We start from the raw sequence: 55915 nt of genomic DNA, 5'->3' as shown, positions 1-55915 counted from the left end.
TCCCCCTGTGGTTCGACGAGTACAAGCCAAGCGACATTTCGTCGTACCGTCTCGACTTCTTCCACAACCTCTACCGGAAGGCCACGCGCGGTGCCTTGGAGGTCCGCGGGAACGCGGACAAGACGACGGACGAGTACAAGATTGAACCCCCCGTTGTGGTTTCGGGCGAACAGTCGATACAGGGACCCGCGGAGCGCCGCCGGTCGGTCATGACCCAGTTCCGGACCGAAACGACCGACGCAGGCACAGAGACGGCGGAGGCGTACAAGAATCTCGTTGGCAAAGCCCGCGTCGACGGCGACGAATTGGAACTGGGGTCGGACGCCCCTAACCCGGCTGAGCACGCGCTGGCGTACTACCGATTCGTCACCGACTTCGACGAAGACCGCCTTCGCAGACTGTGGTACGACTCCCTCGAACACGCCCACGCCCGTGCGGACGCCCTCGGTGTCGTCGACGAATTGGACGACCTCGAAATACAGGGCCTTCAGACAGTCGTGTTCGGATTCAAGCTCTACCACGTGTTTGGGGAGCACGTCGGCGCGGACACGGAGAGCCTTCCGACGGAGGAGGAACTGAACGACGCTCTCGAATACGTTGTCGAGCGCATCGGCCCGGCGGGGAAGCGCAAGAGCCACACTGACCGGTTCATCGAACTGTTCGAGCGCGCGGTCGTAGCAGGGTACCTCGAACGGGGGCGGCACTACGAAATCGTGTACGAGTGTACGCCGCGAGAGCAGGTCCGCATCAACCTCCCCCGGTCCTTCGACGCTATCTCGAAGTACGCTAAGGACCACGACATACGGAGCGAGGACCTTCTGAACGCCCACAGCGACTACCGTGACCGCTTCCGCGAACTGGCCGAACAACCCGGCTCCTTCGTGAAGTGCACCGACCAGTACACCAAGGACATCTCTCAGTGTACCGGAATCTCGACGCTCGGGGCGATGAACGACCTCGCAGAGTTCGACCGTGCGTCTCTCGGACTCGACTCGATAGAAGGGGACGAGGAGAGCGACGAGGGGTCAACCGACGGTGGCGACGGAAACGGGGCGTCGGCTTCGGGAAGTTCGTCAGAGACACCGCAGGCGGCCGCGGACGGCGGTGAATCGGAGGAGGACGCGCCCACCTGGCTGTCGGCCCTTTGGGGGGCGTATAAGTCCCAAGAGGCGGGCGACGGCGTGAGCAAAACGGACCTCATGACCGCCCTCCAGTCGCGCGATTACGATATCTCCCGCGCGCAGATGTTTGTCGAGGACGCGGCGGAGAGGGGGTATCTCATGGAGACGGAGAAAACGGACGTCTTTCGGGCGATGGACAAACTCAAACGCCCGGAGTGAGGCCGCCAAACCCCCTCAGAAAAACACCCCATGCAACACCCCCCGTTCAGACAAACAAACACAACCCCATGGGTCCGGGGCGACCTCACTCGGCGGTCCCCGCTCAGAAAAACAATCAATTCCATGAACGTCGGCGGACCCCCCGCCGGTCATGCCCCTCTCTATCGGGCACCCTCGGGGCCGATGACCCTCTCGGCGAGGCCCTGGGTTCTGACTCTCTCCGACACCCGACGCCCGATGAACAGCCTTTCCGACCGACGATTTGCCGACTCTACTCGTAGAAACTATGACTACCCTCGCTTTCACCGACCTCTCCGATGCCCGTGAGTTCATCACCCGAGAACTGTGCGACGAATGTTTTGCTCCCGTCCTGAGACGCGCCCGTGAGTACGACGAAGCTGAAGCTGTGGTACTCTCGTATGGCGATACAAAGGGGACCTTCTACGCGAAGGGCCACCGGTTCCGTGAGGACGGAACAATTGACGCGGCGACGCCGACGGCGAACCCCTCGCCGGAGGCAACCACTGTAGACAATGCACTCTCTCGGCAAGAGGGCCGTGCTGTAAGCGGACGTAGCACCTTCTGTCAGTGTGGTGTCGACGTGCGCTCACGATGGCCCTCTGACCGAGACCTCTCTAACTGCGAACGGTACGAGACGTTCGAGGAACTGTGTGCGCAACTCCGACATCACGGAATTGACCTCGCCCCGCGTCGGGGGAAGTGGGTCATCTACGCCCGCAACAGGCAGGATTACATGGCCGGCCGCGACCTCGACGTCCTCGCTGAGGCGCTCTTCGTCGCCGCCGGGGCCTATCGCTGATATATTACGCCCCGCTGGCATACTACGTTATATTATTTTACCAATATATTTATTGTTCTAGCCTCCAAATAGTAGATCACGCGCCGTCGTCCGCGGGAGTGTTGGACTCAGCCGCGGTCGGCCCCACGTAGAGTGGGGTCCGCGTTTCTCTCATAGACACTGACACCCGACGAGAGCGGCGGCTGCATTTCCACTCATGCCCACTACAATCACCGTCGACGAACAGACCCGAGACGCGCTTTGGGAACTGAAACAGGGGCCTGGCGACTCCTACGACCGGGTTCTCCGCCGTGAACTCGGCCTCGACGCGGAATGATACCCACTCCCGCCTCTTCTCGACTACCTAATCATGTCACGTAAAACCCGACGTGAACTCGAACGCGCCATTGAGCGCCTTGAAAAAGGTACCGCCACCGACGGAGAACCGGCGACGCTCGCAGAGGCCATTAAGCAACACCAGGAGAAAGACGACGACAAACCCTCACGGACGCTTGCAGAGGCCGCAAAGCGACACGTCCGCCAGAACCCGGACGAATATTAAGCCCCCTGCCGATGACCCCACGGACGGGCGAGGTATCTGGAGATTCGTTCTTCGTTCAATCTGCGGTCGGTCTCAAAGACGGCTTCCTCGGCCTGAAGTGACGCCCCAGACGCACGAACACTCACCCTCTATCTTCTACTACTATGACGAAAGACGAACTCTTCGAACTGAAGCAACGCGCCAAAGACGCCGAACGCGCTGGCCTCTCCGCCACCGCCGAGTATCGACGCGACAGCCGGCCCTCAGTAATCGGACCTACCAGGACCGCGACGTTGGGGAGCGGCTAGTGCAACTCACTCGACGTGGCAAGTCACTCCTCGACGACGCGGACCCCTATGACCCGCTGGCCGACGGTCACCCTGCCGGTGACCACGCCGAATTGGGCCTTGAACTCAAACAGCGTGTTGGTGAACTAGAATCGGTGGTGGCGGCTGACCTCGCGGCGCAGGTCGAACAGTCCACCGGACACGACGGAGAATAACCCCATTTGACATCAGTTTACATTGACCCGAAATATTGACTACGCTTCGGCGGAAATTCCGGAGGATGAAGCCCCCGAAAACTATAGCTGGCAGGCCCGACGCGCCGAAATTCTCCGGCGCATCAAAGAGGCTGGCCACCCCGCGGCGTTAAATCAGGCCGAATTGGGCCGGGAGTTCGGTACCAGTCGCCAAAATATCAATAACGACATGGACGCCTTGGCTGACTACGTCGAGGACAACCTCGGCCGGCGACGTGCTCTGACGGCGAAATGTGTCTTCGACCGGTGCCTGGAGGGCCTTCTCGAACAGGAAGAATATGCCGCCGCCGCCCGGGTTGTTCGCAATCGGGAAGAGTGGCTGACGGAGCGCGAGGACCTCCGAGAACTCGAAGAGCGCATAGAGAACATTTCTGAGAAACAGAACCGGGCCAAATACCGATGACTACCAAACGAAGCTTAGAACGACGAATTGACGCCCTTGAGGAGACGGCAGACGGCGGCGACGTCGTTGCGACGCCCGCACTCTCGAAAGCCGAAAAGGACGCCCTCGACGCCGCTTTCGACCCAGCGAAGGACGCCCTGGACGGTGTCGGTGAGTGGCTGACGGGCACATACGGCCTGACGCCGGTAACCGAGGGGGGTGGCGAATGACCCGCCGCCGGACCCGCCAAGAGATTGAACGGCGGCTTGCCGCCTTAGAACCCGACGACGCTACCGACGACACGGGCGCGCCTCGAGAGATAACGATTCGGAGCGTCCAGGTTGACGCTGACGGTGAGTGTGTCGGCCAGGTGAGCGAACTACGGGTGACACAGTACCCCGACGGTACCCAGTCGTCGGAACGTGACACCTTCGACCTGCCGAACGATCGCCTGGAGGGTGAGCTGTGACCCGGCGCTTGCGTCGGTCGCTTGAAAACGAAATAGCAGACCTTGGGGACGAAGTAGGGGCGGACGAGGAGAACGTCTCACTCGTGAAGGCTATCCAGAACGTCTACGCGGAGGAACAGGCAGAGCGTGCTGAGGACGCTGAGGACGGGGAGGACACTGAAGACGCTGAGGACGAGGTGGACGAGACATGACCCGACGACGCTCACGCCGATCGCTTGAGAAGGCCGTCGAGGACCTCGAAGCCGACACCCCCGACAAACTCGGGGGGACGAGACATTTATCGGTGGGTTCGCGCCCTCGACGAAGAGGGGACCGACGCCGGCCGGCGGAGTTCTTCGACCTGGTTCAGGAGTGGACACCAGAGATACGGGAAATCCACGACACTATCACCGACCAGTTCCCCTCCCTCGCGCACGTCTCCCCGGCAGAGGCGTTTTCGCTCAGTTATATGCCCGAAGAGGTGACTGAGGTGGTCCTCGAGCTCTTGATGCGAGACCCCCCGACGCCTTCGCGGAGAAGCTTCGGAACGACCAGGACGACGACCGCGGTGTCTGACGCCGTGACGGATCTCTCTACATTCTATGCCACCGAATAAACACCTCGACACAGTCGACGTTGAAGAACTGATTAGCGCGGTGGAACTCCGCGCCCCAAAATACGACCTCCTCACGAACGCGCCTGCCAATGATGGGAGTCTCGTCTACATTACGGGGGCCGACGGGGATACGTCCGGCCTCTACGTGCATGACGGAACGTGGGTCGGTCCCCTCGGGAGTGGCAGCGGTGGGTCCTACACCGACGAACAGGCCCGCGACGCGCTTGCTGCCGCACTCTCTGGCGGAAACCAGATAACCGTCATGCACGACGATGCGAACGATGCGCTCACGGTGTCGTTCGACGGGGACGCTGATACCGTAGACGGCCTGCACCGTCAGGACTTCGCGTACAATACGCGGACGTTCCATATCGAAAGCAACGGAACGGAGGAATGGTTTAAGATATGTAAAATAACCGAAGACGGGAACTTCCAAGATGGGAAGATTTGGGCGCACGTCACTACTGCTACCCCGAACAACTCGCTCAAAACGAGGGAGTTCATCTTATCGGCATCTGTCGAGAGAACCGACACGACAGACCCCCGATGGAGAGCGTTCGGCGAGGGGCAACAGCGAGTCCACGCCGTCGTGACCAAGGACGCGAATAACCACTTCTACCTCTACATGAAGGCCCCCTCGTACTGTGACGCGAGGCTTGAGACCCGGAACGGGGCGAAATTCGGGTCGTACGACTTCCAAATGGAACTCACTGCGTCGGACGTACTCGGCACCGTCGTGTATAACACGGAGAACAACCCCCCGGACGCGGTCCACGAGACGGGCGTTATCCGTGCAAAACGACTCTACGACGCGGGCCAGCGCGTGCTCACGGATGCAGGATTTGAGAGTGAGACACCGGTCACGTTCATCACCGAGGACGTGCCGAACGCCGCGGTGACCCGACCCCTGATGTGGGACGGTGAGGCCCGCACCATCTACTGTTCGCCGAACGGGACGGCGGACGGTGCGGGGACGCAAGCCGATCCCATGACCCTCCAAGGCGTGGTTGAGTCACTCCCGCACTTCTACTCTGCCCCCGTCACGATTGACCTCTACACGGTGCCGAACGCGAACAGGGCGCTGCCGGCGGTCTACAATAACGGGCTGAACACGTACCGGCCGCCGATTATGGCGGGGACGACGACGACTGCGGACGTGGAGTTTCTCGGAAACCCCGCCGACCCCTCCCAAGTCGTCATGGAGAACGGCCTCAATTGGGCGGCTTATGGGAAGGGCGACAGTCTCGTGAATGGAATTCAATTCAACGCCAGCGTGCAACTGAACGGGTTCGTGACGCTCATGGACTCCACCGTCTACCAGAAAGGGACGTACGGTACCTCGGGCATCTGTCTCGGGACGAAGAAGGGGGTAATAAAGGTCAAAGGGAGTGTCATCGGCGAGGGGAACGTCGGGACGGCTATCAACGTGACCGATATGGCGAACATCGGTATCGCCGGGGGGAGTGTTGTCGCTCGGTCGGGGTCACACCCCCTCTCTGGCGGCCCAGGGACCAAATTCACGGCTGTCTCGGGGTGTTCGATGACCTCCGCAAACGGAGTGGACCCGGGCGCAGAGAAGGGCGTCGGCAACATGAGGGATACCGAGTTAGCGGGGACTATCCACGGTCAAGGGGTCGAGATTATCGACAATGGTGGCCGGCGTGCTATCCATCAGGGGAGCACGCGGGAAATTTACAAATCAGCCGTCTCGATCTAACGCTCCCGCGCTGTCTCTCTTACTAGCGACACTCTCCCGACCGGACGTCCGGCCACCGCGTTCCTCCTCTCTCTCCTCTCATGACCGCAGGAAACTCTTCGACCTTGACGCGCTGTAGGGGGACGCCGTGTTCTTCAAGAACAGTCCGAAATGAACCGGTGGCGGACATACTATCCCTAGAGACCGACACTCAAAGCACCTTTTTAGGGGTATAGGTATAGATACGCCCGCGGTTACGACGGAAACGGTGTGCGGCCGGGGTGAGCGGACTACTCGGCGTGTTTGTGACTGTGGATGTGTATTTCTACCGCCGTTCCGTCCGCCTCAACGGTTGCCGAGGGCTGATTGGGACCACTCCTGCCGTCGGTAATGGGAACGTCAGCTCTGTTGAAACCATCTGATGATGACAGGAATATCGTGCAGAATAGAGAGGGTGTATCTCTCACGGAGGCCTCGTTTATTTCGTTTCTTTGGTACTGAACTAACCGCTAAGTGAGTTTGCAAGTGTATCGCTGTGAGGCCCACCAGTTCATCGTCTACCGACAGGGACTACTTCCCTGCGAATGAGTCGAGAGCGTCACGCTTCAGTTTGGTCATGGTGTCGCTACCGGTATGTCCCGAATCCTCAACCACGGTTAACTCCGAATCGGACCACTGGCGATTCAACTCCCACGCCGTACCAAGTGGTGCGGCCAAATCGAAACGGCCGTGAATCAACACGCCGGGAATGCCAGCTAATCGGTCAGCGTTCTGCAACAGCACCCCGTCATCCAACCACGCCCTGTGAGCGAAGTAGTGTGCGGCGATGCGGACGAACGAGTGTTTCTTGTCTCTCGGCAGTCCACCGAAGACGTCCGCTGTTCCATCGAGTTCCTCGGAGATGACCGTATCCTCCCACGCGCACCACGCATCCGCTGTTCGCCTCCGAACCTCGGGGTCCGGGTCCGCCATTCGTCGAGCGTATGTGGCGATGAGTTCGTTGTCTTCGGCGTCTACACCTTCACGGAACCGTTCCCAAGCCTCTGGGAAGAATCGCGCCAATCCATGATAGAGCCACTCGATTTCAGTCGGTCGAGTGGTCGTGACCCCCGAAAGGACGATTTCAGAAACCCGCTGTGGGTGCCCCTCTGCGTAGGCCAGACTCAACGTGGCTCCCCACGAGCCGCCGAACAGCAACCAGCGATCAATTCCGAGATGTTCACGAAGCTGTTCCATATCGGCGAGAAGGTGGTCAGTGGTATTTTGTCGCATATCCGTCTCGGGGTCGCTGGCGGGAGGCTTGCTTCGGCCACAGCCGCGCTGGTCGAACAGAATGACTTGGTATCGCTCGGGGTCGAAGTACTGGCGGTGTTCGGGTGTGAACCCAAACCCCGGCCCACCGTGGACGACGAGGGCAGGCTTTCCATCCGGGGTGCCACAGGCTTCCCAGTAGATGAGGTTCCCTTCTCCGACATCAAGCATCCCAGTCTCGTAGGGGTCAGTTTGGGGGTACAAATCGGTCATCGCGCAAGTAGAGCGGGCGACAAGCGAACAAAGTTGTTCCGACAAAGCGCCGTGACTCGCCGATAAATACACGCTCTGTACTTACCGACTTGAGAGGCTCGTATCGAGTGTCGACCCAGTGACCGATACGCGCTCTGTATTCAGCACACCCTCGTCAAACTATCACCGATTGAGGGTTTCAACAGAACCGGAACGTCGTGTTTCTCCCCGCACGCTGGGTGGTGTCGCTCCCGCCGATCGCACTGTCGCACGCCACGTCGAACCGGGTGTTACACCGTTCGCGACTTAGTTCGGTCATGGCACGCGCTCCTCGCCGCGTGAGGCGATTGTGATAGCCGCCGACCGGTCGGCGTCAACGCTGCCGACGTGACACTCGGGGTTCGTACACCGGAACCGCTGTTCTTTGCGCTTCCCACGTTCGCCGCACCGGTGGCACTCCCGGGAGGTGCCGTCGGGGGCGACGTACCTTACCGGGATACCGGCCTCTTTGGCGCAGACAGTGAGCGCGTTCTGGAGGTCGGGGAGGAGCCATTCCCCGACGTGATTCGTCGAGGCACGGACCTCCCATAGCGGGCGTGGGGAGTATGACAAGTCCTCAAGGACGAGGACCGGGTTCGGGTGCGTCCGCGCCCACTCGACAGTCTGTGCGGCCGCGTCGAGGACCTGCGCGCGGAGTCGATAGTAGAACGCCGCCGTGAGTTGCGCTTCTCCGACGGTCGTCTCGAAGCCCGCGGCCCGGAGTGTGTTGACCGCCGTCGAGAGGTAGTCAAACACCTTCCGGGGGTCATGGCCTTCAACGACGAAAGCCCCCGCGGGATCCGCGTCGGGCGTGGTGGCCGCGATAAGCGTTTTCTCCCCGACGTCAACCCCGATGGGCGCCGCAGGAAGCGACGGCGTGACGGCCACGCCAGCGGCCTCTCGACGGGGGTCGCTACTTATTCGGTCATCGCCTCTAGCATTTCCTCGGGGTTCTCTAGCCCGAACCATAGCTGCACGCACGCCGCGACTCCGGCCTCTACGTCGCCAAACTCGGCTTCGAGAGCGGCCAGCGTGTCGTCGTCGAGGGCGTCGGTGGGGTTAGTCATCGTCACCACCCACGGCGTCACGGCGTGCCAGCACGTAACTGTCCGAGGAGATAGCGTCCTGGAGCGTGCCGAGAGTCAGACGCTCATTCAGCCCGCATTCCCACGGTTCGGTTCCGTCCGCGACGACGGCGAGTAATCTGAGCGCCGACGAACGCGAACGGGCGGGTATCTCTGAATCCTTAGTTCGCGCGCCGATCGGAATCGAAGACCCAGCTGATTTGATCGGTGACTTATCGTCTGCTCTCGGAAATCTCTGAACGGCCACGGAGATGAGCGAGTCGTGGACGGTCACAGTGGCCGGAGTGCAGGAACCCCGGTTAATCGTCCGGTTCGTCGTTCGAGGATCTCTGTGAGAGGGCTTGGACGGCATCGTTATCGACCGGAAGAAACGCTCGCTCGTCCCTCTCGACGATACGGCCGAGCGTCATCCACTCGGTCGTCCCCTCAGTTCCGCACTGAATGCATCGACCGGAAAGCCGCGCTTGGACAGAAGCGGCGTCGACGCCGATTTCGGTGAATCCCTCTGCGAGGAAATCGGTCACGTCGCAACTGCAGAACTCGGTTTCGGTCACTCGCCATAGGTTGCTGACTCCGAGTTTCCGCGTTCCGTTGACGCTCAACCAGGCACCTCTATCGACGAGGCGGAGAGACGTGGTCACAGACTCAATTAAGTGGGAGAACTACTGCCGCTATCGGCGGTTGCAACATTGACCGTTATTCCAGGAGCCATTCCGAGCAAACACCATCCGCTATCGACTGTCTTGCGTAGGACGATGAATCTCGGTCATGAATACTTATCTGATCATCATATTGAGACGATCTACTCTACAAAAAATGCCGAGCAGAATACCTAATGAAGAGACCGGTCTATTGATGTCTATGAGGCCTCCCCAATGAAAGTTGAATTCGATCGAAGTACCTGTACAGGGATCTTCAACTGCGTCCACGAGTGGGAACAGTTCGTCGAAGACCGCGATGCGGGAAAGGCGTCACTCGTAGGTAGCAAGGAGGTTAGCTCAGACTTGTACGCTCGAGAGATTCCCGAGGACGAGGAGTTCGAGGCAGAGATGGCCGCACGAGTCTGTCCCGTAGATGCGATTACAATCTATGACGATGAGGGTGAACAAATAGTTCCGTGAGGTGACAGCACGTCGGAGAGACGGCTATCAAACGGCGTTCGGTCGCTCTCTCTTGCGAGCGAGAACGAATAGCGCGACGCTATCCACGTTCGCGGACGGCGAAATATCGTGCGACCCGTCGAAGTGAACGATATCTCCCGCCTGTATTCGGTGTGATTCCCCGTCAAGGCGTAACTCAAGTTCACCCGAGATGAGATAGAGAATGATCTCCCGGTCGGGATGACTGTGTGGCTCAACCTGTTCTCCCTCGGAGAGGGTCAGTCGTACGGTTTTCGGTTCGTCGGTCGGAAAGATGTTAGCGTGCGGTGCACCTTCGAGTTGATCTATCGATTCAATCGTCACCATTGTACTGTCAGCATCCGATTCAGCCACTGCATCAGTGTCGATCCGATCGGAAAGCGGCCGAGGACTGGGTGGAACTGAAGGGGAGTTGGCGCTCGTGAGCGCTCAGGTATCGGCCTCCACTTCACTCAGTTGTTTGACGAATTCTGGGTCCCGGTGGTCAGGGAACAGCGATTCAGACTCATTTAGCTCCGAGATCGTGTTCATATCTTCATTACTCAGTTCGAAATCGAAGATATCGAAGTTCTCGATGATCCGCTCCTCATGGACTGACTTGGGGATTGCAACAATTCCTCGTTGTATCAGCCATCGAAGAACGACCTGTGCAGTCGATTTGCTATACTGCTCGCCGATCGAAGCCAGCACGTCGTTCTCGAAGAGGTTGTTCCGTCCTTCAGCGAACGGCCCCCAGGACTCGTGCTGGATCTCATGGCTGCTCAGGAACTCAGTGTCTTCTGTCCGCTGGTAGAAGGGGTGTGTCTCGATCTGATTGACTGCGGGGACGACCTCATTGTGGACGATCAGGTCGATCAAGCGATCCGGGTGGAAGTTGCTAACTCCGATAGCTCGAATCTTATCTTCGTGGTAAAGGTCCTCCATTGCCTGCCATGATCCATGAACATCACCGAAGGGCTGATGGATCAGATACAGATCCAGATAGTCCAGTCCCAGTCGATCGAGTGACCGTTCAAACGCCCGCTTCGTGCTTTCGTAGCCAGCATCCTGTATCCAGAGCTTCGTGGTGACGAACACGTCCTCTCTCGCCACATCGCTCGTCTCGATCGCTCTGCCGACAGCCTCTTCGTTCTCATACCCGGCCGCAGTATCGATGAGACGATACCCGGTACGGAGCGCTTCGGAGACACTTCGTTCACATACTTCGAGATCATCGATCTGATACGTACCGAATCCGAGGATCGGCATTTCCACGTCGTTATTTAGCCTGACGGTTTCCATTTCTACATTTGAATGTAGACCGCACGCCATTTGGATTCGATGCTATTCTAAAACCCCATTTAAGTCCCTTCGCCTAGCCCGAACACCCCTCCCTAGAGCGTACCGGATAGCACCATTTGAGTAGAGACTCAGGAAGTGGTTCAAGTACGGAAATACATATCGATATGACAATACTTGCGGGGAAACAGTGATAGTCAGATAGACATTGATTCTAGTAGGTTTCGGATTCAGTAGGTCGGGAAGATACTGTCACGTCGAAGGGTTAGTCAGCGATGGCTGTGTCCCGATCGTCGACGTGAGTAACCGGCGCTCCCCTCGGCGAAGAAGATTCGACATGGAGGGTTGAGAAATACCCATCTCCTCAGCCAAGTCGCTGGCCGTGGTCTGTCGGGGATTATCGTAGTACCCGCGAGACATAGCGAGCGCCAGTGCCTCGTATTGCCGGTCAGTTAGCCCGTACTGTGAGTGTTCATCTGGGGACGGAGAATCCTGCGTGATCGAGATAAGATCGACCCGAATGCCATGCTCATCGCAATGATTCCGCATATTATTGAACGACTCATAATCCCGAAAAATCTTCTTTTCGTACCATCCCTCCGGAATGATAGTCGTCGGTTCTATTTGTGCCTTAGCGAACCGTCCGGGAACGAACGCCTCCGAAACAATATCCTCCAGTTTGACGTCGAGCTGATAGACGTCCCTGCCGCCCTCGCGTCCAAGGGGGGTTGTCCCTACTACTTCATCGAGAGCAATGAGATTATCTTCGGTAACACCATCAGCTGGGTCGAGATGGACGACGAACACCCGAGAGTCCCCTCCATGACACAGGCCGTGTTCACACTCGAGTTGATTGGATGGTAACGATTCTGCGAAACTAACGAACGGAAGCGAGGGTGAACTGACGATGAGTTCCGCAGTAACTGTCATAGGATGTAGGAGACGCTACTCAGACTTAATCCTCTAGATCGGTACAGCCAGTGCCGACTTATATGCAATCATATTCTAGTGTCCCTGATCATCTAATTTAAAATCGACTCTTCCGATCTCTTCGCCGCTTGCTTCGTCTTAATCGGAAAGGTGTCGGGATTCCACGTCTACTGCGATCTTCTCCGCGGTATCACGAAGAGAACGACGGGTGCAATCTTAACGAACAAACACTCTTTGCTTGTACTGATTTAGTTAACCCAGAAACGTTCGCCCATCTTGACAGCGTCGAGGACGTAGCCGAACGGTCTGAGAAGGAGGGAGTCGGGTGCTACAGAGCGGGAACTTCAATGGCGCGCCGCACTGGTATTTCGACACACGAGACCAGTTGAACGGCATGATTTCCGAAACGGCGACGAACCTCGACGCGTTTCCTAAACCCGACGACACGTATCCGGACGAGTGAATAACACACAGAACGAGAGGCAATAATTGGGTCGGCGATTCGAAAATGGAGGTTTCGGGCTGTTGTGACGCGCTCATCGCGAATCGAATTCACTGACACGTTACCGTCAAATCGCCGTACAGTGACGGTTCAACGCTCGTATTGGCGCTTTTTCTCCCCGATTATCGGCGATTCTTCCATCTTCGTCTGGAGCCACGACCAGCAACGAATCCCGAAGATCCACTCGGGCCACGTGAGTTCACGACGTCGCTGGCTGTGCTCCGGAAACCGTCGGGTTTCGGTCATACTGTAGTTTACCAGCGCGACGAACACGATACCGCCGAGGGTGTTCCCGAGGACGACCGGTACAAAGAAGTCGGTGAACGCCGCGACGAACGCCACTCGCCCTTCGAATACGAGGTAGAGAACCTCGCACGCACCAACGATGCAGTGAAAGAGGCCCGCGACGGGAATCAGTATCATAATGATGTAGACGATGAGGAACCGCGAGAGGGTGTCCCGCGCCGCGTGTGCCAGCCAGACCATCGTTGCGACAAGACCGCCGGCGAACGCGCCCTTGTAGAATAGCGCCGACCACGAAACGTCCATCGCGTGTTCACCAATTGCCGAAGCGGTCTCGGCGATGGCTGGGTCGAGCACCGCGGTGTTGGCGAAGAGGAACGCGATGACCCCAGCACCGGCGACGTTCGCAGCGAGCACGATGGCCCAGAGCCGGAGAAGCTGTGGGAGGCTTGCGAGCCGCGTCAACACCAGTGTGACCGGCGTGAGTGTGTTCTCCGTAAATAGTTGGTAGCCTCCGAGGACGATGATAATGAACCCGACCGGATACAGCACGTTCCCAATCCCCATCGGATTCTGGGGATACGCTGTGGTCAACGCCGCTCGCGCGAGAAACGCCGCACCGACGCTGAGCCCCGCGGCGAGCCCGCTGAAGAAAAGCAGTCGTGTACTGCGTTCGATGTCTTCGTCCGCCGTCGCCGTGATGCGCTGGTAGATTTCGTCCACGGAGAACCGGTCCCGAACGGCTTCGCCGGAAGCAGGCGCACCACGACGGGACCGGTCGAACGTTTCCCGAAACGCCTGGTCTTCGACTTCGATGGACTGTTGGAGGTCGAGGAAGCCACCCACGTCGGCGATTTCGGCGAGCAGCGCATCGATCTCGAGCGGCCCGTCGTACCGCGTTCCGTTGATGAAGAAGGTTGGCGTCCCGTTGACGCCACTCCGGACGCCACTCAGGAAGTCTTCATGAATGCGTTCTTCATACACGCCGGCCGTCAGTTCTTCCACGAAGGCGTTGACGTCCAGATCGAGCTGTTCGGCGTAGCGAACGAGGTCGTCTTGGCCGAGCGCGTCTTGATTCTCGTAGAGGCGGTCGTGCATCTCCCAAAACCGTCCCTGGACGCTGGCGGCTTCGACCGCTTCCGCCGCCTGCTGGGCGTGGGGGTGTTGTTGTGTCAGCGGGAAGTGTCGAAATACAAGTCGAAGACGAGTCCCCACTCGATTTAGAAGTCGTCTGACAATTGGATAAATATCACCGCAGTAGGGGCACTCGAAGTCGCTGTACTGAACGAGCGTTACCGGGGCATCGTCCGGTCCACGAACGTGGTCGCGGTCGCGTATCGGCTGTGTCAATGTCGGTGTTTCGGCTCGACTCATGTGAATTTCTCACCGCGTACAAGAACCCGTGAGACGGGGACGCCGAATCACTGGACTACTCGCCACCTATTGCACAGTTATGCGTCCTCTGGGTCGGATTCGCGTTTCAATCAACCCTTCGCCAAGTGACACGATAACTCTTTCTCACGGTCGGTCGTGGCGAACGTCGTTGACGAAAAGGGTCAGCGTCCCGTTCACTCCGCTCCGAATCCCGTGATAAAATTATCGTGAACGTGGTCAGCGGCAGTCTCTTAACTCTACTTCTGGGGTCTCCGCTGCAGTAGATGAGCAAGAGGAAGGCACCCGGAATGAGATTGGTCTGCAGTAGCTAGCTCAAGAGTTGTGAGCCAACATTTTCGACTCGAAAACTGGACTTGACTATTCGCCTTCCAGAAGTCCCCGTGGTGTCGTCGAACAACCCCATCTTGCTACGTGTTCCCGTTCCCTCTCCACTTAAACCACTGTTAGAACGAGTCTCTACGCAAATTACGCAGTCGTACTGATCGGCTGATTCTTCCTCACCGACGCTGCAAAGGAACGTAGCCCATCCTTTATCGTTTAGACACTCGCATTCGGATATCCTCGGCAGGCCGCAGCGTCGTCGCCATATCTAATTCAGGATCAGGGTCGGACAGGAGCTCAAACTCGGTCGACTGAGCGACAATCGGGAGAATCGTTTTCAATTCCAGCATCGCGAACCGCATTCCGATACAATGGCGTGGCCCCCCACCGAACGGGAAGTATGCATAATCCGGTAGTGAATCCTCAAATTCTTCCGTCCAGCGGCTGGGATCGAACCTCTCAGGGGCGTCGTACCACCGCTCATCGGTGTGGATGTAGAACTGAGGGAGGGTGAGCCTCGTTCCTTTTGGAATCCGGTATCCACCGAGTTCGGTGTCTTCGGTGACCTTTCGAAACATGATGAACGCTGGCGGGTACAACCGAAGGGACTCTTGAATCACCTGCTCGGTGTACGAAAGGTTGTTGAGGTCCCCCAGTCCGGGCGCTCCGCCACCGAGGACGGAATCGTGCTCCGTGTCGAGGCGTTCACGAACCGACGGTTCCTTTGCTAGTTCGAGGAATGTGTAGGTTAGCGCCAACGAAGTGGTCTCGTGGCCAGCGAAGAGAAAAGTCACCATCTGATCACGGATTTCCGTCTCGGACATGGTATTCCCATCGTCATCCTCGGCAGCCAACAACAGCGACAGCAGGTCGTCGTACTCATCTGCCCGTCCGCGCCGTTCGTCGATAAGGCCGTCGACGAAGGATCGAAATTCTGAGAGAACCCGTTTGTACTTCCGGTTCTTGGGCGTTGGAACCCACATCGGCAGGAAAGTCGAGATGCCGTCGATACTGCCTCGGTCGTTGAGCGTCTCAGCAAACTCGGTCACGATATCGGACCCCTCACTCAACTGTAGGTCGAACAATGATCGAGTCAGCACGTCGAGTGTGAGCTTCGAGAACGCTTGGTTGAGAGCTATCTCCTCGCCGTCGTCCCAACCGTTAATCATCTCTGTGGCACCCTGTGCCATCGTGTCACCATAGCTCTGGATCCGCTCAACTGTGAAGGCGTTCTGGATCGTCGTTCGTTGGCGGCGCCACTGCTCACCATCAGTCAAAAGGAGGCCCTCTGGGGCGAACTCCCCCCCGAAATCTTCGAGGCCCCATTTGGCGTACCGCTCATAGTCGACCATCAGCACGCGTTCGATAAGTTCTGGGTGAAGGACTGTACAGAACTCCATCCAGGGGAGGCGATAGCCAACAACGCTACCGTACTCGCTCAGTTTATCATAGAACTCCCGAGGGTCCCGGATGAGCGAGCGGGCATTGCCAACTACCGGAAGGCCGTCTGGACCAGGAGGTGTCTTCGAGGGGAGGTCTTCATCGACTCTCGCTGACCGACCCTCGGAAGGGTCACTGGATTCCGGACCTAGATTGGACATAATAGGGTAGTGATCCACTGAGTGAACAGAGATTTCCCCGATATATTTCGCCTGTTTAAGTACTCAGAACGTGATATCGTAACGATTCACGATGCGTTACCTACACGTCAGACTAAACCAGCCAGCGTGGATGCGACACCCAATGCAGGATTTCCTCATCACCTCGGACACAATGAACCGAGCAGAACTGTATGCGTGGAACCTCTCCCGAGAAGACGTACAATTCGCTCTTTTCTACATTAACGGGGATATAGACACCTATCACGGCCGCATCAACGACGTAGATTCGATTCAGTGGTGCGAACTCACTCCTATCAACGAAAATTGCTTTTATTCGTACGTCTGTCAGGAGTATACGGAGTCTGAGACAGCGTTTTTTCAGGCATTCGCTGAGCTAAGCCTCGTTGTTGTTCCTCCCCTTGTGTACAGCGCTGAGGGTTGGCTCGATGTGACTATCGTAGGGAGAGATGAGGCGTTGTCGAAATTGGTCGATGCACTTGAGCGACGGGCAGGCATCGAAGTTGACGTTCGAGAGATTGGTACGTACGACCGCCGGTTAGGAACAGTGATAGGCTGCTTGACAGAGCGCCAGTTAGATGCCATGGAAACTGCGACCGAGATTGGATACTACTCAGTGCCGCGTCAGGCATCACTGTCGGCCGTTGCGGCAGAACTCGGGGTGGCTAACTCGACCGCTTCAGAACTGTTGCGGCGTGGCGAATCACGTCTCATGTCTCGATTGATCGGTTCGTCCAACTAATCACGTTCCCTGAAGTAAGTATCAGACGTCGCTCGTAGTTTTCGACAGACCTAGGTGGGGATGCGCCAAAAATGGGGTTTACTCGCACGGTGAGTCGCAGGTGCTACTTCGAAGAGAAGCAAGGGGATCATCAGGAGTGGGCTGCAGGGACGGCAGAAGAAGCGATTGCGCGCTTCTGGCGGAATATATTTGGCGGCTGTGCCACCGCCAGATTCCACCAGAGCGACAGCAGATGGGGGACTCGGACTCCAAGAAGTAGTCCAACGACAACTCGAGTCTGCACGAATGCTAATCGACGAAACCGGTCTGGTTGTAGCTACCTCGTCTAATAGCCTCCTTCGGGACAGAGATACGGAACACCTTGCTGAATTCGCACGAGAGGACGATGAAGCGTACTGTGCCGCTAACAGGGACGTTGGAGAGTACATCGTGACTTCCTGTCTGGTAGTTGCATGCCGTTCGATGCGGCCGACACGTCCGGGTCGTTCACGGTACGGTGGCTCGATATCAATACCTCCGAATGGGCCGAAGAGACGAGTGCACGTGCCGAAAGCGACCAGATCGAACTGGAAACACCATCAGATGACCGGTGGGTCGCTGTAATCCGCGCTGCCAAAGAACTCACACACGTGTTGTCGATGGTACTCTCGGTCTGGTCGAACCTTACGACCGGTTTGCGTTCTGTATGGAGCAAGGCTGGAGAGACCGGATGAAACAGGTGAGAGATCACGGAATATTGGGCATATGATTTTTGGGGATCTCCACCAACTTACCTGTATGCCAAGTCAAGTATTCGATCTCACAGGATTCCAGCGTGACCTCCTTACAGTTATTGCCGGCCTTGAGACTCCATCGGGCCAAGATGTGAAAGAGGAACTGCAAAAGCAGTTCGACGATATCAACCACGGTCGACTGTACCCAAACCTCGATGCAGTCGTCGAAGAGGGCTACGTAGAGAAAGGAGACATTGATCGGCGGACAAATTACTATGAGATTTCTGAACAAGGTCAGCAAGTCCTCGCGAACCGGCGCCAGTGGGAGAATTCCCTCGTCCCCGAGCTAGAATCCAACTAGTTATGTAAGTAGCGGCTCTGCAGATTTAGATATCTGTTAAACTGTCGGCACAGCACACTATGGTGTCCTGGTAATACCAAGACAGCACGCCTCAGAGATTCTTTAACGCACTGATGTATCGCACTTCCCACTCCTATTGAGCACTAATTTCACGGCGACCTCGTTGAGTCGGCGTGTAGAGGCCCGTCCAGCGGTTTCTCTCTCCTTCTTAATCAACCCTTTCTCAACAACCGTGGGACCTGTTTGTCCGAGAGAGCGCGAACCGAACGCTCGTCGGCCGAAAAGTCGACCGTCTCGATACCGCCCTCTGGACGCGGGCGAACCACAGTTCGCTGGACGCCCGTCTCGTAGTCGAGGGTCTCACCGGTTCGTGCGTCGACCCGAACCGAGCCGGCGGCGGCCCCACCCGAGATGAACGCCTCCCTGAGGCCGAGTCCGGCCTTGATTGCGGTGATACGACGATTGCCGTTCGTCGGGTCGGCGGTGAACATGGTGCCGGAGACCTCCGGGATGACCATCCGTTGGACGACGACCGAGAGCGCGACGTCCTCGTGCGGAATCCCGTTCTTCGCGGTGTGTCTCTCGCGCCAGTTCATTCAGTGATAGGGTTGTTTGGCTGCCAGCCAGGAGCGTAAGCGTGACGCGACGATATTCGTGAGTAAGGGCGTCAAACACGTCATCTGTCGTCTCGACATCAATCTCAAGTAACTGTTTGAATTAGGGGTCCTCAAGCGCTGGATGATTCGTGCATTCGACAGTCTTGTTACTGTCGTTCTACGCACCTATCCTTCACTCTGCTGGCCAGTGAGCTCATCGATTTGGAGTTCCCAGCCGACGATATCCTGCATCGGTATGGCTTCCGAGAAGAGGCTCGGATACCATGCGTTATCTTCGATAGCGTCTTCAAGTTCGTCCCAGTCCTCATCGGGGATCTGACGAATCGACCCTGCCGCGATGACGCTTGTCCAGACGTGCTTAGAGGTCACATCGTAGACAGTGAGACTCGCGCGCCCGGTCTGCTCGGCGAACTGCTCCTTCTTACTCTGCTCGCCGATACGTAGGAATACGAAGTACAGACTGTCCTCCCCATCGTAGCCGAACGAGACCGGTACGCCGTAGGCTTCCTGGCCGTCAGTAAGCGAAAGGACGCCCACTCCCTGCTCACGAAGGAACGTGTCGACATCCTCACGGTCCATTTCGATGCCTTCAATCTCCGCGAATTTCTCAGGTGCCATCTTTCTTCACCATCTGTGAGTTCACCGGCCAGGGTGATAACGCCCATGCCCACCATTCGGGGTCCGCTATTTGCACAGTCATCCAGGTATCTGCTCTCATGAAACCGATTCGAGAGGAGCGATCTGCTCGGACTCAACCTCGCATCTAACACGAGCACGGAGTACTGCCAGACGGTCGACGCGGGCGAGACGTGGCGCGCGTTCGTCCCACTGCTGGGGAACGACGCTGGAAATGCCGATTCCGTCAAGATCGAGGCTGAGTTCTCACAGGACGCCCCGAGTGTTCCCGACGGCGTCACCGTCGAGGAGAGTAGCCTCTCTGGTGGCGATACGGATGAGGTAATCTCGACGGGCGTCGCGAAGAACGGCACCGACAGCGAACTCCGGTATCTCGAAAGCATCTCGAAACTCTACGCCGGCGACGTCCTCATCGGGACGTCGTACACGAACCTCACCGGCCTCCCGGCTGGGGAGACGTGGGAGTTCGAAAACACGCTGTTGCGGCGGCACGAACCCGAAATCACAAAGCAGGAAATCGTGCTGAGTACCTGAGCGACGGGATTAGTCGTCCTGCTCTCTCCTACAATGGTGATGGCGGCCGACTAGGCGGCGTCGGTGGTCTCGACCCAGTACTCTGAGTTCGTACACTGGAAGATCTGTTTCTTGCATTCGCCGCGCTCCCCATATTGGTGACACCCCTGGGAGGTTCCCTTCGGTACGACGTACATCACCAGATGCCACCCTCGTGAACCCAGACGATAAGCGCTGTCTTGTGTATGGGAGTAACCACAAGTCAACTTGGGCAACGTCAGCATCCCCTCTGTACAGAAGTGCTGCTCATCGCCATCTTCCACTCTTGACCTCCTAGCGCGCCAGTTCGAGGTTGTTCGAGGAGACGGCGTTCTCGTCGACTCAGCCCTTTATTTGTACAGCTGTGAGAAGAGTCAACCCTGGCAGAACACCTGACCCACGTCCTGAGTCGTCAGATTCAGGCTAACTCTCTAAGTTTCTGTAACTTATAGATACGTTTATTTTTCCAATAATTGAAGAGGAGTTGTGATTTGTAAGAGACCACATCAAGGATGGAGTCGACTGCTAGTCAAAACGGTGTTATATCGCGTGTTCACGCTCGCTCTCACTGTGGGCCTCGTCTGGTACGTATTGGGGGATCCGATGACGGCTCTCAACATTGGGGTCGCCATGACGATCGCAAAAACGGCCCTGTACCTCGTTTACGAACGGATTTGGGACCACATCACCTGGAACATGAGCAGCTGAGATTACGGCCGCTAACTAATGGACAGAAAGGGGCCTCAGCACTCGCTAACTTTGTCTATTCGATAGAAGAATCTATGTAGGTGAAGGTTGCTACTGTACCTACTGGTACGACCGAAATTCGCTGAAGACAATCTCCCTGTTTAGCACGCGACTTTTGACAACCATCAGTGAAATCAATCGCCTCTTTGCTACCTGGTTCACCTCTACTGAGCAGTCAGTCACCGACAAGTACAGGATGCGGAAGAGTGGTTTTCTCCGTCCGACCTCGGAGAGGTTTTCGTTAGGTTACTCGGTCATCTCGGCAGTGGCGTCCAGGTTCGGCAAGCGAAACCCACCTCGTAACAGGGCCAGCATGAAAGGTCCCTCGCCCAGGGCGAACAGTCGCATTCCGGGGGCGCTCACCAAGTATGAGGGACGACCGTCGTTCGACGCGGCCGCCGTCGGCGACGAGACGCCCGCGGGGATGTCGGGTACGGTCACGTCAGCGAGTGTGAGGCTGCCAGGGACGTGAATCCCGAGTTGCTCGTCTACGTCGGCGATGAGAATAGCAGGCCACGCGCTCGCGGCGGATGATAGCGACGCGCCGGGTGTGCTTATACAGTTTCGCCGAGGTTGTGCGTCGCATCGGGGCAGTCGCGCGTGCCGGTGCGGGCGTCCACGGTGTACGAGGACCCGGACTGCGAGGCGATGCAGTACAGATCATCGGCGTCCTCGACGTTGGGACCGTTTGAAAGGACCGTCATGTACTCGGTCACCGCCTGAACGTCGCGTACGTCGGGGTTAGGATTGAGAGCAATGCTTTCTCGGTTTAGCGGGTCTATCGTTGACTGGCCTTTCAGAATCTATTTTGAGAAGGCCGGTCCCGGCACCTGGACTACGCCCGGGGCGATTCAACGCTCCTGAGAGGACCGTCTTTCTACGTTATTTCCTACGTAAGAAATAACCACACACCTATTTCGTATGCATCTACTGGTTCATTTCCATGGGTTATCTCCCACATAGGAAAAATGACTAACTTACCAACGCTTGACGTGGCGAGTATGACTAACTCTGCCGGAGGGCGCAAGCCGCGCGTCACTCCCGAGGATGTACTCGACGTGTTCGACGCCCGCGAGGATCGCGCCGAACCGCTTACGTCCAACGAAGTGGCCGAAGAACTGCCCTGCACGCGGCGGACGGCGCTTAACAGACTCCACGAACTTAACGAGAGCGGCGACGTGGCGAGCAAAAAGGTCGGGGGGCGCTCGGTCGTCTGGTGGGTTCCTCTTCCGGTAGACACCCTTGACGCCAGGGCCTCGGCCGACGCATCTACTGATACCCCGCCGGATGGCGAGCGCAATGGGACAGAGACTTCGGAGGACACCTCCGACGGAGAGAATGTCCGCAAATGACCTATCACTCCATTCTCCTCGATTTAGAGATGGAGGAGGCACGGAAGCTCATTAGTGATCGAGTGAGTGGGCTTTCTGCTCGGACAGAAAAAGGACGCATCGAATACCGAAGTCAAAGCGGGTACCGTCTTGCTGTCCTCAAAGAAACAACTCTCCCGAACGGTGACGCGGGCACACAGTTAGAATACCGCACTACAATACTCTCGCCGACGGCTGCGTTTGCACGCCAGAAGGCACGTAAAATCCGTGATGCAGTGTCTTCTCACCGGTATTGAAGGACAGACATCATTGGCCCAGTTCGTAAACTGACTCCGAGACGGAAACAACGCTCTCTAAACTGAGGCTCCATGGCTCTCGAACGGCGTAGAGGAGTTATCCGAACGCACGACGTTTAACATACTCTGCCCTACTTAAGCCAGTATGACGATTTACGAGGCCGAAGTGCCGGGAGTCGGTCACAAGTTCGAACTCGAACTCGATAAAGACGAACGAGTGAGCGTGCTTATCCACCACGACGGAAAGCGGGAGATCTACCACCGGCCGAGCAAGAACGCGGACAGCGAAAAGTTGCTCAGCTTCACTGGGAAGCAAGCGAGGCAGCTGGGCTCGATTCTCGAAGGTGCGTACTTTCAGCCAGTGGAGATGGACGAGGTGCAAGTACCGCTGGGCGAGGCGATTATCGAATGGGTCGACGTCGACCCGTCGTCGCAGTTGGTCGGGCAGTCCCTGCGAGAAGCGAACATCCGCGAACAAGCGGGTGTATCAATCATCGCGATTCAGCGAGGTGAAGAGACGATAGCGAATCCGGCACCAGACACGACTATCGAGGGCGACGATATTCTCGTCGCGATCGGTACGCGAGAAGAGCAGCGAGTCTTCTCTGACCTGATTAACTCGGACGCAAGCGGCTCTTCTCAGGCCTAAGAATGGCGGAGCTGCTCGTCGAAATCGGGATCGCATTGACTGGTATCGCTCTGGCGGGCACGCTGGCGAACCGAGTCGGTCTCTCGGTCATCCCCGCGTACATCGTCGTCGGTATCCTCATCGGTCCGAACGAACCGTCCTCTATCGCCGGAATATCTCTTACACTCGTCGAGGAGGGCGAGTTCATCGACGTCGTCGCCGAACTCGGTATCGTGTTCTTGCTGTTCTTCTTGGGTCTCGAGTTTAGCATCTCACAGCTGTTGAACGACCGGACGCGCATCGCCAAAGTCGGCGGGATAGACTTCGTCGTCAACTTCGGACTCGGTGCCGGATTAGGCGTCCTGTTCGGCTACTCGCTATTAGAGACGCTCTTCATCGCAGGAATCGTCTACATTTCCTCGAGCGCCGTCATCACGAAGTCCATCATCGACAACGGCTGGGTGATGAACCCCGAGAGCAGTCCAATACTGGGGACGCTCGTATTCGAGGACATCCTGATCGCGATCTATTTGGCGCTCCTGTCAGCGGTTGCGTTGGGTGAGGGGACACCACTCGACGCCGCGATGGCGGTCGGTACCGCATTCGCGTTCCTCGGGGTGCTCACGCTGGTGGCGTGGTATGGTTCGGAGTACGTCGAACGGGCGTTTGACGCCGAATCGGACGAGTTATTCATGCTCCGTGTTCTCGCGATTACGACGCTCATCGCGGGAGTTGCGCTCGCGACGGGACTCAGTGAAGCGGTCGCCGCATTCTTCGTCGGGACTGCGTTCAGCAGCACCGATCACACCGAACGCATCGAACACATCGTCGCACCGATTCGAGACTTCTTCGCCGCCGTCTTCTTCTTCTCCATCGGTCTGACGACGGACATCACGCTGTTGACTGGCGTCGCGTGGCTACTCGTCGCCGCAATCGTCGTAACCACCGTCGGGAAGTTGGTGAGTGGTACCCTCTCAGGGCGCGTCTACCAGTTGGACCGGAGGCGATCGATCCGCGTCGGGTTCGGAATGGTTCCGCGCGGTGAGTTCTCGCTCGTCATCGCCACCCTCGCGGCGAGCGTCGGAACCGGAGCACTTGGATCGGTGATTCCTGCGTTCACAGTCGGGTACGTTCTGCTGATGAGCATTCTCGGAACCGTTCTTATTCAGAACTCGGACACCATCATGCAGAGTCTCCCGACTAATACGCGAGAGGTACCGTCTGACTGACCGCCGAACACATTGAAGATAATCACCGCCCTATCCTTCGAATACTCCGTACCCACCTTCGAACATTACTGTCTCACCGGTACCACATGACTAATCCCGATTCACCCGCCAATCCGTCCGACGAAGAAGGCCCGTCACGCGAGGACGTTTACGAGGAGATGGACCTACTTGAACCGTACACGACGGGCGAGTTATCGCGACGTCTCGGCGCACCGAGGCGTCTCGTCCGGTCGGTGCTGAACAAACTCGCTGGGAGCGGCGACGTTCGGAAGAAAAAGCCGAACTCCGGCGGGGTAGTCTGGGTCCGAGAGCCTCCGGCCTACGAGTGCTCGAACTGCGGGTCCGAGTTCCGGATTAAACTGAGTCACCCCGTTTTTTCGTCCGTTCGCCTCTGTCCGACGTGCGGAACACGACTCGAATAGTATCTACTTTTCGTTAACTCTACAGACTACAGGGCGTCTCATTCACGAGAGGGTTCGTTTATTCCGTCACATCAGCACTAAGCTAACTTCGAAGTAGGGTGTGCATATTATTCGATGGTCTCGAGTGCATGATAATAATTTCACACTGTCACCATAACTGCTTATGGAACGAGAAGATGTCTCTCTTCTATGACCGATTCGGGTAGCGACGAATTCGACCCAACAGCACCAGACCAACGGGAGATCGGTCGCGAAATGGTCGACGATAGTACGGGACTCGGTTCGGTGATGGCCCACGCCTATCGCGGAGAGATAGACCGAGTGGGGACGTGGCGGCAGCGTCTCGACCAAACGACGACATGGGCGGTAACGCTGATGGCAGCAATCTTGACGTGGGCGTTTTCGAGTACCGATAACCCACACTATATCTTGCTGATCGGGATCGTTGTCGTCACCATCTTTCTAGGCATCGAAGCACGACGGTACCGGGACTACGACGTCTTTCGCTCTCGTGCTCGAGTCATCCAAGAGAACCTGTTCGCAAACGCCCTCGACCCGTCTCAAGGCACTGAACGTCGCGACTGGCGAGCGGAACTGAGCAGGGACTATCGCAGGCCGACGCTGAAAGTCTCGTTATTTGAAGCACTCGCAAACCGGCTCCGGCGTGTGTACCTTGCTCTGCTCAGTGTCCTATTGGTCGCGTGGGTCTTCAGGATTACAGCGTTTGCACCGCGCCAAGACTGGCTGACAACCGCTGGAATCGCTCGTATCCCCGGGATTGCTGTAGTTACCGTTGTGGGTGTGTTCTATATCGCACTGCTGGGCGTCACCTTCTGGCCCCGCGAGCGCCATGCCAAGGGTGAATTCCGTGAAGGGGACCCAGACGACTGGAAAGAGACAGACCGATAAATCCGTTCTCTGTATCCAGTAAGCCTACTAATTGGTCTCTAGCCCGGAATATGGATAGAGGGGGTGATGGTATTCGGATATCCGTAATCCGCGTAGACGGGTCAGTGGAGATGAAATGTCAGCAGTCCATCTCGGATACTTTTCTGAACTCAACGAAATGGCGTTTACCGTGTTTCTCTCGATGGTCCTGTGCAATCTCTATTGCCTCATTTGATGAATTCACCATTTTGCCAAAATTACAGTTGATGCAAGACAGGGCATACATCATCGGATTCTTCGAGTGTAGTGGATTTAGTGCCGTAGCCAATGCAGTTTGGTGCGCTTAGCTTAGCGTGTAGACTGACATCTGAGTACCCAGATATCCGTCTAGAGGTGTTCTTGAGTTCCTATATACGTATAGTCGGTTCTTACAGTGTCATCCTCTTACATCAGGATAGCATGGATGCAGTCGGAGGGTGCTCAGGGAGTAGGCTCGAATTCGTCGTTCCCACAGACACATTCCCCGTCTGTTCCCACCGGTCGAAACCCCCCGCCATCTGCTTCTTGTACAGGATATATGTTCCCACATTCTATGCATTTCGCGAATGTAGATGGTTCACCTCCTGATTCGTGCTTCTCAGCCATTGCTAGTTCAGTATGCTATTCAGAATATTAACCAACCCTATTTACCACACGGCTTGCCGACACTACTGTATGCACATTTCCAGCGTCAAGAGTGGATCCGATGACTGTAGAAATTTGGGATAACGGACGTCTACAGAATTCACCGGATCCATTGACATATAGGACAAGACATTGATGAATTTTAGAGATATTTGGAGATGTTCGTTTCTCTCGCGAAGAACTATCTCAGTGTGAAATTTTTGACACTTTTTCTTTACCTTAGAACGCTGTACGCAGCGATAGAGTAAGGGAAATTTTGTGACTGACGTGACCGCTCTATTCAGTACAGGCTACCCAAGCGATCGCCAATCGAGGGTTTCGATAGAGCCGTCTAAACCGCATCCGCTATTCTGAGGTGCCACTAAAGAATGCCTACGACCGCCAGTACGACGGCGTCAACAGCACCAAGACGGGGATTATCTCGATTCGACCGATCCACATGAGGAATATCATGAGGAGCTTCGTCGTCCGAGGGAACGGTTCGTAACTTTCGAGGGGTCCCGCGATCCCGAACGCGGGGCCGACGTTGAAGAAAGTGGCCGCCGCCGCACTCATCGCCTCGAACTCGGAGACGGTCCGTTCGATCCGTGAAGCGTCTACGACGATGAAGATGGTCGCGAGCATGAAGAACACGAGACTTACGAGTGTATACGCGTAGATGTCTCGAACCGTCTCCTCGTCAACGACGGTTCCGCTCAGGCGAACCGGCCGAATTGCGCTCGGGGTGGTGGCGACGAACAGGTCGCGGCGGAACGCCTTCAACACGACCAACCAGCGCAGCGTCTTGATAGAACACGTCGTACTCCCGGCCATACCGCCGATAAACATACAGACGAAGAGCAGGTGCTTGGCCCCCGACGACCAGAAGTTGAAGTCGGTACTCGCGTAGCCGGTGGTCGTGACGATGGAGACGACCTGAAACAGCGAGTGGCGGACGACGGCTTCGAGGCTATCGTACGGGGCCGAATCGACGAGTAACACGCTCGCAATGCCGACGGTGAATAACCCGAGGATGCCGACGTAGAAGCGGAATTCCTCGCTGTCACGGAGCCTGTCGAAGTTTCCCTGGAGGGCAAAGTAGAGTAGGATGAAGCTCGTCGCGCCGGTCGCCATAAAGGGGATAATCGCCCACTGCACGGCGGGCGAGAAAGCGGCGACGCTTGCAGGACGCGGCGAGAAACCGCTCGTCGAAACGGTTGTGAAGGCGTGAGCCACGGCGTCGTATAGCGTCATCTCGGGTGCGAGACCGATGAGGTGTAAGCCGTAGAGGACAGCTACTTGGAGCGCGGTCAGTCCGATGTATATCTTCCACAGGAGGGCGGCGGTCTCCGAGATTCGAGGAGTGAGCTTGTTGACGTCTCGCGTCTGGGTTTCGGTCTCCATGAGCTGCGCCCCACCCACGGAGAGTTGCGAGAGGACGGCCGTCGCGAGCACGAGAATCCCGAGTCCGCCGAGCCATTGGATGACCGACCGCCACATGTGAATCGCCCGCGAGTGCAGTTCGAAGTTTACGATGATGGTCGCACCCGTCGTCGTGATACCGCTCATGCTCTCGAAGAGTGCGTTGATGGGACGGGCGAGGACACCCTCTCCGGCCAAGACGAACGGTACTGCGCCGACGAGGGCGATACTCAGCCACGTGAGCGAGACCATCAGGAACGCCTCTCGGGCCTGCAGGTCGCTTTCCTCCGTCAACTGTTCGAGTCCCAGTCCGACGACCGCCGTCCCGATCATCGGTACGAGAAACGGCACCGTCGCCGTCCCGTCGTAGAGCGCGATTGCGAGCGGAAGGAGCATCGGTATCCACAACCACTTGAGAATGGTTCCGATCAGCCGGAGACTCACCCGCCAATCGACGCGGAGCCTCATATAACGGCCATAACGTCGGAGAGTACGTCCGTAGCGACGAAGAGGACGACGTGATCGCCAGGTTCGATGACGGTGTCGCCGCGGGGGACGACGAAGTCACGTTCGCGGGTTATCGCGCCGATCACGACTTCCGCGGGTAACTCGGTGATGCTCTCCCTGATCGACCGACCTGCGAGGATGCTCTCCTCGTTGACCTCGAACTCAAGAACTTCCGCCTGCCGTCCTTCGATGAGCGAGAGATTTTCGATCTGTCCCTCCTGCGTGAAGCGGACAATCTCCTCCGCAGTCGCCTCTCTCGGATTGATAGCGACGTCTACTCCGACGGTCTCGAACAGGCCGGAGTACTCGCCAATTTCGACGACTGCCACGGTCCGTCGGGCACCGACGTTCTTTGCGAGTAACGAAATGAGGAGATTTTTCTCGTCGCTATCCGTCGCGGCGACGACGGCGTCCGCTTGGTCGATGTGTTCTCCGATCAGGAAGTCAGCGTCCGTCGCGTCGTTCTGCATTACGACCGTATCCGGGAGCTCTTCGGCTAGTTCGCGAGCGCGTTCAGGGTCCTGTTCGATGAGTCTCGGACTAAATCCTCGTTGTTCGAGCAGTTTGGCGGTGTGATAACCGATGTCGCTACCGCCGATGATGACGATATCCCGTACCTCCTCACGAGCTTTAGCCGGTGCAACGCTCCTCGAGAACGCCTGAACGCTCTCCGGTCGGCCGATGACGATTACTCTGTTGTCCGCTTCGATGACCGTCTGCCCGCGGGGGAATATCACCTCTCCGTTTCGGACTAATGCGGCGAAAGTTAGCTCCTCAAATTTATCCGTCTCTTCGACGGTCTGTCCTACAATATCGCTCTCCGCTGCGATTTCGAACTCTGCCATCTGCACGAGTCCGCCGGCGAAGGGATCGACGTTGACCGCCGCTGGAAGACCGATAACCCGAGCGATATCCTCCGCAGTCAGAAGATTCGTCGAGACCATGAAGTCGACGCCGAACGCCCCCTCTGACTGATTCCACGTCTCGAGGAAATTCGCGTTTCTGACCCGGGCGATGGTGAAGGCGTCGCTTACTGTCTTCGCCGTCGAACAGGTGACGAGGTTCGTCTCGTCGTCGTCTGTACTGGCGATGAGCATATCCGTACGGTCGATTCCAGCCTCCTGTAACGTCGAGAGCGAGGCACCGTTTCCGTGAACCGCGAGGATGTCGAGAGAGTACGTGAGGTCGTCTACTTTCTCGGAGTCGACATCGATGACGACGACTTCGTGGCTATCTGTGAGACTTGCGGCGATGTTCGACCCGACTTCCCCGGCACCGACGACGATCACTCGCATCGGTTCGCCCCCAACGTGTTCATTAGGTGCGACTACGAGCGAAGCCTACTAAAATCCGTTCGCGCCGTTCAGAGTGGCGTAATATGGCTTCGGAATTAAAGGTACCTCAGAAAACGCGGAGAAGAATCTCGACTGCGATGGGGAGGGTGACTCGGAGTACTGCAGCGCTAAAGCCGAGGCTGACAAACCCCAAGAGTACGGAGAACTGTGACTCGTCGTCTTCGAAGCCGACGAGGAAGTGATGTAAAAGGAGCGAAGAAGTAACCACGCCAGTGCTGAGGGCGACCAGGGTAATTCCGATGACGAAGAAGGGGTCTCGCTCCAGCGAGAATAACGGATACGACGGATCGATCCATCCGACGGTCGATCCAAGAAAACCGACGACGGCGTAGATAGCGAACCACCCGCTAACGACGAGGAGGCTACGTAGTCCAACGCGAGTAGAGACTTCGAGACACCTCTGGAGTACAGTTGCTATCTTAGCCGTTTTCGACCGAGGAGGTTCCATTATTGGAAAGTCGACGTTCAACGTGGCTGTTCCGACCGATCTAGTTGTCCATCTCTGCCGAATACTGTTAGTAGTATGGATTATGTCCATAACGTCGCCTGAAACAGGCGATACACGGAGGATGCTCAGTTAGCTTTGAAGTCTGCAACAGCCTGTCGGATTCGGTGCGCTTGGGCACGAGCATGGGCGTGTGAGGGACCAATGAGAGTCACCCGATAGCGAAGTTTGGATCCGGTCTCGCCAGACGGAAGTTGTGTATCCGTGAGAACAGCAAGCAGATACCCGGTATTCGTCCGATACTCGATTCTCTTACCAGTCGTTTTCGTTCGAATACCCGACACCCGCTTAGTGATACGCTTCCGCTCCTCCCCTTTATCGATGGTCAGGAGTATCTCTTTGTATCTCATACGACTGTATAGCCCTTCTCAGCCAAGATGTTCTGAATCTCGTCTTCGTGGGCGCTGTCGATTTGGCCTCGTGGTTGGAGTTGCATCTCATCAGTTTCTGTCGGACTGAATTGGTAGGTGATAGCGGTAAACTCTCCATCTTCTGTGTATCCGTGAACCTCAACCAGGACCTCGTTAGAATAGGAGAATACCGAGCAGTTCGTAATCTCTGTTAGCGAGTCCTCCATGTTCGAAAATAGTCGGCGACGAGTTAAAGATCAGCGTCAGTAGGGACGTAACTCTACTGAGTCATCTACTATCGATTTCATTCTGTTGTTAAATCCGAGATGGAAGTTACCGTCGCCAGTAGGCCGGGGTGAAGACGACGAGGACGGATATTATCTCGAGCCGACCGATCCACATCAGGAACACCATGTAGAGTTTAGCGAGGTTAGAGAAGGGGAGGAAACTGTTCATCGGTCCGACGATACCGAACCCCGGACCGATATTCCCCAACGTCGCTATCGCGACGCTCATCGCTTCCAGCGCGGAGATTCCGAGGCCGGTTCGGACCGCGTCCAGGTAGATCACTATCGTCGAGAATACGAAGAGCGAGACGAAGAGGAGGACGAAGATGAATATGTCCCTGACCGTCTCCTCGTCTATCACGCTGTCAGACATTCGGAGGGGGCGAACCGCGGTTGGGTGGACGGTCGTGAACAGTTGCCGACCCATCGCGCGGTAGACGATGTACCAGCGGACGATCTTTATCGACCCGGCGGCCGACCCCGCGGACCCACCGAGGAACATGGCGAACAGGAGGACGAGCTGCGTCGGCTGTGACCACGTGTTGAAGTCCATACTGGCGTACCCGGTAGTCGTGACGATGGCGATGGTCTGAAAGAGCCCTTGACGCAGGGAGTTCTCGACGTCTCCGACGAGGGGGCCGATATTCGACGGAACGGTTGCCAGTCCGACTCCACTACCGAGGAGGACCGAGATGAGCAGTCCGACGACCCCGATGGCGAGGAGATACGATCGGAACTCCGGATTATCCGTGAGTCGCTTCGGCTCACCCTGGAGAACGTACCAGAACAACGCAAAGTTGGTCCCCGCGACGATCATGAACGGCATCACGGCCCACTGAACAATCGGTGTGAAGGCTTCCACGCTCCGAGCTTTGGGTGAGAAGCCACCGGTCGGTAAGGTCGTCAAGGCATGCGCGATGGCGTTGTAGAGGTCCATATTTGGAGCGAGGCCGGCGAGGTGGAGGCCGTAGTAGACGAGTGCCGCTGCGATGGTAAACCCGAGATAGATCTTCCAGAGGGTACGGGCGGTCTCTTGAATACGCGGTGTCAGCTTCTCGAGCGAAAATCCCGGTGCCTCCTCGCTGATGATCTGCGCTCCGCCGACGGACAGTTCGGAGAGAATCGCCACCATGAGCACGAGGATACCCATCCCGCCGATCCACTGGGTGAGCTGTCGCCACATCATGATCGAACGGGAGTGCTGTTCGACGGATATCTCTCCGAGGACGGTCGCACCTGTGGTCGTGAACCCGCTCATACTCTCAAACAGGGCATTTACCGGGTGTGCGACGGTTCCCTGCCCCGCGACGAGATAGGGTATCGTCCCGAAGAGGGGGACCACTAACCACGTCACGCTCACCATGAGAAGCGCTTCACGGTTTCCAAGGTCACGGTCAGTACGAAGCCGTTCGAGCCCCACACCAGTGACGGCCATCGCGGCCGCAGCCACCAGAAACGGGAGGAGATCCTCTCCATAATAGAGAGCGACGAGAGCCGGGAATAGGGGCCCGAGAGCTAACACCTTCAGGATCGTTCCGAGGAAACTGAAACTGGAGCGCCAATCTACGTAGATGTCCAAGTCGAACGTCGACGCGCTCATTTGACCCCCCATCTCGCGAGATTGTGGCAGTCACCACAGAGAGATCCTGCACCGTACTCCAGACTGATTTGGTTAGAGAACCGTAACGGCCGCTCGGCCGTCACGTAGCCGAAGGTCCAAGATTCCCGAGCCACTACCATCGTGTACGAATACCTAACATTATGACCGTAATCATCGTTGGGGCCGACGATGTCGGACGACGCCTCGTCGAACTTGCAGTCGAAGACGGTATCGACCTCGTCGTCATCGAAGAAGACCCCGAACGAGCCGAGACCGTCCGTGCAGAGTACGACTGTACCGTCATCAACGACGACCCGGCGTCGTTACAGACTCTCGAGGAGGCCGGAGGAGAAGGAGCGGACGCCCTCGTTGCGAGTACGAGTAACGACGCGGTCAACATCACGACCTGTTTGTTCGGACAGCAACTCGGCATCGATACGACCGCTTCCATCATAAACAACGCCGAACACGGCCGCCTCTTCGAGCAGTTCGGGATAGAGACGGTCGGAAACCCCTATCGGCTGGTCGCGGAGCAGTTCTATTCGTCCGTCGTGCATCCCTCTATCGTCGATCGGCGGATCTTCCGAGGAAACACGGAGATTCTCGAGATCCGAGTCAGCGAGAATTCTTCAATTGCGAATCGGACTATTTCGGAAGCTGTATCGTCTCGAATCTTAGGTGACGACGTGACAGTTATCTCCGTTCATCAAGAGCGTCTTGAGTCTCGTTCGACCGTCCCGAACGGTGATACACGAATCAAGGCCGGAGACCACGTCACCCTCATTACTCCGTCCGGGACGTGGAGCCGAGTGGCGGAAGCGTTCGAGTGAGACCGAGTTCACCTCACCGCCGTCCGAACAACCGCTCGCGGAGCGATCGGTCGGTCGGCCGTTCGGCCAAGAGCACTGTACGGTCGACGCCTTCGGCGGCCTCGACTACTTCGGACCCCTGCAGTAACCGCGAGAGGAGTCCACGACCGGTCGCTCCGATAATCACCATAGTACAGTCCTTCGCGGCGTCCGCGATCGCTGTACTCACGTCACCACCTTCGACGCGGAGGTTCGCCTCGCCGAGGTTACGTTCGGAGGCCCAATTCTCGAGGAACTCCTGACCCGCTTCTCGGTCGTCGTCGACGTTGAGTAGGGTGATCCGAGAGCCGTACTCGCTTTGGAGCAGCGTGGCAATCTCCGCGGAGAGATCTGAAGAGGGACCGCCCGCGGTGGGAACGAGGAGGTGATCCGGATCGAAGCCACGGTTCCTGAGAGCGACGACGTCGCAGGGGAGACTCGTTCCGAGGTCGTCCATGGCGCTCTCGATTCGACCTGGTGAACCGTGAGACTCCGGCCCCCAACCCATGACGACCAGGTCGGCGTCGTGTGAACGCGCCGCGTCGAAAATCTCCTCGAACGATCGATGTGAGAAGATGGTCGACTTCTCGATTGGGGTTCCGAACGACTCGGTGTCACGTTCCGCGGCATCGAGGAGTGCTTGGGACTCTTTTTTCTCCTCGTCGAACTGCTCTGCCGCGAACTCAAGTGTGGTCTGATCTGGAACGGTGACAATATGTAGTGCTTCAACGATTCCGCCTCGCTGTTTGGCGATTGCGCTTGCGAGGGTGATGAGGTCGGACTCGTGTTCTGGATTCGCCAGCGGAACCATCACTCGATACTCGCCGCCATCGGGTTTCACGCTCGTTGCGGCCGAGACGACTGCGTCGGGCATCGTCTCGCTCCGTTCAAGGATGAACTCGGGGAGGACCCCTTGGACGGTCGTGCGCGACTTCGCGTACGCGAGGTACCAGAGGATGGCACCGCCGACCAACAACGCGCTGAGTAGGATCACGGTCGGCGAGATGAACGCGATGAGCGCGAACGAGAGAACGACCCCGAGAATCGGGATTGCGGGGTAGAGCGGGACGCGGTACGATGGCTCGTAATCTACGACGTTGGCCTCTCGCATCACTATCAGGGCGATGTTGAGCAGTCCGTAGATGATCAGGTGGAGGACGCTCCCCAGGGTCGCGAGCAACTCGACGCTACCGGCGGCGATGAACAAGAGGATGAGTCCGCCGGTGATCGCGATGGCGCGGTAGGGAGTGCCGAAGCGGTTGTGTATTGCGTTGATCTCGGGAGTGACGATGCGGTCGCGACCCATCGCGAAGTTGATTCGAGACGATGCGAGGATCGACGCGTTGGCGCTGGAGGCTGTTGCGAGGAGGCCGCCTAGGAGAAGCGCCACCGCACCGACGGGACCGAGTAGGAGCCGACCGACTTCGACCACTGCGATGTTTCCGGCGAGTTGTTGTTCGGCGATGAATCCTTGTTCGACCGCGGCCGTCATCGTAAGCAGTACGAGCGCGTAGATACTCGTCACGAGGACAACGCTCCCAATAATCGCCCGCGGAAGGCTCCTGTCGGGATCTTGGATCTCCTCTGCGACGCTCGTAATCTGGACGAACCCGAGGTAAGAAACGAAGATAACTCCCGTCGTCGTGACCAAGGGAGTGAACCCCTTCCCCGCAGGGAGGTTGCTCAAGTCGGCCCTGAGCGCCCCCACGACCGTGAACACCGCGAGAATGATTACGAGTATACCGACGATGACGTTCTGGAGTCGGCCCGTCTCCTTCGCGCCGACGTAGTTGACGAAGACGAAGAACGCCGCGCCGAGAAGCGCGATCATCTTCACCGGAGAGACCGTGACGAACCCCAGCGATAGCGATCCGGAGATGCCGACGATAGCTTGGACGTATTGCCCGAATCCGACCATGTAGAAGGAACTCGCGAAGGCCAGTCCGAGCCAGTTCGCCCACCCCGTTATTGAGCCGAACAGCGGTCCGAGAGCCTGATTCACGTAGTAGTACGCACCGCCGGACTTCGGCATCGCCGTTCCGAGTTCGCTCGCGGAGAAGGCAGTCAGTAATGCGATCGCGCCGCCTAAGACGAACGAGAGGACGGCGTGCCAGCCGGCGCTCTCAATGGCCGTTCCCGGAAGGACGAAGATTCCCGCCCCGATCATCGTGCCGACGCCGATGGTCAGGGCCGCGAGCGGCCCGAGGTCTTTCGCTAGTTCCTCGTCGCCTGCGCTCATGTTTCGGCGTCCCTCCGGGGGAGTGCAATGACGGGGTACTCCGCTTGCGTTACGAGTTGGAGTGAGAGGTCACCCGAGAGGAACTGCATGAGACGGCCACCACCGCGAGACCGATATGCGATGGCGCTCGCTCCGACTTCGTCGGCGGCATCAAAGATCGCCTCAACGATATCCCTCGAATAGGCCGTTTGGTCCGCAGCGTCAGGAAACACTTCGCGGACCGCCGCGAAGGCTTCCTCCGCTACTTCTTCGGACTGTTCGACCGGCGTCTTATCGGGGACTCCTCCACCCTTTTCTACTACGTGTAATGCCGTCACACGCTCGGGGTCGTACGGTGCCAGTACACGAGCGGTGTCGCGAGCGTCCTCCTCGTTTGCGACCGGAAGAAGAACGTGTGCGAGGAGGTTATGGTGATTCTCCTTGTCAGTAGAATCCATATCGGATAAATTCGATCCTGGTTAGTTATACCCTTGTAGAATGGATAGAAAAGGTAAATCCTCATAGAGCCAATAGCATTTCTGGCCATTTTGGCTTATCCGAGGTTAATCAAGAACCGTCCACTCGATATGCTAAGTAGCGCGTGCTTACTGCTCGAAATCCGTGCTATCAACTGACTGGTGACTGCTGTCTTTCTAGGAGTGATACAACTAATTCGTCCTCTCGGACGTCAACGAAACCAATCCCTAGTCGTGGTTGGCGCTATGTCATGAATGGAGCGATTGACGCGATATGCTGGGTCACCCTAGCTACCCGGAGGATAAACGCTATCAAGAGCGCAAGAGGGGTGAGGCCAACCACAACCGTCAGAAGAGTGAAGCCGAATATCACCGGCATAGGGGCAGCCGCCGTGGGATAGGAAGCAATCTGAATGAGTAACGCGACCGGGAGAGGAACAGCCAGTATACCGACATACAAGAGGGATCGAGAGAGCTTCGCGAGTTCTTCCTTCATGAATATCGTTGTAAAGTACTGTCGAGCAATGTCGAGATTCTTCAAATCGGCGCTCAACGCATCAAGTGTGGAGAGCAGCTGTTCATAATCACCTCCTTCGTAAGCCGACTCGAGCTGATGACACTCATGAATGTAGGTCGCGTATTTAATGCCGAAGAGGGGAACGATCACCGAAGAGAGCTTCTCCGATGTTGTGTCGAGTCGCTCGCTCACTTTGGCACATTCCTCTGGTAGTTCGTCGATAAGGTGGGTACTAGGTTCGGTGGTGGAATCAGAGAGGAGTTCTGTGAGCGAACCGGCGCGCTCTTGGGTCTGCTGAAGGAGTTGTTGCAGGAAGTCGCCTGGATCGGTCGGGGGTGCCGGCTGGGTGAGGGCTGCCTGCCGGTAGTCGGCTGTTCGGCCAACCTCGTCTCGGAGCGACCCCGGAGACTCTAGTTCTTGGGAGAGGATCACTTGACTGAGCGCGACCACAAGGGTGATGAGCGTGATATTCCCTCCGACCAATGCGCTCGCGATATACAACAGCGGCGTGAAACTGCGGATGGCGAACCGTGAGAAGAGAGGGATAAGCACCACCAGAGTCATGGCGAAGAGTACGCCAGTGGCGACGCTAAATCGATGTCCGGAGAGGAGCAGCCATCGGCTGAATCGGTTGTCCATTCGTTGATTGGTTCTTCGTCGGTTAGCAGGAAAAGTAGGGTGCTTCTCCCACCTTCTCTCTGAATTAGGATTTGATTCTCGAATTACGAACGATCTTTGTCTTCCCTGTTCTGAGCGATTGGTTCTGTCACACTAAATGCCGAGGCGGTGACCAAGACGCGAGGATACTGCTGGCGAGTTCCCTGACGGCGTCGTCACGGTGCTCTTCGACGAGAGCGCGGAGTTCTCTGTTCGTTGCTTCGGGGGGTCTGGCAGACGTGCTACCTCCGTGAGGACGGCCATAGGTGGTGCTCGACGGCGTCGTCAAACAACCGCCCGTGGCACGCTCCTATTTCGGGGTAGGTGGGGAGAACCCCCGCTGGCGGGCGGTTAGTTCTGCGCCGAACAGCCGGCGCGGTGCGCGAGGCGGTCGAGGTCGGCAGGGATGCACTTGGCGCCGGCCCTCCTCACGCTTCGTCTTGTGCGCGCTTCGAAAGCGTCCCTTCCCCGCGGTCCCCGTCGCCGACGTGGACGATGCCCTCGGCACGTCTCCGGCGGCCTCACCCTCGCCACCCTCACCGCGTCGGACACCACGCCGTCTCGTCGCCGACGGTGGGCGCGTCGAACCCCGCGAACCCTTCGCGCCTGGTGAGCGTCTCCCCGCCGACGTAAACGCCGAGACGACCGACTAACTAAACGCGAAACTGGGCCGCGGCGGTAGAACCCTTTCTGTCGAGGTGTAACCCTCTTCCTCACATAATCAGCCACTATCCTTTTGCAATAAAGCCGTCTAAATCCTGTATGGCCTCGTCTACTGAACTTATCGAAAATATAGTCTCAGAAATAAATACACCCTCGCCTGACGTTCCACCTCTCTATGAAACAATTGACCCTGGAGTACTCGCGGAGTTCGTTAACTCGGTGGAGGATGAATCCACTACTATCATGTTTTGCTACTGCGGGCACGAAGTAACTGTCCGAGGGGATGGGGAGGTCATGGTTGCGCGGAGGACTCCTCCTTAACTGAAGAATTAGTTTCGTCGTCCCTATGGCTTCTCGCTGGCCGCAGTGCATCGGCCCGAGTGCCTGCCGCGCGCCGTGTCGAAGGGCGCGTTCACCGTCGGGCGTCCAGACGCCACCCTCGTAGGCCTACAGCGCGCCGTTGTCGCGGCGGACTCGGACGTGTACGTCTTCGACGACGCGTGTCACCCCTAACACGCACACGGCCTTCTCGCGGTCGGAGAGGCCGCCAATGTCGTTGTCCTCGATCAATCACGCGAACTGGCGGAGGGTATTGGGAGTTTGCTGACATTATTTTCGGTGTTTCTTACCGTTTTTGCTCGGCTGGACTGTGGGCGACTCGACGACCTCTCCCCAGTCGCGCGATTTTGTTTCTGAAGCCACTCGTGCTTATCCAGGGTTAAGCTGGAAACCGAATCACTCGATATGCTAAGTAGCGCGTGCATACTGACGTTGGAATTCTGTCACCCAGTTACTCACAGTAAACAGCTTGTGTGAATATGTTGATTGGTTAACCGCTCTCACCACCAAGTGGTACTATGTCTCGTGAGCAAGAAAAAATGACCGAGGAGAGTCCAAACACCGGGGGAGAACCGACTGCATTTGCCAAATGCACAGAATGTGGGACGGTCTATCCGGCACAAGAGATGACAAACGAGAATTATCGTCCAATAGGGACTAACGGCTCATGCAACTGTGGTAACGAGGAGTTCAACCTCGCTATCTGAAGAATGCCCTCATGTCCTCTCCAACTCGGTTCATTCGCCATCGTTTGAAACTGATGCTAAATCTGTGCCCTGTCTGTAGCGGTTGTTCAGGATGGGTTCTGAAGAAAGAAACTGCACCACCAACTACTGGAAAAGAGAATTCGCGTCGAGAACAACTACTCGGCGTGTTTATGGATGTGAATATGAATCTCCACCAGCGTTCCATCGACCTCAACGGTCGCCGAGGGTTCACTCCCGCCGTCGGCGACGGCTACGGCTGGGACCTTCCGCCCGTGGATTCACGAGCGCCGTCTGACCGGTCTGGCCGGGTGTATTCGAGAGTGGTGGTCGCTCGTTGATAGTGGACTGTGGTCCTCATCGCCAAATAGTCTCTTCCGGGTGGCATGAGTAAGTTTTGTTGGGAGGATGGAAACCACCTGACTCCTTCAAACCTCCCTCTTCAGGAGCATCGGACAGCGTTGAGGTGTTGTCCGACATTCTCTGCCGAGATGTTCCATTTTGGCTTAGAGCGACGCGCCGGGGAGTTTCCCGTCATCGGCGGGGGAACTGAAATGAGAAGTCGATGTTGTCGGCCCCGCGCCGTAGGATGGGCTTCTTGCTTTGGCCGCTCTCCTCGAACTCAACGACGCCCAGCGCTTCGAGTTCCAGGAGATTCCGGTGCACATCGCGGTAGTCGCGGTCGACGGCGGCGGCCGCCTGCCGGATGTTCTCGGCTGTTCGGCAACGATCGCTTCGATGAGTTCGAGATTCGATGTCCGCATGAGGCGGTCGACGTCGTCGAACTTTTCGAAGTTGAGGATGAATCGCGCATCCTGTTCGACCGCCGCGCCGCTCTCGCCGGCTTGCGCGGCGGAGTCGCTCGCAGACGGCGCAGTGCGCCTCGCGTTGCTTGAACGTGATTTTGAGTGTGTTGTCGGTCACGACACACCTCGAACCTCCTCGTTATTCGATGTGCGGAAGTCGTACTCGACGTGGAGATCGTCGTACCACACGGTGAGGCGTTTCGAGCGACCGTCATCCTTGAACTTGATGACCCCGAGTTCTGTGAGGTCGGTGAGTGCGTTCGAGATGTTCTTGATGTCTCGGTCGACGAGACGGGCAAGTTCACGCTGACTCCCCGGCTCTTCGCGAGCGATGGTGCGGATGAGTTCGAGGATCTTCTCGGTTAACACACGCGCCAGTGCCGCCTCATTGGGGAGCGAGACGCTGTACTGGTCTTCGCCCATCTCGCCGGCGTCAGCGTCGCAGCCGCCGCTGAGCGCACGGTCGAAGAACTCTTCGTCTGATTCAACGCGGATGGTGAGTGTCGTGTTGGTCATGGGTAGTGGATGATGGCACCGGAGTAGTTACAGGTTGATACCGATTTCGTCGGCGAAGCGGCGGAGGAGCGCTTCCACGCCGGGAAAGTCAATTTATTCCACCTTATCGCCCTCATGGCGCTCATGCGGACCGTGGTGGTTGTCGTATCGGAGGATAGGGTCGTCGCCCCCTTCTCTCCGTAGTGAAACCCGTACTTTACACCTTCTGGGTACGTCTCTGATTCGGGGACCGAGAGGATGCGAATCGCGACGACCTTGCTGTCTATTTTACGGCGGTCTTCGAACGCAACTTCGACGTCGTCCTCGGGTGCCATCTCTCAACTGTTGGTACGGATGCCATCATACATTGTTGGTGAGAAGGCCAACGCTGTAGTGCCACGAGATGGCTACCCACCTGAATCGTCCGACAGCGGCTTTTCAAGGGAGTCATCGGTAGCCACTACGCACGCGGAGAGGGGAGTCAGACTGACGCGCGGCGGCTTGGTCCGCCGTCGAAAACAATCCCCATGCGTGAAAGGCTGAGGGTGGGGACTCAGACATGGAGTGATATTATATTTCAACGATATGTACAGAGTGAGGAGTGCACAGAACTACCCCATAGAGAGCCGGTGTTCCTGCCGATAGCGACATTTCCAATGTGAGAGAAGCGAGATGTACAGGGGGTAGGCAAACTATCGTGCGAGCGGGGGAGTGAGCGTGCATATGCACGCCTGAGGGGAATTTTCGCCGTTCACCCTACACACCTACTACACAAGTATTCGCGTATGAATGCATCCACTTGTTATTGACTCGGCGGTGTCGCGTCACATTAGTGAGATTCCGAACTCAGTGAAGCAGACCCACAAAGATATTCAGGTCGTTCGAGCGGCAATCAGTCTTCTTAAATAGACTTTTCGGGAGGAGTGAACGTGCCGATTGATATCGTGTACAGCGACACCGTCGCTACCCGCAGCAGGGAGGCGACTAACACTGCGAGCGGTAAGAGGATTACCCCGGTCGCGACCGCCACCACGATTGGCAAGTACGCTGGGTCGATCGCGGTCGACACATCCGAGGCAGCAGTGTAGGTGTGTGAGAGGAAGTACGTCACGAGCACTGCCGGAACGCCGGTGTATATTAACCGCCGCGAGAGGATAGCGAGTTCTTGCTGAAGGGTGAGTGTCTTGAAGAACTGCCGCATCGTCGCGACGGCCTTCAGTAGCACCAAAACGTCGTCGAGAGCCTCGTCGGCCTCGTCGGAAAGTCCCTCGCCGTATTTGCTCCGGAATTCCCGCGTCGTGTTGAGGTGGTCGGCGTAGTCTGTTCCGAGCGTGACAACCAACACCTTAGACGCATCATTGAGGTCCTCAGCCGTCCTGAGGTGATCGGCGTAGTCGGTGACTGCCGACTCGTACGACTTGACGTCATCCCCTGAATTGAGGCTAACAGCTGCACTCTCGACTTCCTTCCGGAAGTCCCCAACGCGGTGTTCCAAGGTATCGGCGAGGAGGCCGATGAACGCGGTGGGTTCGTTCGGACTCACGTCCACGTCTGCGATCTCCTCGACGGTGCGCCGGTAGTCGAGGGTTCCTTCGAGCATGTCCGAGAGGCTCCCTGCCGAGCCGAAGAGCCGCGAGAGGATGAGCTGGTTAATCGATAGGACGACCGTGAGAAGCGTCAGCACCCCCGACAAGAGACCGCTCGATAGTGCCGTCGAAAGGTTACTCCCGGGGCCGACGTAGACGAGGCCGAACTCGATCAATAGCGCCTCCAATGTGATGAACAGAAGCGAGAGAGTGACAGCCACCCCGAAGCGGTTCCCCGTGAGGAAGAGCCAGCGAGTGATTGGATTGCTGACGTCGGTGGCCCACGACCCACTCATCCCTGGATCACCATCACACTCACGCTACTTCTCGAAGTGGGTTAAGCGTCGCGCTGGTATTAAATACTGATTATACATATATACGAGTATACACCGTGGACTTCTCATTCGGTTCTTAGGTGATTCTCGGAACACCAAGTGCTACATTCATATTCCTACTCAGTGGTAGGGTCAGTGTTACTGGGACGGATAAACGAGCCTCAGTGATGAACACACCCTCTGTATTCAGCACGCAACTTTTGACAGCCAAGTGGTCACTCACCGACAAGTGCACTATGTTTGGTTGGGTAAATTGGATGAGATGATAACAATTCTTGGCCCACAAAATTATGATAACAAAATACTTAACAGTGGAAGAGATTCCCAAATCAGAACATGGCAGTTACACAAAACGGTACTCTGTCTGGGCAGTCACTCAATGACTACTTCGCGGTCTTGAGCACCGAACACCGACAGGCCGTCGTCAGTGTCCTCGCAGCAAGAGACCGCTCAGTTACCCTCTCGTCTCTTGCACGGTGGGTCGCCGCAGAGAGACAGAGCGTCGAGCGAGAGACGATAGCCGAGCAAGAGATCAAACGTACGAAAGTGAAACTCCACCACAGCTCCCTGCCGATGTTAGACGATGCGGGCGTTCTTGAGTATTGTTTTGAGGACCAGCGCGTGGTTCCGACTGAGGCCTTGAAAACGGTAGAGAGATTCCGAGAGACGGTTTCGCCGAAGTGAGGTACTTACGTGGATACGGGAGTATACCTATACCCTCAGCTGGTGCGGTTACTCATATATCTGAAATCGACTGTTAACGCCGTGCAGGATTACGCGGATACATACTTATACGAATACCTCGCAACTCGGATCGCACGTCACTACACGGGTATTTTGGTTTCAGAGAGAGTCTGGGAACTCCTTCGAGTACGGCTTCGTTTAACGTACTAGAAGACAGCCTTCTACGACACCGTCTCAGAGCTAAGAACAGAGAACCCACATATCGATCAATCCGCCAAATTACCCGAGCTTACCAAGAGCACTCTCTGAGATGGAGAGGGTATGTTTAGTACTACAATTTCCAGTATTCTACCCGTTTTTCGTCGATCCATCCGTTTACGTAGTGATGATCACTCACCGAGTTATACTCGAACGACTTCCGTAACGAAACCCCCGTTCGCGAATTTGGTCGCGCAGCGATCGCACAACTCGAGCGTCTCTGTCGAGCCAGTCGTGTATATCACTTGTATAACACGTGTTCTATTGATTTCGCATTCTTGACATTCGATCATGCTTACGCCCTCCAAAGCGACGAGCGGGAGTTCATTCCACTCTCTTTCGAGTCTTCTAGTCGTGAGAAGCGATGTCAGAATTGCTATTGGCTATACAACGTCGTTTTACCCCTGCTATCGATGCGAACGCTCCGTCTCCGAGAGCGTATTTCCGAGGATGTGATTGATCCCGCGCCGGAGGCGAGACGCCACAGCTTGCTGGGAAATACCGAGTTCGTCACCGATCTCTTCCATCGTCACCTCGCGCGGGGATTCGAAATACCCACGCTCGTAAGCGAGCTCTAGTGCTTCTTGTTGTGTATCAGTAAGTTCTGCCTCGGTTTCGGTCTCGAGCGGCGTCAGTGCATGCAGTTCCGTCAGCTTGACTGGGATGCCCAATTCTCGACAGCGAGAGTAAAAGCTCGCAATATCGCTTCGAGTATCCCCACGAATGTCGAACGTCCACTGCCGGTTCGTACCGGCAGCTTTGATGAGCGGGATGTCGATCTCGGTCAGCACGCTCAGTACGTCAGCGTATTCGAGTGACCACTCGACCCGCAGTAGATACTCGTCCTCGACGGAATCGACGAGCTGGATTCGATTCACGCCTGGATGGTCGGCAAACGCTCCCTCAATGTCGTCAGCTTCCGTTCCTCGAACCCAGAAATAGGGGATCACTACGTCCTGTGACGGGATCAATCGCTCCAGTTCAACCGTCACGTCCGGTAGTTGTGCGAACACGGTGCCGAGAGGGAACTGATTGGATGGGACGGTAAAAGTAGCCTCAGTAGCCATTACTCGAACGATGTCACGGTGGCTGTAAAAACCCCACATGAACTGTGTATGCGAACCACGTGGGAATCGCTGGAAGAGACGATAGTCTCTCGTCTCTAAATCGCCCACCTAACGGAGGTAGAGCATACTATGTAATATTGCTTCCTCTAATTAAACATAGGACGAGTTACCCAGAGGCTGATGGTATTCGCCCGCATAATCATAGGCTGCTCCTTCAATAAGTTCACAGCCTGCACTTATCGATCACTCAAACGGTGCCGGAGAAGGCAGAATCTACGACGCACTAACCGGCTAGCGCGGCAGCGGAAACCACCAGAGGTAAACTACCCCCTCCCCTTTTCCGGTGCTACCTCCTACGAGCCAATATGGCGGGAAAGACGACCGAACAACTCGAATACGAGTGTGCCAGTTTGCTCAAAGAGTTCGGCTTCACCGAGTACGAAGCCTACACGTTCGTCTATCTCCTTCGACTCGGGGTTGGCACCGCAAAGGACGTCGCAGAGGTCGGCGATGTGCCCCGCACCCGCGTCTACGACGCGGTTGACGCCCTTCACGAGGCTGGACTGGTCGATATACAACACACGTCGCCCAAGAAATTCACGCCGGTGTCACGAGAGAGCGCCCTCCGCAAACTCAACCTCCAACGCGAGAACACCATTACGGAGTTGAGTGAACTGTTCGAACACCTCGAACCCGCCACTCGACCGCCCGAGGAATTCGGGGTGTGGACGGTCACCGGTCACGAAGCTGTCACCATTCGGCTCCTCGAATTCATCAACGACGCGGAAGATGAACTCATCTACATGACCGTCGACGAACTCCTCACCGACGACCACCTCGACCACCTGAAGGCGGCTGAAGAGCGTGGCGTCGACATCTATCTCGCGGGGATTTCCGAGCCCGTTCAGGTCCAGATCCAAGAGCGGGTTCCCGCGGTTGAACTCTTCGAGACGCTGTGGGCGTGGTCCGATGAGGGAGCCGGAAGTCTGCTCATCACCGACAAGCGAACCGCTCTCGTGAGTGTCTTCCTCGGCCAGGACGCGACGGACAGAATCCACGAGACGGGCATCTGGGGGACGGGCGAGTACAACAGCCTCGTCGTGGTGCTGCGGGCCATCTTCACTTGGCGACTCAGAACCCTCACCTCCCAACCTGATGAATAGATCCTCTGAACAATCTACTAAGTGACCGTTTTCGTGCACGTGAGTGCGATATGTACGTTCTCAAGTGGGCTTCGAGAGCTGATTGAGTATCTCAAGTTTGTCCGAGAGAATGCCCAATACCTGCAAGATGCTCATGCAGGAGAGGTTGATGTCACTGGCATTCTCTGTACTGATGGAATCGATGTTAACAGCAATCAGTCTGGGTCCGTTCAGCATGTGACCACATCTGATCTAACTCAAGAATTTGTACAGTGAGCTAACATCGCCATCCAACGATCTGTAACTGGGCTATCTCAATCTGTTTTTCCACTCCAGGATGCCGAGCGGCCGAGGGCCTTCATCGAATCACCTGTACCTAGCTCGAAGAAGAGAATAGATCAGGAGTTATCAAGCAACGAGCGCGCTCGCTGGACGTAGCTGTTCGCATCCCAGCTTCGAGCGGTACTGATCCCATCAAGGAGGATGCGTGCCTCGTCGACCGTCAATCGGCCTGTTCGAACAAACACTGAGAGGAGTGTCGGCGTCGTTACAAGTCGTGTATTGGCTAGTGAGGCGTGGATCAACCCAAGACGATTGAATTCATCACAGAGAAAGAGTGTGGCGCCGATCTCGTTTGCAAGGGTGACAGCTGCGTTCTCACCATCATCGAGTGGGAACTCGGCATCGAGATTGACTGATTGGACCGTGAGTTCGGCAGTTCGACCAAGGACTGCAGTTGCAGCTTCTCCATGCTGATCATCGTACGAGGCGATCTCTTGGAGTTCCTCAATTACCTCGTCTGGAACGAACACGTCATAGCCCTCCAGACAGAGCGAGAGTGGATCAAGATCGAAGTCCGAGACGATACCCAAACTCACGAGTGCGGATGTATCTGCGACCAACCCTGCCATCTATAGCTCGGCGACTTCGTCGACAAAGTCTTCATCCAACTGTTGTTTCAACACCCGGAGGTTCGCTGCCTCTTCAGCGCCGACGAGTGCTTTGAGCTGCTCGAAGGAGATTTCGTCGTCATAGTAGGCAGCAGCGATCTCTTGAGTGAGTGCATCATCGTGAGCGGCATCTTGGAGGTACTCTCGAAGCGCAGTCACGAGGACGTTTGTTCGGTCTTCCCCGAGCACTGTAGCGAGTGCGTCGGCCCGGTCAATAAGCCGATTGGGTGCTCGAAACTGCACGCGCTTTTTGTCGGTGCTCATTATGTGTACATTGTGAGCCAACGTACTTAGCCGTTTTCGTGTGTACGATGTGAGCCTCACTGAACCTGTATAGAGTCGCTTTAGACTCCTCGATATCCTCTCTAACGGATCGTCGAATCAAACATGGATACGACTACTCTGGCCACCTCCCAGCCACGTAGTCACGCACTTACCAATCAAGGAGTTTCTCACCGGCCAGAGGGGCGACAACGGCCCCACTGACGGCGATCGCGGAGCCGAAAAACGTAGCCAGTAGTGGTGGTTCGACAGCATACACCAGCGCGAAGAAGCCGCCTGCCAATCCGAATACAACGAATCCAGCAGCTGCCTCTCGGCGATTTGACGGCTGAGCGGGTGTTGAATCGGCGATGCCACGCCAGATGAGCCACCCTCCAACCCCACTTCCGAGTGCGGCCACGCTCTCGAAGGTGGCTCCCTGGATGAGTCCTAGGGCGCCGGCGCCGACCGCGACAAGGAGCACTCGAGCAGGGGCAGTACCTCGATCGGCGATCACGTAGAGCACACCCAGTACTATCACTCCGAGAGCAACTCCGACCACAACATCAACCAGGTAGTGGACGCCCAAGATGAGTCGTGAGAGCGAGACGAGACCAACGATAGCTGCGACTCCGAGCCATCCCGGCGATAATTCGTCTTCGAAGACGACGAGTGCGAACCCACCCCATACCAGAGTACTCCCGAAGGCGTGGCCACTCGGAAATCCGGGGCCCGACCCAGTTGCGATTGAAGCTAACACGCCCTGGAAGACGGCTGGAAGCCACACTATGATTGGTGGATCACCCGCACCGGGAGGCCGAGGGAGCAGGAAGAAATTCTTGAGCACTCCAATAAGAGCCACGTACGTGAGTAGGAGACCAAGAACGAACAGGCCACGCCGCCGATCGATCCCCCACCGCGGGAACTGATCGCCGGCGACGTACAGAAGACCACCCAACAGGAAGAGAAACCAAACATCGCCAAGCTGGGTTAAGAGAGCGAAGACTACGAGAACGGGTTCTGATGCCCAGCCGTGAAGCACCTCGACCACCCCGATACCGCGGTCACCTCCGAATAGATTCACACCGGAATATATCAACTACAATCCCGTTAAGACACTGGCCTGTATCGGTCGGTCAGATGGCCGTGTAAACTACTGCTGTAGATTCAACATGGCAGTACCTGGTAAGACCTGAGGAAGAACGGAAGAGCTCTGGCCGTTCTCAGCCGTCCGACTCGTTCCCGTTGCCCTCGGTGTGGATCCCGAGGACCGGTCCCTCGGTCGCAGCGACGTACACAGTGGTCTCCGTGCCATCATCGGCTACGACTTCAACTTCATAGATGGGGAGCCCCTCGTCGGTCCTGAGCTCAACCTCCGTGACGGTGCCGGCAGTTTCGTTCTGCGCGATGGCGACCGCATCGGTAGCCGACCGCAGCTCGCGCAGGTTAAGCGCCCGCAGGTCCTCGAATTCATCCTCATCGTCTTCGACGCTCGTCTCCAAGACCGTCCCATTCGTTGCGTCGATCGTCACAGTGGTGACGTTGTCCGTACCTACCGTCAGGACATCGTAGACCAGTGTACCGTCCTCGGAGTCAAGTTCGAGTCCGACCGGCGTGGCATTCGTCTCGTTGGCCGCGGTGTTGAAGGCTTCGGGACTATTGACCGATACTACACTTAGATTGACGTCGTCGCTCCACTCGTCACCATCGTCGTCCTCCCAGGGTCAGTCCCACTGGTTGACGTCGGCGGGAGCTGCCCCGACAACGGAGGCCCCACCAGCACTGACCAACACGAGTAGTCCAATACCGAGTACGGCGTGTCGCTGATCAATCATTATTTAGAACAGGCGTGATGACCTATTAGGGGAAGGGCTCTGCCATGGAAAAGAACACGGCCTGCTACTGAGAATGGCCATTCTCAGCTACGTTCATGCTCACCTAGAGGCGTTTACCTCCCCCGAAAGACCAAATACAGCACGTACACTTCCGCCCACTCCTTCCAGGGCTTGAACATCACTACTCCCTAAGTTGTATATACCAATTTAGGAAGCCCTCACCCCATGCTAAATAGAACCTCTTTACTTAACGATTAGTCAAGATCGTTCAGCTTGAGAATTGCGGCTGCATCGATGATGCGCGACTGAATGGGGATTGACGATGGGATGGTAGTTCGATGAGTACGAGAATGTAAGTAGGAGATAGGCCACTGGTCAAGCATGGCGACGTTCGAAGTATTCCAGGATTCAGCGGCAGAGTGGCGGTGGCGGCTCGTCGCGCCGAATGGGAAGATCATCGCGGACAGCGGCGAAGGCTATCAGTCGAAACAGGGTGTGGAACGTGGTATCGATAGTGTGAAACGGAACGCTGGAGGCGCCGACATCCAGTTTGTCGACGAGTAGTATTAAAAGCATTTCTGACATGAAGTCACGATAACTCATTCAGATGCTATATTCCAGAGAACCAGCCAGTACCATAATCGTGTACCTTTTCATTGCTATCGACACAACCGAAGCAGATCCGTTCACCGGCGATCGGACAGGCCACGAAGACGAGATTATCCGAACGAAGGAGAAAACGAACGAATACGCTTACTAGTGGGCGATTGTCTAGCTGGCAGTAACGCTGTTCCGTTAGTACTCGACGTTTGGCCCAGTCCGCAGGGGTGACTCCTAGACTGAAATGGTTGAGGACTTGCTGGATTCAGCACAGAAGGTTGTTCGTATCGACAACGTTCTCCTGGACCGCGAGTTCGACAGCCAGCACGTCCTAAAAGCCGTAGATGATCGAAGGCTGGTGTACATGGTTCCGAAGCGAATGTACCCGAGCGAGAAAGCCCAAGCAAAGCAAGTACTGAAACACGGAAAGATCGCTACGTCATTGACCTGGTTTGTATTTAGGGAAGACGAGTGGCTGTCGACGATGATGGAGTACGACCGAAAGGAGAACTCACAGCGGACTGATTACGGTCAGTACGTCGTGTTCATGACGAACGGCCACTCTGGGGCAATCGAACAGTATCGACATCGTTGAGTGGTCGAGAGCAGCTACAAGAGTATCAAGCGATCGATGGCCGCGACGACGTCAAAGAACCTCGTACTGCGTTCTTCTATTTCGCGTTTACATACCTGTTGTACTCAATCTAGAGAGCGGTTGATCTCCTCGTGCAAGTCGAGTTGACGGGTGAATACGACCGATCCCCAGGGGTAACGGTCAATAGCGTCCTCACGCTGTTGTAGAAGCAGATAGAGATAGGATAGATCGCCGTATCGTTTCGGCATTTGCTCGGTGGTGAGCAGCAGGTCTATTCTGACATTCAATGTCTGGTGGAACTGACGACTTTCAGGACGCGCAGTTACCGGCGTCTCCTCGCCTGATCGACCTAAACGAGGATTAGTTCTCCGAATCGACTGGACCTTTGTATTTTGAATGTATTTTTTCTCCATCTCGCCACTGCCAGTAGTAATAGCGGTTATCGTTAATCTCCTTCACCGTAATCGTCGCCTTCGAGGGAACGTCATCCGGAAGATTCTCTGGTCGCTCCTTGACCCCCTCGTTCTCTTCGTTATCCGCTAGCCGTTCCTCTCGCTCACGGTGTTCAGCGAGTTCCTCGGTGTATCTGGCGACGTCTCGAAGGAGTTTGGGTGAGTAATCGTCGAGTGTGTCGACGACGTCTGTGAGAAGTTCCTGTGGAGGTGCCGGTGGTTCGTATGACATGGTAACTCGACCCGTATTAACCAACAAAGAATGCCAATAGCATAGTTTTGTTGGTTAAATATGTGTCAGGCTATTCACCCTCACGAGCGTCGATGTCTTCAGCTGCGACGTCCTGGCGGTACGCAAGTAGGTTGCGATCGATGCAGCCAATTGAGAAGCCAATTCGCCTCGGCCACGTCACTATGACTTTAAATACTCTGTCACGGTTAAGGCGCTCCTGTGTGGTGAACCGGCTCGGTCGTTTCGGCCCGCTCTCCGAGCATCCGATCGAAGAATCGTCTACCGGCGTCGATTTTCTCCTCGGGGGGCGTGTCCAGTTCGTTCTCGTAAACGACCCATTTGACGTCGGCGTCGCCCGCAGCCTCGAATCTACGTTTCATATCCACGACGCCGTCACCATGTGGTACGTTTTTATAGTCGTCGAGTCCGGACCCCGGAGTCACGTCGCGGAGATGGAGCATCTCTACTCGGCCGTCGAGCAACGACAGCGCCTCGGTCGGCGCAACGCCGCCGGCGTGAAGCTCGGCTACCTCAAGCTCGAACCAGATGGCATCGGGATCCGTCCCCCGGATGAGATGCCAGAGCGGAGTATTGCGAGGAACGGGCCCCGTGTTTCGGGCTAAAAGTCGCCGCCCCGCCTCCTGGATATAGTCGGCCGCTCTGTTCGGTATCGGCGTCACGTCGATGAGTGTCTCGACGCCGCCCGGCAGCAACGGACACAACCAACGCCGGTCGTTATGTACCCCAAGTTCCAGTCCCCGTTCGTCTAGAGCCGTCGCCACGTCGTTCAATCGGTCTGCGAGCGCGCGAACGGACTCGCGGGTGTGAAAGTGTGTCGAGTCGGGATGGGCGACGATGAGTCGGTCACAGCCGACGGTCGCACAACGCTCCAACAGGTCGGCTTCACCGGCGAGAGCGTCTTCAATAGTCGAGAGGTCTGCGTGTACCGCGACCGGTACGAGCCTGGTCTCGTCGAGTGCAGCGGCGATGTCTTCAGGCGGTTCCCGCTGAAACCGATGGGCGAACTCCACGCCGTCGTATCCGCTCGCTGCGACGCGACGAACGAGATCAGGAAGCGAATCGGGATGCGATCGAACAGTGTACAACTGAAGGGCGGTACGCGGTAATGTCATTACACACTTCATTTTGAAATACATACACATTAGTATATAGTGCCTATCACCGCGACCGCCATCCGTTCGGATCCCCGCGATCGGCCGCGGGGCTCGTTTTCGACGGTGACGACGACACTGAGCGGTCGAAACGCACTCTTCTGCTCTGTTGAATCCACAGAAGACGGTTACAGTAGACCCGTTCTCTACCCTCGCGATACCGTCCCCCTCCTCACCAAGAGAGTCGATGCTTACCGTTCGTGTCTCACCTTCCTCAACTGGCGGTACTGGAGAGGGAGATTTAGTGGACGCCGCTGCATACTGTTCCATCTACGGCTCGTATCTCGTTGTCTCTTGGGAGCGAGTTTTAGTTGGCTGCTCCGCTTTGGAGATCTCTAGTGGTTCAGAAGGTTGTTCAGTCGCTGCCTGTTCGATAACTGCAATGCGGTATGTCTGTTCTGGATCTAAGGATCCATTCTCAATGGACTCTTGAGGGATTTGATCGTATACCCGTCATCAGACTGCTGGAGCGACGTCTCGAAAAACAGCTTCAAGGAATCCAGAATTTCTAGCATTACCGTTCGATATTCTTCCACTACCGAAAATATAGCGGTTCATGACGGAGCAACGTGGATACGAACAGTAAGTTCGGCAGTCTCTGAGATCTCTCTTTGCTGGGAGAGTTGTTGAGACACCAGACAGGCGGGAAACGCCGAATGATCTACGAGGGAAAATTTACTACTCCTTTTGAGGCAGATCCGTATCAGTGAACATGTGATACCAGTCGACATCGGCGACCGTTCATGCAGCCGCACCTTCCTCGTTAAACTTGACTACTGCTGCGGAGTGGAATTCTTGAATCACAACTCAGAGATACTAAACTGGACTTCTGCAGAACTGCTCCAGAGCCGATATTGGTACCGCGCTGAACCTTGCATCCTTCACTTGGTCAATAGCGGAGTAGATCCTTTGTGGAGATATCTTCGATGGAATCGATGAGAAGGTCGATAAACCGGCGTGCTCCATGAGTGATGTGCAAATAATAATATCCAATTTAGATTCTACTCGCCTAATTCCGGTCCTATTGAAAGCTTCAACTGGACTCAGTCAGCTCGCAACTCAAAGGAGATCGTGGAAGAAGGAAGAACCCATGGAGCAGATAGGAGCATTTTACCGGGCATTTTTCATAGAATTTCGTTCACCACCAACGATCGTACAAAGTAGAGTATACAGACCGAACATCTGAGCAAGAAAACCTCTTGCACATTATTTCGAATAATCTTTAATTTTGAGAATTGACATAGTTAGCGTACAGTGATGACGGTGAAAAAAGTCATTTGTTTTGGTCCATATTCAAATAATACGAGATATAGCAAGTTAGGGGAATGAATTAATTGCACATCACTGGCTACAGAAGTACTTGGATTAATGTGCAGAATGTTCAATCCCCAGACGGATCTGGCAGAGAACGCAAAGTAGTGGGACTCAATCCGTTCGAAAAATAACCTCCCATTCACGAACGTCTTACGATATGGACGAGAACATTGGGTGCCCATTCATTATTCGCTCCGAGTTGAGAGAGGATTGGATATCCAGCGAGAGCTGACAGGAGGTATACGATAGGCGCTAGGACGACCCTATTCAAACGGTACTAATCAATAGACAATTGTTTGTATGTAACAGAATGAGGGAGGGAGCCGGAGACAAACGATACATAGATAACAGTTACAGAGGTGGACGCCTGATTCGTGCGAGTATTTCCAGTTACTAGTGCTCTAGGGCGATGACAAATCTTTAATCACTCACTACACCCAAAATGAATTCTTATTCACGTATACTTAGTTGAATTTCGATTTTTCCCCAATTCCAGTATAGATGGAATACAGTTACATCCTGAGAGAATTCTTGTGTTACAAGACTATTGATGTAATGGTCCGGCAGAAGACGGGCAACAGTTGATTATAGCAGCTGGTTGTATTCGGTCCGTAGTGAAAAACAAGTTATTGCTAGGACGCACCATCATGTATCAAGATCTGCCAAGCAATGAATAAATATTGTTATCTTTGTCTAATAGGTGGTCTAGAAGTTTAAAATATCACAATTCTATGAACGAAGCCCTATATGTATATTCTCGAAGGTCCTCGATGACCCAGTATTTCATTAGTATATAATAGTAGTAGAGGAAGGTATTTCCTTTTTAGGAATATTTAATACATCTTCACATGTCACTCTAATTGCCCTTCAAGGCGTGCAAGCTATGGATAACAAAAAGAAATCCCGTAGATCGGTACTCAAACTTACTGGCGCTACAGCAATTGGTTCAACGTTCATTGGGACTTCCGCTGCTGCATCCTCCAATAAGAAGAAATCGGATGAAACCATTAACACTGATTTCAATCCAAACAATGAATCAGAAGTTATAAATTTCCTCACTCAACTTTCGGACTTCTCAGTTGACGAACAACGTTCGATCTTCGAGAATGAGCTTAATAAAGAACAACAGCAAGCTGTAATTGAGGGACTACAACCGCATGACGTTGAGGTTAAATTAATCCAATCTGAGCCAGTCGTCAGTATCAGTTCAATAGGCTACAGAACCCAGAAAGCGGTTTATGAGGTTACTACGAGAGATGCAGCTGGGAAGAATCTTTGGCGATTTGCCCATCGATGTATCTGGGACTATAATGGGTCAAAAGTCAGGAACATTAGTTCGACGCCCATAGGCCAGACCAACAGTCCCTACTGGAGTTATGAGGGTGCAAGTGGTAATGTAGATAATCGTAATACATACTTCATAGCGAATAAACAAGGACGATTCAAATTTTGCCCATTCCAAATAGGTTGTGTAGCTTCTGATGAACCAATGATTGAGATCAGAGGACAAGCGGACGGTACTGACACTGCGAACTCCAACTTCGACTAGTCTGAGAAAACCTTATATTTCGAGAGTGCATAGCCATATTTATGGATCTAAAGAGACTATCATACCTCAAACATAGTAATCTATTTTACACTACATTTGTAGTACTCTCTAGCTTCATAGTCTCTGCCCTCTTTCCTTTGCTATCTCCACTTCTCGGAGCATTTGTAATATATTATGGGTTCCAGAGATCACAAACTAAGACGCAATCATACGTGATAATCACCTCCGGAATAGTTATCCTATCTTTTGGTATTTTTATTTATATTAATTTGTACCCAAACTATTCGTTTGCCAGAGTGAAGTAAAATGTTTCTTATAGGTGGGGACGAACGGTATGGTTTCTATTTTGATCTCTGACTACCAGACACTCTTGGGCCGCCCTCAACGATGGTCATCCACGCCAATATTACACGTTAGCGACCGACGCTGAACGACCACCTCGGGCAGGACTCTTGGTAACCGATTCCCACCCGTGGTGGCGAGAACGAAGCGTTCGACGGCATGGCTGCTCTCGGACCAGTGATAACTGTAGAGCAGGGCAGTAGCAATTCTCGGGTAGTGATATAAAATACCTGTCTAATTTGCGTTCTCGTCGAGTTCGTCACGAGTTCCTATAAGAACTCGAAGTGTAGCCTCAGAAGATCCGATAGCGGTTGATGACATGTTCGGTTCTATATCACCCCGCTCAAGATGGAAGACGCACGACGGAATAAAACAGATCGGGCGGTTAACAATATTGAAGAATTTCGTGCTGTGATTCTTCTATTTTGCGTTTGTGCGACTGCTCTATTCGATGGTGAGGCAGTTGATCTGCTTGTCCAAGTGGAGTAAACTGACGAGTGTGGTTGGTTACCCGTGGTGACGACAAATGTGCCCTCACGCAGTTAAAGGAGCAGACAGTAATAAGATAGGCTGCCGTCTCGTTTTAACGTTTGCCCGGCGATGACTAATAGTCCTCCTACCCTGTGTAGCGCGACCAGTTAAAGGTTAGAGTAATTCGCCGCTCAGAGTGGCGGTTCATCTTCCACATTTTGTCCGGTACCACGCATTAGAGGTTCTCAATACGAGGTGTAGTCTCAACTTCCAACCGGACGTTTTATGTATAGCGACATATGATTCATTACTGAGATGTAATACCCTGAAGTCTCGATACAGTGGAGAAGAGAGGCTATAGAGGGTGAATATGAATTTCCGGGGTCACTTTCGTGTAGGCGCATACACGTAAGTAGATTCAAGGGGGTCGACGCAGTACCCTCATCGGAACCGATGCCATCCACGAAATCCCAGGGTTACAACTCCCGAAATGCCCATCTTGACACAGGAGGCCGACGGTGAGCGTCGACGATACGACCGAGTTCACCGAGACTGTCGGCCGCTACCTCCGCTCCAGCGGTGACTCCAAACAATACCGCGACACCGCCGAGACTGTACTTGGACAGTTCGAGACGTGGCTGCGGCGCCGCGACCTCAACTCTTTCGAGGACCTCGAACGCGACGGCGGACAGATCATCCGACGGTACGCCGACCGACTGAACCAACGCGTCGAAGCTGACGGCATCGCGGCCTCGACGGCGCAGATGTACTACAACGTCATCTCTGGGTTCCTTGGATTCTGCGTCCGCGACGGCGTTCTCTCGCGGAACCCGGCAACGACGGACCGCGCCCGCGAGCCCCTACCTCGCGACGACCAAGACCGCACTCAGCAGTTCTGGACCCCGGACGTCCGCCGTCAGCTGGTCGAGTACACGAACGAGCGAGCGTGCGAGGCCATCAAGGAAGACGGCCTCGACGCGACGCAAGCGGTCCAAGAGCGGGCGTTCGTCCACGTGCTCGCGTACACGGGCGTCAGAGGTGCAGAGGTCTTCCAAGTAAGCGGTGACGACCGCGAGGGT

The 55915-nt window shown here is 55.9% G+C and carries 55 protein-coding genes and 6 pseudogenes; 27 read left to right on the top strand and 34 right to left on the bottom strand.

Going from position 1 to position 55915, the window contains the following annotated elements; genetic code table 11:
• The 9 genes and pseudogenes from ACFQEV_RS02210 to ACFQEV_RS02170 all read left to right on the top strand — a co-directional run.
• Positions 1 to 1340 (top strand): annotated as a pseudogene (locus ACFQEV_RS02210) (hypothetical protein); the annotation flags it as partial.
• Between the two features lie 286 nt (positions 1341 to 1626).
• Entirely contained in the window at positions 1627 to 2160 is a 534-nt protein-coding gene (locus ACFQEV_RS02205) for a hypothetical protein (protein ID WP_379692321.1), read from the top strand.
• A gap of 349 nt (positions 2161 to 2509) precedes the next feature.
• Complete coding sequence (locus ACFQEV_RS02200; protein WP_379692320.1) at positions 2510 to 2701, top strand: hypothetical protein; 192 nt, start codon at positions 2510 to 2512, stop codon at positions 2699 to 2701.
• Positions 2702 to 3204: 503 nt separating this feature from the next.
• Positions 3205 to 3624: a hypothetical protein gene (locus tag ACFQEV_RS02195; protein ID WP_379692319.1), complete on the top strand. Its 420-nt coding sequence runs from the start codon at positions 3205 to 3207 to the stop codon at positions 3622 to 3624.
• Positions 3621 to 3833: a hypothetical protein gene (locus tag ACFQEV_RS02190; RefSeq protein ID WP_379692318.1), complete on the top strand. Its 213-nt coding sequence runs from the start codon at positions 3621 to 3623 to the stop codon at positions 3831 to 3833. The genes ACFQEV_RS02195 and ACFQEV_RS02190 overlap by 4 nt, the downstream gene beginning before the upstream one ends.
• Positions 3830 to 4072 (top strand): hypothetical protein, encoded by a 243-nt coding sequence (locus ACFQEV_RS02185; RefSeq protein WP_379692317.1) that lies wholly within the window; start codon positions 3830 to 3832, stop codon positions 4070 to 4072. The genes ACFQEV_RS02190 and ACFQEV_RS02185 overlap by 4 nt, the downstream gene beginning before the upstream one ends.
• Positions 4069 to 4263, top strand: a complete 195-nt coding sequence (locus ACFQEV_RS02180; RefSeq protein ID WP_379692315.1) for a hypothetical protein — start codon at positions 4069 to 4071, stop codon at positions 4261 to 4263. The genes ACFQEV_RS02185 and ACFQEV_RS02180 overlap by 4 nt, the downstream gene beginning before the upstream one ends.
• Positions 4260 to 4667, top strand: coding sequence for a hypothetical protein (locus tag ACFQEV_RS02175; RefSeq protein WP_379692313.1), 408 nt, complete (start codon positions 4260 to 4262; stop codon positions 4665 to 4667). The genes ACFQEV_RS02180 and ACFQEV_RS02175 overlap by 4 nt, the downstream gene beginning before the upstream one ends.
• On the top strand, positions 4654 to 6384 hold the full coding sequence (locus tag ACFQEV_RS02170; RefSeq protein ID WP_379692312.1) for a hypothetical protein: 1731 nt from the start codon (positions 4654 to 4656) through the stop codon (positions 6382 to 6384). The genes ACFQEV_RS02175 and ACFQEV_RS02170 overlap by 14 nt, the downstream gene beginning before the upstream one ends.
• 549 nt (positions 6385 to 6933) lie before the next feature.
• Here the strand turns inward: ACFQEV_RS02170 and pip are convergent.
• The 5 genes from pip to ACFQEV_RS02145 all read right to left on the bottom strand — a co-directional run bounded on the left by pip (position 6934) and on the right by ACFQEV_RS02145 (position 9631).
• Entirely contained in the window at positions 6934 to 7887 is a 954-nt protein-coding gene (gene pip, locus ACFQEV_RS02165; protein ID WP_379692311.1) for a prolyl aminopeptidase, read from the bottom strand.
• 294 nt (positions 7888 to 8181) lie between these two features.
• On the bottom strand, positions 8182 to 8793 hold the full coding sequence (locus ACFQEV_RS02160; protein ID WP_379692309.1) for a zinc ribbon domain-containing protein: 612 nt from the start codon (positions 8791 to 8793) through the stop codon (positions 8182 to 8184).
• 29 nt (positions 8794 to 8822) lie between these two features.
• On the bottom strand, positions 8823 to 8972 hold the full coding sequence (locus tag ACFQEV_RS02155; protein WP_379692308.1) for a hypothetical protein: 150 nt from the start codon (positions 8970 to 8972) through the stop codon (positions 8823 to 8825).
• Positions 8965 to 9264, bottom strand: a complete 300-nt coding sequence (locus tag ACFQEV_RS19870) for a hypothetical protein (RefSeq protein WP_464391833.1) — start codon at positions 9262 to 9264, stop codon at positions 8965 to 8967. Before ACFQEV_RS19870 ends, ACFQEV_RS02155 begins: the two co-directional genes overlap by 8 nt.
• Before the next feature lie 25 nt (positions 9265 to 9289).
• Positions 9290 to 9631, bottom strand: coding sequence for a DUF8134 family protein (locus ACFQEV_RS02145; protein ID WP_464391832.1), 342 nt, complete (start codon positions 9629 to 9631; stop codon positions 9290 to 9292).
• A gap of 234 nt (positions 9632 to 9865) precedes the next feature.
• Between ACFQEV_RS02145 and ACFQEV_RS02140 the strand changes: the two genes are divergently transcribed.
• Complete coding sequence (locus tag ACFQEV_RS02140) at positions 9866 to 10111, top strand: ferredoxin (protein WP_379692303.1); 246 nt, start codon at positions 9866 to 9868, stop codon at positions 10109 to 10111.
• A 27-nt stretch (positions 10112 to 10138) separates the two neighbouring features.
• On the opposite strand, the gene ACFQEV_RS02135 is transcribed toward ACFQEV_RS02140, so the two are convergent.
• The 5 genes from ACFQEV_RS02135 to ACFQEV_RS02115 all read right to left on the bottom strand — a co-directional run bounded on the left by ACFQEV_RS02135 (position 10139) and on the right by ACFQEV_RS02115 (position 16399).
• Positions 10139 to 10456 carry a cupin domain-containing protein gene (locus ACFQEV_RS02135; protein WP_379692302.1) on the bottom strand — a complete coding sequence of 106 codons (318 nt, stop codon included), beginning with the start codon at positions 10454 to 10456 and terminating at the stop codon, positions 10139 to 10141.
• 102 nt (positions 10457 to 10558) lie between these two features.
• Positions 10559 to 11377, bottom strand: coding sequence for an aldo/keto reductase (locus tag ACFQEV_RS02130; protein ID WP_465261202.1), 819 nt, complete (start codon positions 11375 to 11377; stop codon positions 10559 to 10561).
• A 282-nt stretch (positions 11378 to 11659) separates the two neighbouring features.
• Positions 11660 to 12337, bottom strand: coding sequence for a helix-turn-helix domain-containing protein (locus tag ACFQEV_RS02125; protein WP_379692299.1), 678 nt, complete (start codon positions 12335 to 12337; stop codon positions 11660 to 11662).
• Positions 12338 to 12929: 592 nt separating this feature from the next.
• A complete protein-coding gene (locus ACFQEV_RS02120; protein ID WP_379692297.1) occupies positions 12930 to 14456 on the bottom strand; it encodes a formate/nitrite transporter family protein in 1527 nt (508 codons plus the stop codon).
• Positions 14457 to 15007: 551 nt separating this feature from the next.
• Positions 15008 to 16399 (bottom strand): cytochrome P450, encoded by a 1392-nt coding sequence (locus ACFQEV_RS02115; RefSeq protein ID WP_379692296.1) that lies wholly within the window; start codon positions 16397 to 16399, stop codon positions 15008 to 15010.
• Between the two features lie 142 nt (positions 16400 to 16541).
• On the opposite strand from ACFQEV_RS02115, the gene ACFQEV_RS02110 reads away from it, so the two are divergent.
• From ACFQEV_RS02110 to ACFQEV_RS02100, 3 genes are all read left to right on the top strand, one after another.
• Positions 16542 to 17159, top strand: a complete 618-nt coding sequence (locus tag ACFQEV_RS02110) for a helix-turn-helix domain-containing protein (RefSeq protein ID WP_379692294.1) — start codon at positions 16542 to 16544, stop codon at positions 17157 to 17159.
• A 452-nt stretch (positions 17160 to 17611) separates the two neighbouring features.
• Positions 17612 to 17872: a hypothetical protein gene (locus tag ACFQEV_RS02105; RefSeq protein ID WP_379692293.1), complete on the top strand. Its 261-nt coding sequence runs from the start codon at positions 17612 to 17614 to the stop codon at positions 17870 to 17872.
• 64 nt (positions 17873 to 17936) lie between these two features.
• The gene (locus ACFQEV_RS02100) at positions 17937 to 18233 is read left to right on the top strand and encodes a PadR family transcriptional regulator (RefSeq protein ID WP_379692291.1); all 297 of its coding nucleotides are present in this window, start codon (positions 17937 to 17939) and stop codon (positions 18231 to 18233) included.
• Positions 18234 to 18445: 212 nt separating this feature from the next.
• On the opposite strand, the gene ACFQEV_RS02095 is transcribed toward ACFQEV_RS02100, so the two are convergent.
• Together ACFQEV_RS02095 and ACFQEV_RS02090 are read right to left on the bottom strand one after the other, a co-directional pair.
• Positions 18446 to 18829 carry a PEP/pyruvate-binding domain-containing protein gene (locus tag ACFQEV_RS02095; protein ID WP_379692290.1) on the bottom strand — a complete coding sequence of 128 codons (384 nt, stop codon included), beginning with the start codon at positions 18827 to 18829 and terminating at the stop codon, positions 18446 to 18448.
• A gap of 186 nt (positions 18830 to 19015) precedes the next feature.
• Positions 19016 to 19468 (bottom strand): pyridoxamine 5'-phosphate oxidase family protein, encoded by a 453-nt coding sequence (locus ACFQEV_RS02090; protein ID WP_379692289.1) that lies wholly within the window; start codon positions 19466 to 19468, stop codon positions 19016 to 19018.
• Positions 19469 to 19591: 123 nt separating this feature from the next.
• Here ACFQEV_RS02090 and ACFQEV_RS02085 point away from each other — a divergent pair, with 123 nt between their 5' ends.
• Both ACFQEV_RS02085 and ACFQEV_RS02080 read left to right on the top strand, forming a co-directional pair.
• Positions 19592 to 20020 carry an FxLYD domain-containing protein gene (locus tag ACFQEV_RS02085; RefSeq protein ID WP_379692326.1) on the top strand — a complete coding sequence of 143 codons (429 nt, stop codon included), beginning with the start codon at positions 19592 to 19594 and terminating at the stop codon, positions 20018 to 20020.
• A 504-nt stretch (positions 20021 to 20524) separates the two neighbouring features.
• The gene (locus ACFQEV_RS02080; protein ID WP_379692287.1) at positions 20525 to 20746 is read left to right on the top strand and encodes a DUF2061 domain-containing protein; all 222 of its coding nucleotides are present in this window, start codon (positions 20525 to 20527) and stop codon (positions 20744 to 20746) included.
• 593 nt (positions 20747 to 21339) lie between these two features.
• On the opposite strand, the gene ACFQEV_RS02075 is transcribed toward ACFQEV_RS02080, so the two are convergent.
• A complete protein-coding gene (locus ACFQEV_RS02075; RefSeq protein WP_379692285.1) occupies positions 21340 to 21489 on the bottom strand; it encodes a hypothetical protein in 150 nt (49 codons plus the stop codon).
• A 297-nt stretch (positions 21490 to 21786) separates the two neighbouring features.
• Here ACFQEV_RS02075 and ACFQEV_RS02070 point away from each other — a divergent pair, with 297 nt between their 5' ends.
• From ACFQEV_RS02070 to ACFQEV_RS02055, 4 genes are all read left to right on the top strand, one after another.
• Positions 21787 to 22137, top strand: coding sequence for a transcriptional regulator (locus tag ACFQEV_RS02070; protein WP_379692283.1), 351 nt, complete (start codon positions 21787 to 21789; stop codon positions 22135 to 22137).
• A 420-nt stretch (positions 22138 to 22557) separates the two neighbouring features.
• A complete protein-coding gene (locus ACFQEV_RS02065; RefSeq protein WP_379692281.1) occupies positions 22558 to 23061 on the top strand; it encodes a cation:proton antiporter regulatory subunit in 504 nt (167 codons plus the stop codon).
• A gap of 2 nt (positions 23062 to 23063) precedes the next feature.
• Entirely contained in the window at positions 23064 to 24269 is a 1206-nt protein-coding gene (locus tag ACFQEV_RS02060) for a cation:proton antiporter (protein ID WP_379692279.1), read from the top strand.
• 611 nt (positions 24270 to 24880) lie between these two features.
• Entirely contained in the window at positions 24881 to 25600 is a 720-nt protein-coding gene (locus ACFQEV_RS02055; protein ID WP_379692278.1) for a DUF2270 domain-containing protein, read from the top strand.
• A gap of 1035 nt (positions 25601 to 26635) precedes the next feature.
• Here ACFQEV_RS02055 and ACFQEV_RS02050 read toward each other — a convergent pair.
• The 5 genes from ACFQEV_RS02050 to ACFQEV_RS02030 form a co-directional block, all read right to left on the bottom strand.
• A complete protein-coding gene (locus ACFQEV_RS02050) occupies positions 26636 to 28132 on the bottom strand; it encodes a TrkH family potassium uptake protein (protein ID WP_379692276.1) in 1497 nt (498 codons plus the stop codon).
• Positions 28129 to 29466: a Trk system potassium transporter TrkA gene (gene trkA / locus ACFQEV_RS02045; protein WP_379692274.1), complete on the bottom strand. Its 1338-nt coding sequence runs from the start codon at positions 29464 to 29466 to the stop codon at positions 28129 to 28131. Before trkA ends, ACFQEV_RS02050 begins: the two co-directional genes overlap by 4 nt.
• Before the next feature lie 106 nt (positions 29467 to 29572).
• The gene (locus ACFQEV_RS02040) at positions 29573 to 29974 is read right to left on the bottom strand and encodes a hypothetical protein (RefSeq protein WP_379692272.1); all 402 of its coding nucleotides are present in this window, start codon (positions 29972 to 29974) and stop codon (positions 29573 to 29575) included.
• Positions 29975 to 30377: 403 nt separating this feature from the next.
• A complete protein-coding gene (locus ACFQEV_RS02035) occupies positions 30378 to 30608 on the bottom strand; it encodes a hypothetical protein (protein WP_379692271.1) in 231 nt (76 codons plus the stop codon).
• Positions 30609 to 30714: 106 nt separating this feature from the next.
• Complete coding sequence (locus ACFQEV_RS02030) at positions 30715 to 32268, bottom strand: TrkH family potassium uptake protein (protein WP_379692269.1); 1554 nt, start codon at positions 32266 to 32268, stop codon at positions 30715 to 30717.
• Between the two features lie 161 nt (positions 32269 to 32429).
• On the opposite strand from ACFQEV_RS02030, the gene ACFQEV_RS02025 reads away from it, so the two are divergent.
• Positions 32430 to 33098 carry a potassium channel family protein gene (locus ACFQEV_RS02025; protein WP_379692268.1) on the top strand — a complete coding sequence of 223 codons (669 nt, stop codon included), beginning with the start codon at positions 32430 to 32432 and terminating at the stop codon, positions 33096 to 33098.
• A 13-nt stretch (positions 33099 to 33111) separates the two neighbouring features.
• Here ACFQEV_RS02025 and ACFQEV_RS02020 read toward each other — a convergent pair whose 3' ends face one another.
• From ACFQEV_RS02020 to ACFQEV_RS02010, 3 genes are all read right to left on the bottom strand, one after another.
• On the bottom strand, positions 33112 to 35355 hold the full coding sequence (locus ACFQEV_RS02020) for an amino acid permease (RefSeq protein WP_379692266.1): 2244 nt from the start codon (positions 35353 to 35355) through the stop codon (positions 33112 to 33114).
• On the bottom strand, positions 35352 to 35792 hold the full coding sequence (locus ACFQEV_RS02015) for a universal stress protein (RefSeq protein WP_379692264.1): 441 nt from the start codon (positions 35790 to 35792) through the stop codon (positions 35352 to 35354). The genes ACFQEV_RS02020 and ACFQEV_RS02015 overlap by 4 nt, the downstream gene beginning before the upstream one ends.
• Positions 35793 to 36054: 262 nt before the next feature.
• The gene (locus tag ACFQEV_RS02010) at positions 36055 to 36966 is read right to left on the bottom strand and encodes a DUF7972 family membrane protein (protein ID WP_464391837.1); all 912 of its coding nucleotides are present in this window, start codon (positions 36964 to 36966) and stop codon (positions 36055 to 36057) included.
• 780 nt (positions 36967 to 37746) lie between these two features.
• On the opposite strand from ACFQEV_RS02010, the gene ACFQEV_RS02005 reads away from it, so the two are divergent.
• Positions 37747 to 37968 carry a HalOD1 output domain-containing protein gene (locus ACFQEV_RS02005; RefSeq protein ID WP_379692261.1) on the top strand — a complete coding sequence of 74 codons (222 nt, stop codon included), beginning with the start codon at positions 37747 to 37749 and terminating at the stop codon, positions 37966 to 37968.
• Between the two features lie 1256 nt (positions 37969 to 39224).
• Here ACFQEV_RS02005 and ACFQEV_RS02000 read toward each other — a convergent pair.
• From ACFQEV_RS02000 to ACFQEV_RS01985, 4 genes and pseudogenes are all read right to left on the bottom strand, one after another.
• Positions 39225 to 39614 (bottom strand): annotated as a pseudogene (locus tag ACFQEV_RS02000) (HVO_A0114 family putative DNA-binding protein).
• The gene (locus ACFQEV_RS01995) at positions 39611 to 40012 is read right to left on the bottom strand and encodes an HVO_A0114 family putative DNA-binding protein (RefSeq protein WP_379692259.1); all 402 of its coding nucleotides are present in this window, start codon (positions 40010 to 40012) and stop codon (positions 39611 to 39613) included. The pseudogene ACFQEV_RS02000 and the gene ACFQEV_RS01995 overlap by 4 nt, the downstream one beginning before the upstream one ends.
• Positions 40009 to 40326 carry a hypothetical protein gene (locus tag ACFQEV_RS01990; protein WP_379692257.1) on the bottom strand — a complete coding sequence of 106 codons (318 nt, stop codon included), beginning with the start codon at positions 40324 to 40326 and terminating at the stop codon, positions 40009 to 40011. Before ACFQEV_RS01990 ends, ACFQEV_RS01995 begins: the two co-directional genes overlap by 4 nt.
• 566 nt (positions 40327 to 40892) lie before the next feature.
• Complete coding sequence (locus ACFQEV_RS01985) at positions 40893 to 41873, bottom strand: DUF7972 family membrane protein (RefSeq protein ID WP_379692255.1); 981 nt, start codon at positions 41871 to 41873, stop codon at positions 40893 to 40895.
• 375 nt (positions 41874 to 42248) lie between these two features.
• On the opposite strand from ACFQEV_RS01985, the gene ACFQEV_RS01980 reads away from it, so the two are divergent.
• Positions 42249 to 42596, top strand: coding sequence for a DUF7344 domain-containing protein (locus ACFQEV_RS01980; RefSeq protein WP_379692253.1), 348 nt, complete (start codon positions 42249 to 42251; stop codon positions 42594 to 42596).
• 665 nt (positions 42597 to 43261) lie between these two features.
• Here the strand turns inward: ACFQEV_RS01980 and ACFQEV_RS01975 are convergent.
• Positions 43262 to 43921 carry a helix-turn-helix domain-containing protein gene (locus ACFQEV_RS01975; RefSeq protein ID WP_379692251.1) on the bottom strand — a complete coding sequence of 220 codons (660 nt, stop codon included), beginning with the start codon at positions 43919 to 43921 and terminating at the stop codon, positions 43262 to 43264.
• Positions 43922 to 44286: 365 nt separating this feature from the next.
• Between ACFQEV_RS01975 and ACFQEV_RS01970 the strand changes: the two genes are divergently transcribed.
• A complete protein-coding gene (locus tag ACFQEV_RS01970) occupies positions 44287 to 45084 on the top strand; it encodes a TrmB family transcriptional regulator (protein ID WP_379692249.1) in 798 nt (265 codons plus the stop codon).
• A 377-nt stretch (positions 45085 to 45461) separates the two neighbouring features.
• Here ACFQEV_RS01970 and ACFQEV_RS01965 read toward each other — a convergent pair whose 3' ends face one another.
• From ACFQEV_RS01965 to ACFQEV_RS01945, 5 genes and pseudogenes are all read right to left on the bottom strand, one after another.
• Positions 45462 to 45974 (bottom strand): PIN domain-containing protein, encoded by a 513-nt coding sequence (locus tag ACFQEV_RS01965; protein ID WP_379692247.1) that lies wholly within the window; start codon positions 45972 to 45974, stop codon positions 45462 to 45464.
• Positions 45975 to 46277: a hypothetical protein gene (locus ACFQEV_RS01960; protein ID WP_379692245.1), complete on the bottom strand. Its 303-nt coding sequence runs from the start codon at positions 46275 to 46277 to the stop codon at positions 45975 to 45977.
• A gap of 169 nt (positions 46278 to 46446) precedes the next feature.
• Positions 46447 to 47373: a phosphatase PAP2 family protein gene (locus tag ACFQEV_RS01955; protein ID WP_379692243.1), complete on the bottom strand. Its 927-nt coding sequence runs from the start codon at positions 47371 to 47373 to the stop codon at positions 46447 to 46449.
• Positions 47374 to 47497: 124 nt separating this feature from the next.
• The gene (locus ACFQEV_RS01950; RefSeq protein ID WP_379692325.1) at positions 47498 to 47806 is read right to left on the bottom strand and encodes a PepSY domain-containing protein; all 309 of its coding nucleotides are present in this window, start codon (positions 47804 to 47806) and stop codon (positions 47498 to 47500) included.
• A pseudogene (locus ACFQEV_RS01945) lies at positions 47780 to 47902 on the bottom strand (PepSY domain-containing protein); the annotation flags it as partial. The gene ACFQEV_RS01950 and the pseudogene ACFQEV_RS01945, both read right to left, overlap by 27 nt.
• 588 nt (positions 47903 to 48490) lie before the next feature.
• On the opposite strand from ACFQEV_RS01945, the gene ACFQEV_RS01940 reads away from it, so the two are divergent.
• Positions 48491 to 48673 carry an HVO_2922 family protein gene (locus ACFQEV_RS01940; protein ID WP_379692241.1) on the top strand — a complete coding sequence of 61 codons (183 nt, stop codon included), beginning with the start codon at positions 48491 to 48493 and terminating at the stop codon, positions 48671 to 48673.
• A gap of 91 nt (positions 48674 to 48764) precedes the next feature.
• A pseudogene (locus ACFQEV_RS01935) lies at positions 48765 to 49510 on the top strand (transposase); the annotation flags it as partial.
• Positions 49511 to 49664: 154 nt separating this feature from the next.
• Here the strand turns inward: ACFQEV_RS01935 and ACFQEV_RS01930 are convergent.
• The 3 genes and pseudogenes from ACFQEV_RS01930 to ACFQEV_RS01920 form a co-directional block, all read right to left on the bottom strand.
• The gene (locus ACFQEV_RS01930) at positions 49665 to 49988 is read right to left on the bottom strand and encodes a DUF6788 family protein (protein WP_379692239.1); all 324 of its coding nucleotides are present in this window, start codon (positions 49986 to 49988) and stop codon (positions 49665 to 49667) included.
• Between the two features lie 206 nt (positions 49989 to 50194).
• On the bottom strand, positions 50195 to 51094 hold the full coding sequence (locus ACFQEV_RS01925) for a sugar phosphate isomerase/epimerase family protein (RefSeq protein WP_379692324.1): 900 nt from the start codon (positions 51092 to 51094) through the stop codon (positions 50195 to 50197).
• A gap of 201 nt (positions 51095 to 51295) precedes the next feature.
• Positions 51296 to 51430 (bottom strand): annotated as a pseudogene (locus tag ACFQEV_RS01920) (TRAM domain-containing protein); the annotation flags it as partial.
• A 1927-nt stretch (positions 51431 to 53357) separates the two neighbouring features.
• Here ACFQEV_RS01920 and ACFQEV_RS01915 point away from each other — a divergent pair.
• Positions 53358 to 54023 (top strand): hypothetical protein, encoded by a 666-nt coding sequence (locus ACFQEV_RS01915; protein ID WP_379692237.1) that lies wholly within the window; start codon positions 53358 to 53360, stop codon positions 54021 to 54023.
• 1331 nt (positions 54024 to 55354) lie between these two features.
• Positions 55355 to 55915: pseudogene (locus tag ACFQEV_RS01910) on the top strand (tyrosine-type recombinase/integrase); the annotation flags it as partial.

Origin of the sequence: Halopelagius fulvigenes, from assembly GCF_042662625.1 — an archaeon.
GTDB classification, from domain to species: Archaea; Halobacteriota; Halobacteria; order Halobacteriales; family Haloferacaceae; genus Halopelagius; species Halopelagius fulvigenes.
This window is presented reverse-complemented; position numbering and strand designations above follow the sequence as displayed.

Bases quoted from the DNA above. Each gene is read 5' to 3' on its own strand.
- ACFQEV_RS02075 (WP_379692285.1), bottom strand. From the start codon at position 21,489: ATGACGGTCCTTTCAAACGGTCCCAACGTCGAGGACGCCGATGATCTG.
- ACFQEV_RS02015 (WP_379692264.1), bottom strand. From the start codon at position 35,792: ATGGATTCTACTGACAAGGAGAATCACCATAACCTCCTCGCACACGTT.
- ACFQEV_RS01980 (WP_379692253.1), top strand. From the start codon at position 42,249: ATGGCAGTTACACAAAACGGTACTCTGTCTGGGCAGTCACTCAATGAC.
- ACFQEV_RS02130 (WP_465261202.1), bottom strand. From the start codon at position 11,377: ATGCCGATCCTCGGATTCGGTACGTATCAGATCGATGATCTCGAAGTA.
- ACFQEV_RS02090 (WP_379692289.1), bottom strand. From the start codon at position 19,468: ATGGCACCTGAGAAATTCGCGGAGATTGAAGGCATCGAAATGGACCGT.
- ACFQEV_RS02170 (WP_379692312.1), top strand. From the start codon at position 4,654: ATGCCACCGAATAAACACCTCGACACAGTCGACGTTGAAGAACTGATT.
- ACFQEV_RS02040 (WP_379692272.1), bottom strand. From the start codon at position 29,974: ATGGAACCTCCTCGGTCGAAAACGGCTAAGATAGCAACTGTACTCCAG.
- ACFQEV_RS02010 (WP_464391837.1), bottom strand. From the start codon at position 36,966: ATGGACAACCGATTCAGCCGATGGCTGCTCCTCTCCGGACATCGATTT.
- ACFQEV_RS02135 (WP_379692302.1), bottom strand. From the start codon at position 10,456: ATGGTGACGATTGAATCGATAGATCAACTCGAAGGTGCACCGCACGCT.
- ACFQEV_RS01930 (WP_379692239.1), bottom strand. From the start codon at position 49,988: ATGTCATACGAACCACCGGCACCTCCACAGGAACTTCTCACAGACGTC.
- pip (WP_379692311.1), bottom strand. From the start codon at position 7,887: ATGACCGATTTGTACCCCCAAACTGACCCCTACGAGACTGGGATGCTT.
- ACFQEV_RS02115 (WP_379692296.1), bottom strand. From the start codon at position 16,399: ATGTCCAATCTAGGTCCGGAATCCAGTGACCCTTCCGAGGGTCGGTCA.
- ACFQEV_RS02125 (WP_379692299.1), bottom strand. From the start codon at position 12,337: ATGACAGTTACTGCGGAACTCATCGTCAGTTCACCCTCGCTTCCGTTC.
- ACFQEV_RS02035 (WP_379692271.1), bottom strand. From the start codon at position 30,608: ATGGAGGACTCGCTAACAGAGATTACGAACTGCTCGGTATTCTCCTAT.
- ACFQEV_RS01985 (WP_379692255.1), bottom strand. From the start codon at position 41,873: ATGAGTGGGTCGTGGGCCACCGACGTCAGCAATCCAATCACTCGCTGG.
- ACFQEV_RS02005 (WP_379692261.1), top strand. From the start codon at position 37,747: ATGGCCTCGTCTACTGAACTTATCGAAAATATAGTCTCAGAAATAAAT.
- ACFQEV_RS02050 (WP_379692276.1), bottom strand. From the start codon at position 28,132: ATGAGGCTCCGCGTCGATTGGCGGGTGAGTCTCCGGCTGATCGGAACC.
- ACFQEV_RS01960 (WP_379692245.1), bottom strand. From the start codon at position 46,277: ATGAGCACCGACAAAAAGCGCGTGCAGTTTCGAGCACCCAATCGGCTT.
- ACFQEV_RS02065 (WP_379692281.1), top strand. From the start codon at position 22,558: ATGACGATTTACGAGGCCGAAGTGCCGGGAGTCGGTCACAAGTTCGAA.
- ACFQEV_RS02095 (WP_379692290.1), bottom strand. From the start codon at position 18,829: ATGAACTGGCGCGAGAGACACACCGCGAAGAACGGGATTCCGCACGAG.
- ACFQEV_RS02205 (WP_379692321.1), top strand. From the start codon at position 1,627: ATGACTACCCTCGCTTTCACCGACCTCTCCGATGCCCGTGAGTTCATC.
- ACFQEV_RS01915 (WP_379692237.1), top strand. From the start codon at position 53,358: ATGGATAACAAAAAGAAATCCCGTAGATCGGTACTCAAACTTACTGGC.
- ACFQEV_RS02030 (WP_379692269.1), bottom strand. From the start codon at position 32,268: ATGAGCGCGTCGACGTTCGACTTGGACATCTACGTAGATTGGCGCTCC.
- ACFQEV_RS02190 (WP_379692318.1), top strand. From the start codon at position 3,621: ATGACTACCAAACGAAGCTTAGAACGACGAATTGACGCCCTTGAGGAG.
- ACFQEV_RS02025 (WP_379692268.1), top strand. From the start codon at position 32,430: ATGACCGTAATCATCGTTGGGGCCGACGATGTCGGACGACGCCTCGTC.
- ACFQEV_RS02120 (WP_379692297.1), bottom strand. From the start codon at position 14,456: ATGAGTCGAGCCGAAACACCGACATTGACACAGCCGATACGCGACCGC.
- ACFQEV_RS01975 (WP_379692251.1), bottom strand. From the start codon at position 43,921: ATGGCTACTGAGGCTACTTTTACCGTCCCATCCAATCAGTTCCCTCTC.
- ACFQEV_RS02070 (WP_379692283.1), top strand. From the start codon at position 21,787: ATGACTAACTCTGCCGGAGGGCGCAAGCCGCGCGTCACTCCCGAGGAT.
- ACFQEV_RS02175 (WP_379692313.1), top strand. From the start codon at position 4,260: ATGACCCGACGACGCTCACGCCGATCGCTTGAGAAGGCCGTCGAGGAC.
- ACFQEV_RS01995 (WP_379692259.1), bottom strand. From the start codon at position 40,012: ATGACCAACACGACACTCACCATCCGCGTTGAATCAGACGAAGAGTTC.
- ACFQEV_RS02110 (WP_379692294.1), top strand. From the start codon at position 16,542: ATGCAGGATTTCCTCATCACCTCGGACACAATGAACCGAGCAGAACTG.
- ACFQEV_RS02155 (WP_379692308.1), bottom strand. From the start codon at position 8,972: ATGACTAACCCCACCGACGCCCTCGACGACGACACGCTGGCCGCTCTC.
- ACFQEV_RS02185 (WP_379692317.1), top strand. From the start codon at position 3,830: ATGACCCGCCGCCGGACCCGCCAAGAGATTGAACGGCGGCTTGCCGCC.
- ACFQEV_RS02060 (WP_379692279.1), top strand. From the start codon at position 23,064: ATGGCGGAGCTGCTCGTCGAAATCGGGATCGCATTGACTGGTATCGCT.
- ACFQEV_RS02020 (WP_379692266.1), bottom strand. From the start codon at position 35,355: ATGAGCGCAGGCGACGAGGAACTAGCGAAAGACCTCGGGCCGCTCGCG.
- trkA (WP_379692274.1), bottom strand. From the start codon at position 29,466: ATGCGAGTGATCGTCGTCGGTGCCGGGGAAGTCGGGTCGAACATCGCC.
- ACFQEV_RS01970 (WP_379692249.1), top strand. From the start codon at position 44,287: ATGGCGGGAAAGACGACCGAACAACTCGAATACGAGTGTGCCAGTTTG.
- ACFQEV_RS02100 (WP_379692291.1), top strand. From the start codon at position 17,937: ATGCCAAGTCAAGTATTCGATCTCACAGGATTCCAGCGTGACCTCCTT.
- ACFQEV_RS01965 (WP_379692247.1), bottom strand. From the start codon at position 45,974: ATGGCAGGGTTGGTCGCAGATACATCCGCACTCGTGAGTTTGGGTATC.
- ACFQEV_RS01940 (WP_379692241.1), top strand. From the start codon at position 48,491: ATGGCGACGTTCGAAGTATTCCAGGATTCAGCGGCAGAGTGGCGGTGG.
- ACFQEV_RS01990 (WP_379692257.1), bottom strand. From the start codon at position 40,326: ATGGCACCCGAGGACGACGTCGAAGTTGCGTTCGAAGACCGCCGTAAA.
- ACFQEV_RS02140 (WP_379692303.1), top strand. From the start codon at position 9,866: ATGAAAGTTGAATTCGATCGAAGTACCTGTACAGGGATCTTCAACTGC.
- ACFQEV_RS02105 (WP_379692293.1), top strand. From the start codon at position 17,612: ATGCCGTTCGATGCGGCCGACACGTCCGGGTCGTTCACGGTACGGTGG.
- ACFQEV_RS02055 (WP_379692278.1), top strand. From the start codon at position 24,881: ATGACCGATTCGGGTAGCGACGAATTCGACCCAACAGCACCAGACCAA.
- ACFQEV_RS02200 (WP_379692320.1), top strand. From the start codon at position 2,510: ATGTCACGTAAAACCCGACGTGAACTCGAACGCGCCATTGAGCGCCTT.